This is a genomic window from Streptomyces sp. NPDC002324 (genome assembly GCF_053593335.1).
In genome coordinates, this window is record NZ_JBSFCF010000050.1 from 1 (window position 1) to 43,824 (window position 43,824).

Here is a 43,824-nt window from a genome sequence, read left to right on the forward strand (position 1 = left end):
TACATTCCGAACCCGGAAGCTAAGCCTTACAGCGCCGATGGTACTGCAGGGGGGACCCTGTGGGAGAGTAGGACGCCGCCGAACAAATATTGAGAGCTGGTCCCCGAATTTCGGTTCGGGGACCAGCTCTTTTTTGTTGTGCGTCACTTGGAGTTCACGTTGGCCGACCAGGATCCGCGCCATGGGTACCGTTGGAATGCTCAGGGCCGCGGGTGTCGGCGCCGGTGACGAAGTCGTAGTGCCGGCGTTCGGGAACCCGGAGGTCGCTCAGGCCGTGAGCCTGGCAGGGGCCGTGCCGGTGTTCGCCGACATAGACCCGGTGACGTACTGCCTGGACGCCTCGGCTGTCGAGGCCGCGGTGACGTCCCGGACGGTGGCAGCGGTCGTCGTCCACCGCTTCGGCAGGTGCGCCGATGTCGCGGCGCTGCGTCAAGTCGGGCAGCGGCACGGGCTGTTGGTGCTGGAGCAGGGGGAGTCGGAGACGCCGTACAGCGAGCTGGGGGAGCGTCGGCGGCGGGCCGCGTATCTCAGTGCGAAGCTGAAGGGCGTGCGGACTCCCGAAGGGGGCGACGGGCACACCTTTCAGCAGTACGTCGTGCGCGTGCCCGGGAACGGGCGGCCGGACCGGGACGCGTTCGCGCGGGCGGTGCGGGCCAAGGGAGTCGAGTGCAGAGTGCCGGTGAAGACACCGGTGCACCGGATGCCGGGGTTCCGGCGGGACGTGTGTCTGCCCGAGACCGAGCGGGCCGCGGACGAGACGCTGGCGCTGCCCATCGGCGGCGAGATGTCGCGGCGCGAACTGCAGCGGTTGGTGTCCGCGTGCAATGCGCTCGGCGGTCTGCTGCAGCCGGCCTTCTAGGTCTTCTGATGCGGGGACGGCTCGGGGGATGTGTCTGTCGTTCGGCAGGGCGCCGGGTGGTTCTGGGCAGCCGCCGATTCGGGGTATGATCTATCTCGTTGCCGCGAGGGGAACCTCGAACAGGTGACAGGCCCCTATAGCTCAGTCGGTAGAGCGTCTCCATGGTAAGGAGAAGGTCAACGGTTCGATTCCGTTTGGGGGCTCAAACGAAAGGCCCCGCCCTATCGGGCGGGGCCTTTGTCGTGTCCGGGGGTCAGTCAGTCTGGAGGCCCGGGACGCGCATGGCCAGGATGGCCATGTCGTCGGAGGGAGCGTCGGAGGCGAAGCGTTCGACCGCGCGCATGACGCGGGCCGCGACCGCGCCCGCCGTGAGGCCCGTGCAGGCGGTGAGAACCTCGGCGAGACCGTCGTCGCCCAACATGCGGGTGCCTTCGCGCCGTTCGGTGACGCCGTCCGTGACACACAGGAGGACGTCGCCGGGGTCGAGGGTGACCGTCTGCTCGTACAGCTCCAGGTCCTCCATGACGCCGAGGAGCGCCTGTGGCTCGGCGGCGGGCTCGACCGTGCCGTCCTGGCGCAGGCGCAGCGGGAGCGGGTGACCGGCGCAGACCACCTTCAGGAGGGCGCTGCCGTCCTCCTGGGGCCACAGCTCGCCGTACAGGAGCGTCAGGAAGCGGCTGCGGGCGCCCTCGTCGATGATCGCGGAGTTGAGGCGCTCCAGGACCGCGGGGCCCGCGTAGCCCTCGCGGGCCAGCAGGCGCAGGGCATGGCGGGCCAGGCCGGTGACGGCGGCGGCCTCCGGGCCGGTGCCGCAGACGTCGCCGATGGCGAAGCCGTAGGCGCCGTCGCGGATGGGGAAGAGGTCGTAGAAGTCGCCGCCGACCTCGTTGCCCTCGCCGGCCGCGCGGTAGATGACCTCGACCTCGACGCCGTCGATCTGGGGGAGTTCCGGCGGGAGGAGGCTGCGCTGGAGGGACTGGCTGATGGCCACGCGCTCCGAGTACAGGCGGGCGTTGTCCAGGGCCAGGGCCGCCCGGCGGGAGAGGTCCTCCGCCAGTTCCAGGATCTCCTGGCGGAAATGCTCGTCCGTGGGCTTGCCGAGCGTCAGCATGCCGATGACGCGGTTGCGGGCCACCAGCGGGAGGACGACGGTCTCGCCGCCCACCGCCGAGGCCGTCGCCAGCGTCGTGCCGATGCCCGAGCTGAGCGTGGCGGGCTGGCCGAGGCCCAGGCTGCGCATGGAGGTGCGCAGGGCCGCCTGGTGGGCAGCCTCGGCGGGTGCCGTCCAGACGCGGGCACCCGGGGTCGGGATGGGCTCCGGCGGGCGGATCTTGGAGAGGAGGGCCTTGAGGCCGTCGATGAGGTCCTCGTCCTCGTGCAGGACATAGCTGAGGTACGGGTCCGAGGCCTGGTCGGCGATCGTGTAGACCGCGCACCACGTGGCGAGGGTCGGGATCGTCATCTGGGCCATGAGGGCCAGGGTCTGGTCGCGGTCCAGGGTGCCCGCGAGGAGGTCGGAGGCCTCGACCAGGAAGCTCAGCGAGCCGCGGCGCAGGCGCTCCAGCTCGCCCAGCCGGGCCGACTCGACGGCCAGGGCGATGCGGTCGGCGGCGAACTGCAGGCGCAGGGCCTCCTCGTTGGAGTACCGGCCCTGGGACTCGGCGGCGACGCCCAGGGAGCCCGTGAGGCGGCCCTCGACCTTGAGGGGGACCGTGACGACCGAGCGCATGCCCGTGCCGTTGAGGAGCGGGACGGCGCCCGGGACGGCCGTGAGGTCGTCGTGGACGGCGGGCATCCGGGCGGAGCCGTAGCGGCCGGGGCCGGCGTCCACGGGGACGCGGGCGAAGCGCTGGCGGGCCGACGGGAGGCCGGTGGAGGCCCGGACCTCCAGTTCCGTCTCGTCGTCGGTCGCGAGGAGCAGGAAGGCGGAGTCGCCGTCGAGCATGTCGCGGGCGCGCTCGACCGTGCGCTGGAGGAGACCGTCGAGGTCGTCCGGGGCGGGGGAGCCGATGAAGACCTCGAAGGGGTCCGTGGCCTGGCCGTCGCCGGAACCGGATCCGTCGGCCGCGGCCATGCGCAGGGGGGTCTGCAGGACGGCACGCTCGTGGTCCCGGACGAGGAGGCAGACGGTGGAGGGGTCGCCCGCGGTGTCGCGGACCCGGAGGTGGGAGGCGTAGACCGGTGTCACCCGGCCGTTGGCGGCGCGGATGCCGTAACTGCCCTCCCAGCGGGAGAGTTGGAGGGCCTCCGCGACGCCGGTGCTGGTGCCGGGGGTGTGCGGCCAGGCGGCGAGGTCGGTGAGGGGCTTACCGATGACGCGGTCGGGGGCATATCCGAAGAGTTCCTCGGCGTCCTCGTTCCAGGCGCCGATCGCGCCCGCGCGGTCGATCTGGACGACCGCGACGCGGACCCGGCCGTCGGCGAGCGGGAGCAGGTCGGCGGGGAGGGCCGGGCCGGCGGAGCGGGTGCCCACGGGGCGGTCGGGGAGGTCGAGTTGGAACCAGACCTGCTTGTGGGTGGAGGTGTACTCGACGCCCCAGCGCGTGGCCATCGCCGCGCACAGCTGGAGGCCGCGCCCGCCCTCGCGGTCCGGGCTGCCCATGTTGATGTGGCTGCCCTGGAGGGGGATCTCACGCTCGGGATATCTGTCGGCGACCTCGATGCGTACGCCGTCGTCGGCCCGCAGGCACAGGACGTCGGCGGAGGTGCCGGCGTGGACGACCGCGTTGGTGACGAGTTCGCTGGTGAGGACCACCGCGTCGTCGCAGATGTCGGCGAAGCCCCAGCCCTGGAGGGTGTCGCGGACGAACGAGCGGGCGGTCGCGACGGATCGTGAGACGGCAGCGAAGCTGGCGGCTGCGCGCGCGGTGATCACAGCACTCCTTGTCCGGTTCTCGATGTGGGGGGATCCTGGGACGGCCTCCTGCCGTGGCAGTGGCTGGTTCTCCGTCGGCCTGGGTTCCTGGGGGGTCTCCCCGGGATGCAGTCCGGTGGTCATGGTGAGGCCGCCCCTCCGATGCCTGCCCGCTCGTGCTCGTGCGCCACCGCCCAGGCCGGACGGGACCGGCATGGCTGGACAGCCGCATGCAAGGTTACTTACCTTCGCCGTCCATGCGGATGCCGGTCGTCTGTGTTTCCGCCCGGAGGTGTGCGGACCGTGTGCGAAGCTGCCGAACTGTTATGGCCTGGTTCAGCCATGGTGAAACACTGGGCAGGCTTCCGGGAGAAGGCCGGACGGGTCCGGGTACCTTCCCGGTGCGGCGGAGAGCGGCACCGGGTCCGCCGGGCGGAAGTATCCGAGTACGAAGCGGTACGAGTGGTACGAACAGTGTGAGCAGTACGTAGCGTTCGAATGCGGTGACGTACGTCCAGCAGGAACGGTCGACCCTTGCGGGAGGGACACAGTGGAGTCTGGCGCAGCGACGCGAGGCACTAAGGCGCGCGCGAAAGGCGGACAGTCCCTGAGTGACAAGCGCACATCACGTAAACCGCGCAATGGGACCACCACTGTGGACACCGCTGCCCTGAACCGGCTGCTCACGGCGTTGGAAGCGATGCGGGACGGGAATTTCCGCAAGCGGCTGACGGTCTCGGGCGACGGTGTGATGGCCGAGATCGCCGCCGTGTACAACGAGGTGGCGGACCGGAATCTGCATCTGACCGGCGAGTTGTCGCGGGTGCGGCGTGTGGTGGGACGTGAGGGCAAGCTCACCGAGCGGCTGGAGACGGGCGCCACGGAGGGGTCCTGGGCGGCCGCGATCGACGCGTCGAACGCGCTGGTCGACGACCTGGTGCGGCCTGTCTCCGAGGTGAGCCGGGTGCTGTCGGCCGTCGCGGAAGGTGATCTGTCGCCGCGGATGGAGCTGCGGTCGCAGGGGCCGGACGGGACCGGGCATCCGCTGCGCGGGGAGTTCCTGAAGGTCGGGCGTACGGTCAACAACCTGGTCGATCAGTTGTCGACGTTCACCGACGAGGTCACGCGGGTGGCCAGCGAGGTGGGCACCGAGGGCAAGCTGGGCGGGCAGGCCAAGGTGCGTGGCATGTCCGGTTCGTGGAAGGACCTGACGGAGTCCGTCAACACCATGGCGCACCGGCTCACCGCACAGGTGAGGGACATCGCGCTGGTGACGACCGCGGTCGCGAAGGGTGATCTGTCCCGGAAGGTCACCGTTCATGTGGCCGGCGAGATGCTGGAGCTGAAGGAGACCGTCAACACGATGGTCGACCAGCTCTCGGCCTTCTCCTCGGAGGTGACCCGGGTCGCGCGCGAGGTGGGTACCGAGGGGCAGCTCGGCGGTCAGGCCGAGGTTCCGGGCGTGGCCGGGGTGTGGAAGGAACTCACCGATTCGGTGAACACCATGGCCGGGAACCTCACCCTCCAGATGCGTGGGATCGCTCAGGTCACCACCGCGGTCGCCAATGGTGATCTGTCGCAGAAGGTGACCGTGCCGGCGCGCGGTGAGGTCGCCAAGCTCGCCGAGACCATCAACCAGATGACCGAGACGCTGCGGATCTTCGCCGACGAGGTCACGCGGGTGGCGAACGAGGTGGGTGCCGAGGGCCGCCTGGGCGGTCAGGCGCAGGTGCCGGGGGCGGCGGGAACGTGGAAGGACCTCACCGATTCGGTGAACACGGTTTTCCGGAATCTCACGATTCAGGTGCGGGACATCGCGGCGGTGACCACCGCGGTCGCCAACGGCGACCTCTCGCAGAAGGTCACCGTGGATGTGGCCGGCGAGATGCTGGAACTGAAGAACACCGTCAACGGGATGGTCGACCAGCTCTCCTCCTTCGGTGACGAGGTCACGAGGGTGGCGAACGAGGTGGGTGCCGAGGGCCGGCTCGGCGGTCAGGCGCAGGTGCCGGGCGCGGCCGGGACGTGGAAGGACCTGACGGACTCCGTCAACACGGCGTTCCGGAATCTCACCGGACAGGTGAGGAACATCGCGGCGGTGACGACGGCCGTGGCCAACGGCGACCTCTCGCAGAAGGTCACCGTCGATGTCGCGGGCGAGATGCTCGAACTGAAGAACACCGTGAACACGATGGTGGACCAGCTGTCGTCGTTCGCCGACCAGGTGACGCGGATGGCCCGGGACGTGGGCACGGAGGGCCGCCTCGGCGGGCAGGCCCGCGTGGACGGCGTGTCGGGTACGTGGAAGGAACTCACCGACTCCGTCAACTCGATGGCCGGCAACCTCACCTCGCAGGTGCGCAACATCGCGCAGGTGACGACGGCCGTGGCGCGGGGCGACCTGTCCCAGAAGATCGACGTCGACGCACGCGGCGAGATCCTGGAGCTGAAGAACACCATCAACACGATGGTCGACCAGCTGTCCTCCTTCGCCGACCAGGTGACCCGGGTCGCCCGGGACGTGGGCACGGAGGGCCGCCTCGGCGGTCAGGCGCAGGTGCCCGGTGTCGCCGGTGTGTGGCGCGACCTCACCGAGTCCGTGAACGGCATGGCCGGCAACCTGACCGGCCAGGTCCGCAACATCGCGCAGGTCGCCACGGCGGTGGCCCGCGGCGACCTGTCCCAGAAGATCACCGTGGACGCGCGCGGCGAGATCCTGGAGCTGAAGAACACGCTGAACACGATGGTGGACCAGCTGTCGTCGTTCGCCGAGGAGGTCACCAGGGTCGCCCGCGAGGTGGGCACGGAGGGCCAGCTCGGCGGGCAGGCCGAGGTGCAGGGCGTCTCCGGCACCTGGAAGGACCTCACGCAGTCGGTGAACTTCATGGCGAACAACCTGACGATCCAGGTGCGTCAGATCGCCGAGGTCACCACCGCCGTCGCCAAGGGCGATCTGTCGAAGAAGATCACCGTCGACGCGAAGGGCGAGATCCTCGAACTCGTCACCACCGTCAACACGATGGTGGACCAGCTGTCGTCCTTCGCCGAACAGGTGACCCGGGTGGCCCGTGAGGTGGGTACCGAGGGCATCCTGGGCGGTCAGGCGCATGTGCCGGGCATCACCGGCATCTGGAAGGACCTCAGTGGCAACGTCAACCTGATGGCCAAGAACCTCACCATGCAGGTGCGGAACATCTCCCAGGTCGCGGCCGCCGTCGCCAACGGTGACCTGACCCGTACGGTGACGATCGAGGCGCGTGGTGAGGTCGCGGAGCTCGCGGACACCTTCAACAGCATGGTGAAGACGCTGAGTTCGTTCGCCGACCAGGTCACCAAGGTGGCCCGTGAGGTGGGTACGGACGGCATCCTGGGCGGCCAGGCGCACGTACCGGGTGTGGCGGGCACGTGGAAGGACCTCACCGAGTCCGTGAACTCGATGGCGTCCAACCTGACCGGCCAGGTCCGCAACATCGCCATGGTGACGACCGCCATCGCCAAGGGCGACCTGACCAAGAAGATCGACATCGACGCGCGCGGCGAGATCCTGGAACTCAAGACCACCATCAACACGATGGTCGACCAGCTGTCGTCCTTCGCGGAGGAGGTCACCCGGGTGGCCCGCGAGGTGGGCACCGAGGGCCAGCTGGGCGGCCTCGCGCGCGTGCGGGACGTCGACGGCACCTGGCGGGACCTCACCGAGTCGGTGAACGAGATGGCCGGGAACCTGACCCGGCAGGTGCGCGCCATCGCGCGCGTGGCCACCGCGGTGACCCGGGGCGACCTGAACCTCAAGATCGACGTCGACGCGTCCGGCGAGATCAAGGAGCTGCAGGACTACATCAACAAGATGATCGCCAACCTGCGCGACACCACGATCGCCAACCAGGAGCAGGACTGGCTCAAGGGCAACCTCGCCCGGATCTCCGCCCTGATGCAGGGCCGCCGGGATCTCGACGACGTGGCCTCGCTGATCATGAGTGAGCTGACGCCGGTGGTGTCCGCGCAGCACGGCGCGTTCTTCCTCGCGCTGCCGTTCCTCGACGGCAAGGACCTGGCCCTGGACAGCGACGACCAGTACGAGCTGCGCATGCTGGGCTCGTACGGCTACTCCATGGGTTCCATGCCGGCGTCCTTCCGGCCGGGTGAGGCGCTGGTCGGGACGGCGGCGAAGGAGAAGCGCACGATCCTGGTGGAGAACGCGCCGAGCGGTTATCTGAAGATCTCCTCCGGGCTCGGCGAGGCGCCCCCGGCGCAGGTCATCGTGCTTCCGGTGCTCTTCGAGGGGACCGTGCTCGGTGTGATCGAGCTGGCGTCCTTCACGCCGTTCACGCAGATCCAGAAGGACTTCCTGAACCAGATCGCGGAGATGATCGCGACCAGCGTCAACACGATCTCCGTCAACACCAAGACCGAGGTGCTGCTGAAGCAGTCGCAGGAGCTGACCGAGCAACTGCGTGAGCGGTCCGACGAGTTGGAGAACCGGCAGGAGGCCCTCCAGGCGTCCAACGCCGAGCTGGAGGAGAAGGCCGAGCTGCTGGCCCGGCAGAACCGCGACATCGAGGTGAAGAACACCGAGATCGAGGAGGCGCGGCAGGTCCTGGAGGAGCGTGCCGAGCAGCTCGCGGTCTCGATGCGTTACAAGAGCGAGTTCCTGGCGAACATGTCGCACGAGCTGCGCACTCCGCTCAACTCGCTGCTGATCCTCGCCAAGCTGCTCGCCGACAACGCCGAGTCGAACCTGACGCCCAAGCAGGTCGAGTTCGCCGAGACCATTCACGGGGCGGGCTCGGACCTGCTCCAGCTGATCAACGACATCCTGGACCTGTCGAAGGTCGAGGCGGGCAAGATGGACGTCTCGCCGACCCGTATCGCCCTCGTCCAGCTCGTCGACTACGTGGAGGCGACCTTCCGTCCGCTGACCGCGGAGAAGGGCCTCGACTTCTCGGTGCGGGTCTCGCCGGAGCTGCCCGCCACGCTGCACACGGACGAGCAGCGCCTGTTGCAGGTGCTGCGGAACCTGCTGTCCAACGCGGTGAAGTTCACCGACTCGGGGGCCGTGGAGCTGGTCATCCGGCCGGCCGGGGCGGATGTGCCGGTGGCCATCAAGGAGCAGCTGCTGGAGGCGGGCTCGCTGCGGGACGCGGACGCCGACATGATCGCGTTCTCGGTGACGGACACCGGCATCGGAATCGCGGCCAGCAAGATGCGGGTCATCTTCGAGGCGTTCAAGCAGGCGGACGGCACCACGAGCCGCAAGTACGGCGGTACGGGCCTGGGGCTGTCCATCTCGCGCGAGATCGCCCGGCTGCTGGGCGGCGAGATCCATGCGCAGAGCGAGCCCGGACGCGGTTCCACCTTCACCCTGTATTTGCCGCTGCACCCGAGCGAACTGCCCCCGCAGGGCTACGCGAACAGTGCTCCCGCCTCGCTGGAGGCGGGGGAGCTGCTGGCCTCCGAGCACGAGCTGGCCGAGCGCACCGAGACACCGGCCGAGGTGAAGTCGTACCGCGAGACCCAGAACGGGGCCGCGGCACTCTTCCGCAGGCGCCGCAGGCCCGTGTCGGCCGGCTCCGCCTCGGACCTGCTCCGGCAGGACAACGGGCAGCCGCAGGAGCACTGGGCGCAACAGGCCGCGCAGGAGGCGGCGGCCCCGTCGCGCCGCACGATCCGCTTCGACGGGGAGAAGGTGCTCATCGTCGACGACGACATCCGCAACGTCTTCGCGCTCACCAGTGTCCTGGAGCAGCACGGCCTGTCGGTGCTGTACGCCGAGAACGGCCGTGAGGGCATCGAGGTCCTGGAACAGCACGACGACGTGACGGTCGTCCTGATGGACATCATGATGCCCGAGATGGACGGCTACGCGACGACCACCGCGATCCGCCGGATGCCCCAGTTCGCGGGGCTGCCGATCATCGCGCTGACGGCCAAGGCGATGAAGGGCGACCGGGAGAAGGCGATCGACTCGGGGGCCTCGGACTATGTGACGAAGCCCGTCGATCCGGATCATCTGCTGGAGGTCATGGAGCAGTGGATGCGGAGTGGGTGACGGGACGTACGGCCCGTCGTCACAACCCGTGGAGAGGCGCGCGGAGTTGCTGACGGAGTGTGGCCGAGGCCGTGTAGAAACGCGGGATTCGGGGAACCTTCTGGTCCCCTGCCGCGTTTCTGCTACGAGCACAGTGACATCACGGTGACAGGGTGTGGCGACGGGCGGGGTGCGGCTACGATGACCGGCACAAGGACGGGTGGCGCGAGGGAGTCGTCCCCTGGGGTGGCACCGACCGGTGTCACGCCGAGTCCTGCGGACAGGGGAGGCCCCAAGCCGGGGCGAGGAGGGCGGGCCATGGTGCAGAAGGCCAAGATCCTCCTGGTCGATGACCGGCCGGAGAATCTGTTGGCGCTGGAGGCCATCCTCTCCGCGCTCGATCAGACACTGGTGCGGGCATCGTCCGGGGAGGAAGCGCTCAAGGCGCTGTTGACGGACGACTTCGCGGTCATCCTGCTGGACGTCCAGATGCCGGGAATGGACGGTTTCGAGACGGCCGCGCACATCAAGCGGCGTGAACGGACCCGGGACATCCCGATCATCTTCCTCACCGCCATCAACCACGGACCGCACCACACGTTCCGTGGGTACGCGGCGGGTGCGGTCGACTACATCTCGAAGCCGTTCGACCCTTGGGTGCTGCGTGCCAAGGTCTCGGTGTTCGTCGAGCTGTACATGAAGAACTGCCAGCTCAGGGAGCAGGCGGCGCTGCTGCGGCTGCAGTTGGAGGGCGGCGGCAAGGGCGCTGCGGGCGGTTCGAAGGAGCCTGCCGGCGGCATTCTCGCCGAGCTCTCCGCGCGACTCGCGGCCGTCGAGGAGCAGGCGGAGGCGTTGTCCAAGCAGCTCGACGACGACTCGGCGGACGCCGCGGCGGTCGCCACCGCCGCCCATCTCGAACGCAAACTGACGGGTCTGCGCAGGGCGCTGGACGCGTTGGAGCCGGGCACGGGAGGGCCCTCGCCGATGCCGTCGCAGAACTGAGCACGTCCCGGAGCATGTCCCTGGGCGCGTTCCCGGGCGCGGGCGGGGTCCCTGAAGCGGCCCCGGGCCGCGCCCGTTCGCGTGCGGTCGCCGTGCGGGGTGAGGGTCTGTCAGGGCGCGTCACCTTCGGGCCCGGAGTTCGCGACACGAACGGGTGAAGCAGTAGGCACACGTGTCGGCTGTGGTCTCCACCGGTAACCTCACACTCATGGCCTCACGTCAGTCCGCAGCGAAGAAGCCGCCCGCGAAGAAGGCGGCCGCTCCGACGAAGGCTCCGGCGAAGAAGGCCCCCGCGAAGAAAGCCCCCGCCAGGAAGGCACCCGCCAAGCGGGCGGCGGCGAGGAAGACGGCCCCTCCGAAGCCGGCGCCCAGTCCCACCGGAGGCGTGTACAGACTCGTACGCGCCGTCTGGCTCGGTGCCGCGCACGCGGTCGGCGCCGTCTTCCGTGGCATAGGGCAGGGCGCGAAGGGTCTCGACCCGGCGCACCGCAAGGACGGTGTCGCGCTCCTGCTGCTCGCCCTCAGCCTGATCGTCGCCGCCGGCACCTGGTCCAACCTGCGCGGCCCGGTCGGCGATCTCGTCGAGATGCTCGTGACCGGCGCCTTCGGCCGACTCGACCTGCTCGTGCCGATACTGCTCGCGGTCATCGCCGTGCGGTTCATCCGGCACCCCGAGAAGCCCGACGCCAACGGCCGCATCGTCATCGGTCTGTCCGCGCTCGTCATCGGCATCCTCGGCCAGGTCCACCTCGCGTGCGGCTCGCCCGCGCGCAGCGCCGGGATGCAGGCGATAAGGGATGCCGGGGGACTCATCGGCTGGGGCACGGCCACCCCGCTGACGTACACCATGGGCGAGGCACTGGCCGTGGCGATGCTCGTGCTGCTCACCGTCTTCGGGCTGCTCGTCGTCACCGCGACGCCGGTCAACGCGATTCCGCAGCGCCTGCGGCTGCTCGGGCAGAAGCTGGGCATCATCGCGGACGACGCCGTCGAGTACGACGACGTCGCCGAGTACGGCGAGGACGACGCCCGCTACGACGAGCAGTGGCGTGACGCGCTGCCCGCGCGATCCCGCAGGCGCGGTTCCGCCCCCGAGCCGTACGACCCCGACGATGCCGAGCAGGAGGCCCTCACCCGGCGACGCCCGCGGCGCTCCGCCGTCCGGCAGCCCGACCCGAACCGGCCGATGGACGCCGTGGACGTCGCCGCGGCGGCCGCAGCCGCGCTCGACGGGGCGGTGCTGCACGGCATGCCGCCCTCGCCGGTCGTCGCCGACCTCACCCAGGGCGTGAGCGTGGGCGACCGGGAGGAGACCACTCCCGTCCCGGCCGCGCGCAGCAAGCCGACCAAGGAGGCCCCCCAGGCCGCCAGGCCGCCCAAGGGCGCCCGGCAGGACTCCCTGGTGCCGGACCTGACCAAGCAGGCCCCGGACGAGCCCCGCGAGCTGCCGCCGCGCGCCGAGCAGCTCCAGCTCGCCGGCGACATCACCTACTCCCTGCCCTCGCTGGATCTCCTGGAGCGGGGCGGGCCAGGCAAGACCCGCAGCGCGGCCAACGACGCCATAGTGGCCTCCCTGTCCAACGTGTTCTCCGAGTTCAAGGTCGACGCCTCCGTCACCGGCTTCACCCGCGGACCGACGGTCACCCGGTACGAGGTCGAGCTGGGCCCGGCGGTGAAGGTCGAGCGGATCACCGCGCTCACCAAGAACATCGCCTACGCCGTCGCCAGCCCGGACGTACGGATCATCAGCCCGATCCCCGGCAAGTCGGCCGTCGGCATCGAGATCCCCAACACCGACCGCGAGATGGTCAACCTGGGTGACGTCCTGCGCCTCGCGGACGCGGCCGAGGACGACCATCCGATGCTGGTCGCGCTCGGCAAGGACGTCGAGGGCGGCTATGTGATGGCCAATCTGGCGAAGATGCCGCATGTGCTCGTCGCGGGTGCGACCGGCTCCGGCAAATCGTCGTGCATCAACTGCCTGATCACCTCGGTCATGGTCCGCGCGACCCCCGAGGACGTCCGTATGGTTCTCGTCGACCCCAAGCGCGTCGAACTGACCGCCTACGAGGGCATCCCGCACCTCATCACGCCGATCATCACCAACCCCAAGCGGGCCGCCGAGGCACTGCAGTGGGTCGTGCGCGAGATGGACCTGCGCTACGACGACCTGGCCGCGTTCGGCTACCGGCACATCGACGACTTCAACGAGGCCATCCGCAACGGCAAGGTCAAACTGCCCGAGGGCAGCGAGCGCGAGCTGCAGCCGTACCCGTACCTGCTGGTGATCGTGGACGAGCTGGCCGACCTGATGATGGTGGCGCCGAGGGACGTCGAGGACGCGATCGTGCGGATCACGCAGCTCGCGCGCGCGGCCGGCATCCACCTGGTGCTCGCCACGCAGCGGCCGTCCGTGGACGTCGTCACCGGTCTGATCAAGGCGAACGTGCCCTCGCGGCTCGCCTTCGCCACCTCCTCGCTCGCCGACTCGCGCGTCATCCTCGACCAGCCCGGCGCGGAGAAGCTGATCGGCAAGGGCGACGGGTTGTTCCTGCCGATGGGGGCGAACAAGCCGACCCGTATGCAGGGCGCGTTCGTGACCGAGGACGAGGTCGCGGCGATCGTGCAGCACTGCAAGGATCAGATGGCGCCCGTCTTCCGGGACGACGTCACCGTGGGCACCAAGCAGAAGAAGGAGATCGACGAGGAGATCGGCGACGACCTGGACCTGCTGTGCCAGGCGGCCGAACTGGTCGTCTCCACGCAGTTCGGCTCCACCTCGATGCTCCAGCGCAAGCTGCGCGTCGGTTTCGCCAAGGCCGGGCGGCTCATGGACCTCATGGAGTCCCGGGGCATCGTGGGGCCGAGCGAGGGCTCCAAGGCACGTGACGTTCTCGTGAAACCCGACGAGCTGGACGGCGTGCTGGCCGTGATCCGGGGGGAGACTGAGGCGTAGGGATCGCGGACGGCGCGCGGCCGGGGCGCACGGCAGGGAGAACCGGTTGCCGGGCATGCGGAACACGGATGCGATTACGGCATCCGGGTAGGCGAACGTGACTGATCCGTAAGGAAAGGGTGAGCAACCGTTTCCCTTCGGCGTACGTCAAGTTGGACGAGGCGACAGCTCTGTGCCCCACCCTCACCACCAGCAGGATGACCGGCCATTCTGATGGCGTACAAAGTCCCACCGCCCGGTTGCCCCACCCTTTCGTACCCCCCCTAGACTGAACTTCCAGCACAGGTGGCTACACGCTCGAAAGGCGCCCCCGTGTCCATCGGCAACTCCCCTGACGGCAACTTCCCCGAAGACGAGCGTCCGTTCGAAGACGACCGTGACGAACGCTCGGCGGAACGCCCCTCGATCGGTCGTGCCCTCCAGCAGGCACGCATCGCGGCCGGGCTGACCGTCGACGACGTCAGCAGCGCCACCCGGGTCCGCATCGCCATCGTGCACGCGATCGAGCAGGACGACTTCGCCCCCTGCGGCGGCGACGTCTACGCGCGCGGTCACATCCGCACCCTCGCACGCGCGGTGCGCATCGACCCCGTCCCGCTGCTGGAGCAGTACGACGAGGCCCACGGCGGACGGCCCGCGCCGACGCCCGCGGCCCCGCTGTTCGAGGCGGAACGGATCCGGCCCGAGCGGCGCGGCCCCAACTGGACCGCCGCCATGGTCGCCGCGATCGTCGCGGTGATCGGCTTCGTCGGCTTCACCGCGTTCGACGGCGGGGACGACGACGGCTCCGGCACACAGGTCGCCGAGGGCTCCACGCCCACGACCAGCAAGCCCGCCTCGTCCAAGCCCGAGACCGACAAGCCCGACGCCGACCCCAAGCCCGACCCCACCGACAGCGCCATCGCGGCAGCGCCCCGCGACAAGGTGACCGTGCGGGTCAGTGCCTCCGACGGGCGCAGCTGGATCTCCGCCAAGGACCACAACGGCCGGCTCCTGTGGGACGGCCTCCTCAAGCAGGGCGAGTCCAAGACCTTCCAGGACGGCTCCAAGATCGACCTCGTCCTCGGTGACGCAGGGGCCGTCCAGCTCTACGTCAACGGCAAGAAGATCGAGGACGACTTCCAGCCGGGCCAGGTCGAACGACTGACCTACACGAAGGGCGACCCCGAGGTCGGCTGAGCCCCCGGTAGGGCCGGGCCACGGACGCACGGGCGATTCGAAGGAAACGTGAGGGACGGGGCCGGCCGGGATCGGCCAACCCCGTCGACGTGGGCTGTCACTGGGACGAAGTAGTCTTGAGCCCATGCCTGAACGCCGTACCGTCGCACTCGTCACTCTTGGCTGCGCCCGTAACGAGGTGGACTCGGAGGAGCTCGCAGGCCGCTTGGAGGCGGACGGCTGGGAGCTCGTCGAGGACGCCGAGGAAGCGGATGTCGCGGTCGTCAACACCTGTGGCTTCGTCGAGGCCGCCAAGAAGGACTCCGTCGACGCCCTCCTGGAGGCCAACGACCTCAAGGGACACGGCAGAACCCAGGCCGTCGTGGCCGTCGGCTGCATGGCCGAGCGGTACGGCAAGGAGCTGGCCGAGGCGCTGCCCGAGGCCGACGGCGTGCTCGGCTTCGACGACTACGCGGACATCTCCGACCGCCTCCAGACCATCCTGAACGGCGGCATCCACGCCTCGCACACCCCGCGCGACCGCCGCAAGCTGCTGCCGATCAGCCCGGCCCAGCGCCAGGAGTCGGCCGCCGAGGTCGCGCTGCCGGGGCATGCCCCCGCCGATCTTCCGGAGGGCCTCGCTCCGGCCTCCGGGCCGCGTTCGCCGCTGCGCCGCCGCCTGGACGGCTCGCCCGTCGCCTCCGTGAAGCTCGCCTCCGGCTGCGACCGCCGCTGCTCCTTCTGCGCCATCCCCTCCTTCCGCGGCTCCTTCATCTCCCGCCGCCCCTCGGACGTGCTGAACGAGACCCGCTGGCTGGCCGAGCAGGGCGTCAAGGAGGTCATGCTCGTCTCCGAGAACAACACCTCCTACGGCAAGGACCTGGGCGACATCCGGCTGCTGGAGTCCCTGCTGCCCGAGCTGGCCGAGGTCGACGGCATCGAGCGGGTGCGGGTGAGCTACCTCCAGCCCGCCGAGATGCGGCCCGGCCTCATCGACGTGCTCACCTCCACGCCCAAGGTCGTGCCCTACTTCGACCTCTCCTTCCAGCACTCCGCCCCGGCCGTGCTGCGCTCCATGCGCCGCTTCGGCGACACCGACCGCTTCCTGGAACTGCTCGACACCATCCGCGGCAAGGCACCCGAAGCCGGCGTGCGGTCCAACTTCATCGTCGGCTTCCCCGGCGAGAGCGAGGCCGACCTCGCGGAGCTGGAGCGCTTCCTGAACGGCGCGAGACTGGACGCGATCGGCGTCTTCGGGTACTCCGACGAGGAGGGCACCGAAGCGGCGACGTACGACGGCAAGCTGGCCGAGGACGTGGTCGCCGAGCGGCTCGCACGGGTCTCGCGGCTGGCCGAGGAACTGGTTTCGCAGCGTGCCGAGGAGCGCGTCGGGCAGACCGTGCGTGTGCTCGTCGAGTCGGTCGACGGCGAGGAGGGCGCGTACGGCCGGGCTGCCCACCAGGCACCCGAGACCGACGGTCAGGTGCTCTTCACGAGCGGCGAGGAGCTGAGCGTCGGCCTTATGGTCGAGGCGAAGGTGGTCGGCACGGAAGGCGTCGACCTGGTGGCCGAGGTGCTTCCGGGCTCGCACGACTCCCTCACGTGTACTGAGGAGGCGGCCAGATGACGGGAGTCCCGGCATCCGCGGCGGGCGGCACCTCCGGCGCCAAGGGCGCGACGAGCGCCCCGGGCGTTCCCGGCGCCCCGGGCGCCGCCGCCTCCAGTGATGCCGGGGAGGCGCGGGCCGTGCGTGGCGGGAAGCTGGGAGCTGCCGCCGTCAACCAGGCCAGCCTCTGGAACATCGCGAACATCCTGACCATGATCCGCCTGGTCCTCGTACCGGGCTTCGTCGTGCTGATGCTCATGGACGGCGGGTACGACCCGGTGTGGCGTGCCTGGGCATGGGCCGCCTTCGCCGTCGCCATGATCACCGACGTCTTCGACGGTCACCTGGCCCGGACCTACGACCTCGTCACCGACTTCGGGAAGATCGCCGACCCCATCGCCGACAAGGCGATCATGGGTGCCGCGCTGATCTGTCTGTCCTACCTCGGCGATCTGCCGTGGTGGGTGACGGGAGTCATCCTCGGCAGAGAGCTCGGGATCACGCTCCTGCGCTTCATCGTCATCCGGTACGGAGTCATCCCCGCGAGCCGCGGCGGCAAGCTGAAGACCCTGATCCAGGGCATCGCCGTCGGCATGTACGTCCTGGCGCTGGAGGGGTGGCTGGCCACTCTGCGGTGGTGGGTGATGGCCGCCGCGGTCATTCTGACCGTGGTCACCGGATTCGACTATGTGAGACAAGCCATTGTGCTGCGCCGGCGCGGAACCGCCGAGCGCGAAGCCGCAGCGGAGGGAGTGGAGCATTGACTTCCACGGCTGCCGAAGTGCTGCGACTACTGACGGTGAGGGGTGAGACGCTCGCCGTCGCCGAGTCGCTGACCGGCGGTCTGGTCGCGGCCGCTCTCACCGCGGCCCCCGGCTCCTCCCAGGCGTTCCGGGGCTCCGTCACCGCCTACGCCACCCAGCTGAAGCACCAGTTGCTCGATGTCGACGCCACCCTGCTGGAGCAGCGCGGGGCGGTGGATCCGCAGGTCGCGGCCCAGATGGCGGAGGGCGTCCGCAAGGCGCTCGGCGCCGACTGGGGAATTTCGACCACCGGAGTCGCGGGCCCCGACCCCCAGGACGGCCAACCCGTCGGCACGGTCTACGTGGCCGTCACCGGGCCGTCCGCAGCCGATTCCGGCGTATCAGGTGGCGGGAAAGTGTCGTCGTTGCGGTTGAACGGCGGCCGGGCGGAAATCCGTATGGAGAGTGTACGGAGCGTACTCGCACTGCTTCTCGAGGAGCTTGCGGGCGAACAGACCGGAAATGAGCGGGCACAGGATACGGAACAGAACGGGGGGACCTGATGTTTACAGCCCTGAGTGAACACAACAGCGCTCCCCGCACGGCCGCAGCGCAAGGCGGTACGGTGGGGCGTGAAGGATGCGGCTACGCGGTCCGAGGAGGGAGCCACCGATGATTCTGCTCCGTCGCCTGCTGGGTGACGTGCTGCGTCGGCAGCGCCAGCGCCAGGGCCGTACTCTGCGCGAAGTCTCCTCGTCCGCCCGAGTCTCACTCGGCTATCTCTCCGAGGTGGAGCGGGGGCAGAAGGAGGCTTCCTCCGAGCTGCTCTCCGCCATTTGCGACGCGTTGGACGTACGGATGTCCGAGCTCATGAGGGAAGTGAGCGACGAGCTCGCCCTTGCCGAGCTGGCCCAGTCCGCAGCGGCCACCGAGCCGGTGCCAGCACCAGTGCGTCGACCGATGCTCAACTCCGTCTCGGTGGCCGGTGTACCGCCGGAACGGGTCACGATCAAGGCACCCGCCGAAGCGGTGGACGTCGTCGCGGCCTGACCTGCCGCGACGGTGTGCATGAGGTTCGGTGCGTGCCGGTGAAGAAGTAGCAGCGAGACGGGAGCCCCGGGTGGGGTCTCCAGGGAGACCTGGGGGCGCCGGCCGGGGCTTTCGCATTGCGCCCGTCGCGGGGGCCGGGGTCCTGTGCCGCCCCGTTTGCCGGGGTGGTGGTGTGCGGTCATGGTGGAGGGGCGAACGGGGACCTGCGCGCGATTTCGATCGTCTGTGCGGGCGCACGGGGGCGTACGGTCGTCTCTAGAATCCGGAGCTGCGCTGATGTACGTGGTGAAGAGCCCGCTGTCCGATGCCGATCTCAGGACCGTCTCCGAGGCGCTGCAGGGCGCCCTCGTCGATCTCGTCGACCTCTCCCTGGTGGCCAAGCAGATCCACTGGAACGTGGTCGGGCCGCGGTTCCGCTCGGTCCATCTCCAGCTCGACGAGGTCGTGGACACCGCCCGGCTGCACTCCGACACGGTCGCCGAACGCGCTTCCACCCTCGGTGTCTCACCGGACGGGCGGGCCCGGACGGTGGCCGGGAGCAGCGGGATCGGCCCGGCCCCGGACGGCTGGGTCAAGGACGCGGACGCGGTGGGGACCCTGGTCGACGCGCTCGGCTCGGTGATCACCCGGATGCGGACACGGGTGGAGAGCACCGCGGAGGCGGATCCGGTGAGCCAGGACATCTTCATCCAGATCACGGCGGATCTGGAGAAGCACCACTGGATGTTCCAGGCGGAGAACGGATAGCGCGACGTCGTCCGGCGTCGCGAGCCGGTGCCGGGCTTCCGTGCGCTCCCGCCTCGGTGGGTCGTGCGCCCCCCGGCCGGCGCGTGCGGTGGGGGCGTGAGGACGGCGGTGAGTGGCTGCGGGGCGCATCGTGTGCCCCGCGGGCTCGGTCCTCGTGAGAGAGGCGTGCGTCCCTGTGCCGGTGGTGCGCCCTCTCCGCCCGTGACGAGGGCCGTCTAGCGTCGTTCTGGGGGCCCGGAGGCCTTGGAGGTGGCGGCCAATGCGGATAGTTCGCTGGGGGGCGGCTCTGGGGCTCGGTGCGCTGTGGTGGTGGGGTGTGCTGCGGCTCGCGCTGGTGCCGGACGCCGGCGCGGTGGAGGGGGCCGTCGCGGCCGGGGGGTGGGGGCTGAGCCTCCTTCCTGTGCACTGCGTACCGAAGGGACGGGCGCCGGGACGGCCGGGGGGCGCGTCAGGGGGCGCGGGGGGTGGTCCGGTTCTGGAGGGCGCGGTGGGGGCCGCGGTCACCAGGGCATGGCCACCCCGCCGTTCGGGCGGAGGATCTGACCCGTCGTGAACGCCGAGGCGTCGGAGGCGAGGTGCAGGACGGCGTGCGCGATGTCGTCGGGCTCGCCGACCCGGCTCAGTGGTGACAGCCGGGCCATGAAGGACTCCGTCCGCGCCTGTGCCTCGCCGTCGTGGCGATCGGTCATGGGCGTACGGATCCAGCCCGGGGCGACCGCATTGACGCGGATGCCGTGGGCGCCGACCTCGGTCGCCAGGGTCTTCGTCAGCTGGACCACCGCCGCCTTGGTCACGCCGTAGCAGAGCAGCCCCGGACCGCCGGTGTCGACGGCGCCGGAGGCCATGGTGACGATGCTGCCCCGCGTCCCGTCGTCGATCATCCGGCGGGCCGCTGCCTGGCAGGCATGGAGAACCCCCTTGAAGTTGACGCTCCACACCCGTTCCAGGTCCTCGTCCCGGGTCTCCAGAACCGGGCTGCTGTGCATGATTCCGGCGATCGCCGCCATCACATGGAGCCGCTCGCAGGCGGCGACGGCCCGTGCGAGCTGGGCGCGGTCGGTGACGTCGAGGTGGTGGGTGTGGGCGGTGGCGTTCCTGGCCTTGATGAGGGTCGCCGTCTCGTGCAGGCCCTGTGCGTCGCGGTCCGCGCAGTGCACCGTCGCGCCCGCCTCGGCGAGCAGCACGGCGGACGCGCGGCCGATGCCACTGCCGGCGCCGGTGACGAACGCGGTGCGGCCGGTGAGGTCGTACGCCGGGATGGGCATGACTCGACGGTACGAGCGCATCTGACGGTCCGTCAATTAGGTGTGCGGCGCTGAACTCGGTTGCTCGGGCGGGGAGTTCGTGTGGTGCTCGGGGCCGGCGCCGGGCCCGGCTGGCAGGTGGGGCACCAGTAGGTGGGGCGTTCGCGGGAGCCGTCGCCCTGGTCGGCCACGCGAACGGAGGTGTGGCAGCGCAGACAGGGGCGGGGGGCCCGGCCGTACACGAACAGGTCGTGGTGGCGGTGACCTGTCGTGTTGCGGATCGGGCGGTCGCGGTTGGCTTCGAGGAGCTTCTTGGCGAGGGCGGGCAGACGGGCGGCGAGATCCTCAGGGAGGGCGCCGGCGGGGAGCCAGGGGGTGACTCGGAGCAGGAAGCACAGCTCGCTCTTGTAGACATTGCCGATGCCCGCCAGATTGCGCTGGTCCAGGAGGGCCTCGCCGAGGGCGCGGTCCGGGTCGCTCAGGAGGTTGGCGAGGGCCCGGTCGGGGTCCCAGTCCGGGCCGAGCAGGTCGGGGCCGAGGTGGCCGACGGCGCGGTGTTCGTCGGTGGTGCGGATCAGCTCAAGTACGGGGAGGCGGTAGCCGACGGCCGTGCGCTCGCTGTTGCCGAGGATGGCGCGGATCTGGTGCGCCGGGCCGCCGCGCCAGCGCTCGCCGTTGGCGTACACCTTCCAGGACCCGTCCATCCGCAGGTGCGAATGCAGCGTCAGGCCGCCTTCGACGCGGGTGAGGAGATGCTTGCCGCGAGGGGTGACGTCCAGGACGGTACGGCCGGTGAGGTCGGCCGTGGCGTACTTCGGCACGCGGAGGTCGGAGCGGGACAGCACCTTGCCGGCGAGGGCGGTGTGGAGTCGCCTCGCCGCTTGCCAGACGGTGTCACCTTCGGGCATGGGTCAAGGGTGGCATGGGTTCGGTGGTGGGGAGTGGGTAGCCGGTGCCGGTGCCGGTGCCGGTGCCGGTGCCGGTGGCTCGGGGTGGGTGGGGTCGGTTCGGGGGCAGGGGTCTCGCGCTCGGTGATCATGCGCGGATGCGGAGGCCGCGCGGGGTCGCGATGAAGCCCGCCGCTTCCAGGAGGGGGCCGTGGGGGGAGGTGAGGGCGGAGGTGCCGTTCACACGCTCCACCGTGACCGTGCCGAGGGAGCCCGCGCGTGCTGCCGCTGCGAGGGCTTCGGCGGCCGGACGGAGGCGGGGGTCGTCCATGGGCCTGGCGTCCGGGTCGGCGGGCCAGGCCAGGAGCGTCTTGCCGCCGCGCTCCATGTAGACGGTCAGCTCGCCGTCGACCAGGACGACCAGGGAGCCCGCCTTGCGGCCCGGTTTGTGTCCGGCCTCAGTGGGCGGATCGGGCCAGGGGAGGGCGGCGCCGTAGGCGTTGGCGGGGTCGGCCGCGGCCAGAACGACGGCTCTGGGGGAGGGGGTGGTGCGGGTGCGGTGCGGGTCGCGGCCGGATCGGGCACGGGGGCTGAAAGGGCCGTCGGGCCCGCTGCGGCCGTAAGGGGTGCCGCCGTCGGTGTGAGCGAACTCCTGGTCGTGGATACCGGGCTCGCCGTGTGGGTCGGCGTCCAGGCCGGCGGGGGCGCCGAAGGAGGCGGGGGCGAACGGGTCGTCGGGGCCCGGGCTGTGGTGGCCCGAGCCGTCGAGGAAGTCGTCCCAGGGGGTGGGGGCCTGGGGTGTGCCGGGAATTTCGGGGGAACCGTTCGGGGCGGGGCTTCGCCAGGGCTCGTTCCGGTCGCGGGCGTTGGACACCGCGCGAAGGCGGTCCACGGCGCCGTCCATCGCGAACTGGGCGGCGCCCAGACCCTCGACGACATAGCCGCGGCGGGCCTGGCCGCTCTCCTCGAAGACGGACAGCACGCGGTAGACCGCGGAGAAGCCCCCCTCGACGCCCTCGGCGGCCACGGCACCCCGGGTCACGACACCGTGGCGGTCGAGCAGTGTGCGGGCCAGGGCGTGGGCGCGGACGGTGGGGTCGGGCTCGTGGGCGGGGAGGAGGGACCAGCGACCGGCGACCGTGGGCGGTCCCGTACGGGACTGGGGGCGGGCGGCGGCGGTCAGGGACCCGTACCGGCCGCGCGGGACGGTGCGCTTGGCACGGTGGGCGGTGGAGCCCGCGGTGCGGCCCGAGCCCAGGAGGGAGCGCATCGGGGTGAGCGTGTCGTTCGTGAGCCTGCCGGACCAGGCCAGGTCCCATACGACGTCGGCCAGTTGGGGGTCGGTGACGTCGGGGTGGGTGGTCGCGCGGATCTGGTCGGCGATCTGGCGGAAGAAGAGGCCGTAGCCGCCGGAGAGGGTGGTCAGGACCGATTCGTGGAGCGCGGTCAGCTCCAGAGGATGCGCCGGAGGCAGGAGGAGCGGGGCCGCGTCCGCCAGGTACAGCGAGACCCAGCCGTCCTTGCCCGGGAGGGCCCCGGCGCCCGCCCACACGACCTCGCCGGCCGCGGTGAGCTCGTCGAGCATCGCGGGGGTGTAGCCGGCGACCCGGGAGGGCAGAACCAGCTTCTCCAGTGCGGAGGCGGGGACGGAGGCCCCCTGCACCTGCTCGATCGCGCGCACCAGTCCGTCGATGCCCCGCAGCCCGTGACCGCCGCCCACGTGCTGCCACTGCGGCAGGAACTGGGCGAGCGCGGCGGGCGGCACCGGCTCCAGCTCGTGCCGCAGGGCCGCCAGCGAGCGGCGGCGCAGGCGGCGCAGCACGGCCGCGTCGCACCACTCCTGGCCGATGCCCGCCGGGTGGAACTCGCCCTGGACGACACGGCCGTTCGCCGCGAGCCGGTGGAGTGCCCCGTCCGTGACGGCCACCCCCAGGCCGAAGCGCGCCGCTGCCGTGGCCGAGGTGAAGGGGCCGTGAGTGCGCGCGAACCGGGCGAGGAGGTCGCCGAGGGGATCCTTGACGGGCTCGGTGAAGGCTTCCGGGACGCCGACCGGCAGGGCAGTGCCGAGCGCGTCGCGCAGGCGGCCCGCGTCCTCGATCGCCGCCCAGTGGTCGGTGCCGGCGATCCGGACGCGGATGGCGCGGCGGGCCCCGGCCAGCTCCCGCGCCCACTGCGGCTCGGCGCCCCGCTCGGCCAACTCGGTGTCCCTGAGCGGGCCGAGAAGCCGGAGCAGGTCCGCGACACCTTCGGCATCCTTGACCCGCCGGTCCTCGGTGCGCCACTGCAGCTCCCGCTCCAGCTCGGTCAGAACCTCGGCGTCGAGCAGTTCGCGCAGCTCCGCCTGGCCCAGCAGCTCGGCCAGCAGCCGGGAGTCCAGCGACAAGGCGGCGGCGCGGCGCTCGGCGAGCGGGGAGTCGCCCTCGTACAGGAACTGGGCGACGTATCCGAAGAGGAGGGAGCGGGCGAAGGGGGAGGGCTCCGGGGTGGTGACCTCGACGAGGCGGACCTTGCGGGACTCGATGTCGCCCATCAGCTCGGAGAGGCCCGGGACGTCGAAGACGTCCTGGAGGCATTCGCGGACCGCCTCCAGGACGATGGGGAAGGACCCGAACTCACTCGCCACCTGCAGCAGTTGGGCCGCGCGTTGACGCTGTTGCCACAGAGGTGTGCGCCTGCCCGGACTGCGGCGGGGCAGCAGGAGCGCGCGGGCGGCGCACTCGCGGAAGCGGGACGCGAACAGCGCCGAACCGCCCACCTGGTCGGTGACGATCTGGTCGACCTCGCCCTTGTCGAAGGCGACGTCCGCCGCGCCGATCGGGGCCTGCTCGGCGTCGTATGCGGTGCCCGCTCTCGCGGGCTCCATGTCGAGCAGGTCCAGGCCCATCAGGTCGGCGTCGGGCAGGCGGAGCACGATGCCGTCGTCGGCGTGCATGACCTGCGCGTCCATGCCGTACCGCTCGGAGAGCTTCGCGCCCAGGGCGAGGGCCCAGGGGGCGTGGACCTGGGCGCCGAAGGGGGAGTGGACGACGACCCGCCAGTCGCCCAGCTCGTCACGGAAGCGTTCGACGACGATCGTGCGGTCGTCGGGGACGTGGCCGCAGGCCTCGCGTTGTTCGGCCAGGTACGCGAGGACGTTGTCGGCGGCCCAGGCGTCGAGTCCGGCGGCCAGCAGGCGCAGCCGGGCGTCCTCGTCCGACAGCGAGCCCACCTCGCGCAGGAACGCGCCGACCGCGCGGCCCAGTTCGAGCGGGCGGCCGAGCTGGTCGCCCTTCCAGAAGGGCAGGCGGCCCGGGACGCCCGGCGCGGGGGAGACCAGCACACGGTCGCGGGTGATGTCCTCGATGCGCCAGGAGCTGGTACCGAGGGTGAAGACGTCCCCGACGCGGGACTCGTACACCATCTCCTCGTCGAGTTCGCCGACCCGGCCGCCGCCCTTCTTGGGGTCGGAGCCCGCGAGGAAGACTCCGAAGAGGCCGCGGTCCGGGATCGTGCCCCCGGAGGTGACCGCTAGGCGCTGGGCGCCCGGCCGACCCGTGATCGTGCCCGCGACCCGGTCCCACACCACGCGCGGGCGCAACTCCGCGAAGGCGTCGGACGGATAGCGGCCCGCGAGCATGTCGAGGACGGCCGTGAACGCGGACTCGGGGAGGGCGGCGAAGGGCGCCGCGCGGCGGACGGTCGCCAGGAGATCGTCGAACTGCCAGGTGTCCATCGAGGTCATGGCGACGACCTGCTGCGCCAGGACGTCCAGGGGGTTGCCGGGGATCCTCATGGACTCGATGGAGCCGCTGCGCATCCGCTCGGTGACCACGGCCGACTGGACCAGGTCACCGCGGTACTTGGGAAAGACGACCCCCGTGGAGACCGCGCCCACCTGGTGTCCCGCGCGGCCCACACGCTGCAGGCCGGAGGCGACCGAGGGCGGCGACTCCACCTGGACGACGAGGTCCACCGCGCCCATGTCGATGCCCAGTTCGAGGCTGGAGGTGGCGACCACGGCCGGCAGCCGCCCCGCCTTCAGATCCTCCTCGACCAGGGCGCGCTGCTCCTTGGAGACCGAGCCGTGGTGGGCGCGGGCCAGGACCGGGGGCGCTCCCTGGGCCGCTCCCGAGCCGCCCATCAGCTCGGCCGGGCCGTGGTGCTCGTCCAGAGGCTCACCGGTGGCCCGCTCGTACGCGATCTCGTTCAGCCGGTTGCACAGGCGCTCCGCGAGGCGGCGGGAGTTGGCGAACACGATCGTCGAGCGGTGGGCCTGCACGAGGTCGGCGATCCGCTCCTCGACGTGCGGCCAGATCGAGGGGCGCTCCGCGCCCTCGTTGCCGTCCGCGACCGGGGAGCCGCCCAGCTCGCCCAAGTCCTCCACCGGCACGACCACCGACAGGTCGAACTCCTTGCCGGACGGAGGCTGGACGATCTCCACCCTGCGGCGCGGGGACAGATAGCGTGCGACCTCGTCGACGGGACGCACCGTGGCGGACAGGCCGATACGGCGGGCCGGCCTGGGCAGCAGCTCGTCGAGCCGCTCCAGGGACAGCGCGAGATGGGCGCCGCGTTTGGTGCCCGCGACCGCGTGCACCTCGTCCAGGATCACCGTCTCCACGCCCGTGAGCGCGTCGCGGGTGGCCGACGTCAGCATCAGGAACAGGGACTCGGGGGTGGTGATCAGGATGTCCGGCGGACGAGTGGACAGGGCCCGGCGCTCGGCGGGTGGGGTGTCCCCGGAGCGGATGCCCACCTTCACCTCGGGCTCGGGCAGCCCCAGGCGCACCGATTCCTGGCGGATACCGGTGAGCGGACTGCGCAGATTCCGCTCCACGTCCACCGCGAGCGCCTTCAGCGGGGACACGTACAGGACCCGGCAGCGCTTGCGGGGGTCGGCCGGGGGCGGGCTCGATGTCAGCTGGTCCAGCGCGGCGAGGAACGCGGCCAGTGTCTTGCCGGAGCCGGTCGGGGCCACCACCAGCACGTCCGAGCCCTCGCCGATCGCCCGCCAGGCCCCGGCCTGGGCCGCGGTGGGCGCGGAGAAGGCCCCCGTGAACCAGCCGCGGGTCGCGGGGGAGAAGCCGTCGAGGGCTCGATCTGCGGAGCTGACCATGCCCCCATCCTGCACCCGACCACTGACAATGGCCCGGACCTGCGGAAACGGAAGGGGCGGGGGCGGGGCGGCTCCGGCGGGGGCGGTGATGTCGAGGGGGTGGGCCGGTCCCGGTCACCGGGCAGCTCCGCGTACCGCCGATGCCCGTCCGCACCATGTCCGCACGCCCGCCACTGCCCCGGACTTCGTCGCCCGGACGGTCCACCCCGCAGAATGGGGGGCATGGCGGGTTCGGCGGAGCGGGCGAGGCACTGGCGGTACGCGGAACTGCCCGGTGTGGATCTGCTGCGGGCGAGCTACGTCGAGAAGAAGTTCGTACGGCACACCCACGAGCACTTCGTGATCGCGGCCATCGCCGACGGAGTGGAGATCTTCCGCCACGGAGGCGCCGATCAGTACGCCGGCCCGGGAGCGCTGGCCCTGGTCAACCCCGACACCCCGCACACCGGCCGCGCGGGTGTGCCCGAGGGCTGGCGATACGGGGCGGTCTACCCGTCTCCGGACGTGGTGGCCGAGATCGCCGCCGAGACCACCACGATCCGCGGCACCCCCGGCTTCGTCATTCCCGTGCTCGAGGACCCCTACGCCGCGGGCCTCGTCCACCAGGTCCTGCGGGCGGTCGACGAGGGAAACGCACTGGCGGCGGACACCCTGCTGCGGGTGGTCGTGACCCGGCTGCTGCGCCAGAACGGCGGGTCCCTGCCCCAGCGTGCCGTCCGCACGGCCGGCGCCCCCGTCGCGGCACGCGCGCGTGCCGTGCTCGAGGAGCGGATGGCCGACCCGCCGACCCTGGAGCGGCTCTCGGCCGACCTCGGCACCAGCCCTTTCGCTCTGTTGCGGGCCTTCCGCGCCGCTTATGGCATGCCTCCGCACACCTGGCTGACCGATGCCCGCGTCCGCCGGGCCCGCGACCTGCTCGACACCGGCACGACTCCCGCCGCGGCCGCCGTCGCCGTCGGCTTCACGGACCAGCCCCATCTCAACCGCCACTTCAGCCGCATCGTGGGCGTGCCGCCGGGCGCGTACCAGCGGGAACGCACCGGCGGGGCCGACGACGGATCGCGAACCCGGGGACGACGTACGTGAGCGGGAGGGGCGGGTGCGTGCGCGCATAAGCGCTGCGCCCACGAACGCTGCGGCCACGAGCGCTGCGGCCACGAGCGCCGCGCCCACGAGCGCCGCGCCCACGAGCTCGTGCACGAACGCTGCGTCCGCGAGTGTGAGGGCGGCGCGGGCGCGCGCAAGAACGTACAAGACCCACAGGCGTGGCCGCTCGTACCGTCCAGGGCGTGGTGACTGAACAGACTGGTCTCGTGGAGACGCAAGACAGCGGCGGCGTGAAACCCGACGGAGCCGTCGTCCGGGACGCTCTCGGCGTAGGGGTGGCGGTCGGACTGTCCGGGTTCGCCTTCGGGGTGACTTCGGCCGGCAGTGGACTCGGGCTGCTGCAGACCTGCGCCCTGAGCCTCCTGGTGTTCACCGGGGCCTCCCAGTTCGCCCTGGTGGGCGCGCTCGCGGCCGGCGGCAACCCCTTCACGGCAGCGGCCGGGGCGTTCTTCCTGGGCGTGCGCAACGCGTTCTACGGGCTGCGCCTCTCGCATCTGCTGGCCCTCCCGCGCGCGGTGCGGCCTTTCGCCGCCCAGTGGGTCATCGACGAGACCACGGCCGTCGCCCTCGCCCAGCCCACGCGTCGCGCCGCCCGTATCGGCTTCACCGTCACCGGGCTCAGCCTCTATGTGCTGTGGAACCTCACCACGCTGCTCGGCGCGCTCGGCGCCGAGGCCATCGGCGACACCGACGCGTGGGGGCTCGACGCGGCCGGGCCCGCCGTATTCCTGGCCCTCCTCGCGCCGATGCTGCGGACCACCGCAGAGCGGGCCGTCGCGGGCAGCGCCGTCGTCCTGGGGCTCGGTCTGCTGCCCGTCCTGCCCGCCGGGGTCCCGGTCCTCGTCGCGGCGGTGGCCGCTCCGGTCGTCCTCTGGGCGGAGGGGCGCCGCAGGGCCGACAGCCGGCCGGACGACAGCCGAAAAGGCGACCAGGAACACGGCGACCAGGAAGACGGCGACCAGGAAGGTGGCGACCGATGAACGTCTGGATCGCGATCATCGGCACCGCCGTCGGCTGTTACGCCGTCAAACTGATCGGCCTGCTGGTCCCCGAGGGCATCCTGGAACGCCCGCTCGTCCAGCGCCTCGCCGCCCTGCTGCCCGTTGCCCTCCTCGCCGCTCTCACGGCTCAGCAGACCTTCGCCGACGGGCACGACCTGGTGCTGGACGCGAGGGCCGCCGGGCTCACCGCAGCCGCCATGGCACTGCTCCTGCGAGCCCCGTTCCTGCTCGTCGTGGCCGCGGCGGTCGTCGTGACGGCCGGGGTGCGGGCGGTATCGGGCTGACGCCGGCTTGTCGTGGGGCACGCGCGCGTGTCGTCGATCTCGCCCTCGACGTACGCGCGCGTGCCGGCCGACCGGCCGTACGCGCGCGTGGTGTCCGTCGCGTCGAAGGTCTCAGCCGATCGACCGTCCGTACGCCCGCAACGTGCGCAGCGCCTCGATCGTCACGATGGGGCGGCTCTCCATGGCAGTGCTCGGGGCCCATTGGCGCCAGCGGATCGGCCAGCCGCCGTCCTCCGTCTGTTCGCTCGACAGGAAGTCGAGAGACCGGGACATCTCCTCGTCGGTGAACCACGCGCGTGCGAGCGATTCCGGGGTGTGCGCGAAGTCGTGCGGGTAGTGGTGCTCGCCCGGCGCGTAACCGGCGGACACCGGGTAGTCGTCCGGTCGTCCCGGATCCAGTGTGGCGAGCCGGTGTTCGCGCACCAGGCGGCCGAGCCGGTCGGCGGCGGCCCGGGCGCGCGGGCGGTCGGGCACGGACTCCAGGAACGCCACGGCGGCGTGGACCTCGTAGGGGTGCGACTTCTCCAGGGACTCGACCGCCTGCCAGCAGAAGTCGGTGGCCCGGAACAGCCACGCGTGCCACACCTGGTTGCGGTGCAGCAGGCCCACCACCGGCCCGGTGGCCAACAGATCACTGGGCGGGTCGTCGACGATCGGCACGAACGGGGCCACCGGGTAGCCACGCTGGCTGGGGTGCACGGCGGGAAGTGCACCGTCCTGGGTCGACACCGACGTCAGGTAGCGGCACACGCGCTCCACCCGCTGTCCGCCGCAGCGCCCGATCGAGTCCAGCACACGCAGCGCGTGCCCGGTGTGCAGCGGCTGGCTCACGGGCCCGCGCAGATCGGGTTCGAGCGCGTGGCCGTACCCGTCGTCGGCATTGCGGTAGGCGGACAGCGCGGTCTCCACCGCGTCGGCTCCCCCGTCCAGGAAGTGGTACGCGAAGCGGCGCTGCTCCAGCACGCGCGCGGTCAGCCAGACGAACTGTTCGGCGCGAGCCAGCGGGGTGGGCGCCGGGGACGACGAGGGGAGTGGGGATGCTCCGGTTTCGGCCATGGCTCCGACCGTAGGGCGGAAAGCGGTATCGGAAAGCCGTCCCGGCCAGCCCCACCCCCTGGGGCGGGATACTGGACTCATGCGGTTGACGGTCTTCTGGCAGCGGATGGCGGATCACTTCGGTGAGGGGTACGCCGACACCTTCGCGCGCGATCATGTGATGTCCGGCCTCGGCGGGCGCACGGTGAGCGAGGCGCTGGACGCCGGCTGGGAGGCCAAGGACGTGTGGCACGTGGTGTGCGCGACCATGGGCGTTCCGGCGGAAAACCGCTGAGAAGCAGCGGACTTCACCGGACGGATGCCGCTCGTTGGACCGGAAGACCCGGGGGCGGCGACTGACTGTCGGTGCCGTGGGCGAGACTTGGCCCGTGGCACCCACAGACGAGACCTCGCGTTTCGAGCACCAGGCAACCCCGTCCGGCACGACACCGCCCTCCGGCCCCCCGGCCGGCCCGGGACCCGGTGCCGCGCCGAGCGAGCGCATGCCGCGCTGGCTGCCGCGCGCGATGGTGCTGGCGCTCTCCCTCGTCGCGGTCTTCCAGTTCGGCAGCTGGGCGTTCCACCAGCTCATCGGGCTGCTGGTCAACATCCTCATCGCGTTCTTCCTGGCGCTGGCGATCGAGCCCGCGGTGAGCTGGATGGCCTCGAAGGGGCTGCGCAGGGGCTTCGCCACGTTCCTGGTCTTCCTGATCACGCTGATCGGGGCCGCCGGGTTCGTCACCCTGCTCGGTTCGATGCTGGCCGGCCAGATCATCAAGATGGTCGAGGACTTCCCGGCGTACCTCGACTCGGTCATCAGCTGGATCAACACGAGCTTCCACACCGAACTCAAGCGTGTCGACATCCAGGAGGGGCTGCTCCGCTCCGACTGGCTGCAGAAGTACGTGCAGAACAGCGCCACAGGCGTCCTCGACGTCTCCGCGCAGGTGCTGGGTGGCCTCTTCCAGTTGCTGACGATCGCGCTGTTCTCGTTCTACTTCGCCGCCGACGGCCCCCGGCTGCGCCGCGCGCTGTGTTCCGTCCTGCCGCCCGCCAAGCAGGCCGAGGTGCTGCGCGCGTGGGAGATCGCGGTCGACAAGACCGGCGGCTATCTGTACTCCCGCGGCCTGATGGCACTGATCTCCGGCGTGGCGCACTACGTCCTGCTGGAGTACCTCGACGTGCCCTACGCGCCCGCGCTCGCGGTCTGGGTCGGACTGGTCTCGCAGTTCATCCCCACGATCGGCACCTACCTGGCGGGCGCCCTGCCCATGCTGATCGCCTTCACGGTCAACCCGTGGTACGCGCTGTGGGTCCTCGTCTTCGTGGTCATCTACCAGCAGTTCGAGAACTACGTGCTGCAGCCCAAGCTGACCGCCAAGACCGTGGACATCCATCCGGCCGTGGCGTTCGGCTCGGTCATCGCGGGCACCGCGCTCCTCGGCGCCGTGGGCGCGCTCATCGCCATCCCCGCCATCGCCACCCTGCAGGCCTTCCTCGGGGCCTACGTGAAGCGGTACGACGTCACGGACGACCCTCGGGTGCATGGCCACCGCAGGCGCGGAACGGGCAACCTCATCGCCCGGCTGCGGAGACACCCGCACCGGGCGGCGGAGGAAGAGGGGCCCGACGGCGACGTCCTTACACGTGTGCGCAGGCAGTTGGCGGAGAGGCTCGACCAGAGGCGCGGCACGAGACCGTCGCCGGAGGACTCCGCGCACGGGCGGCGGGACGACGGCACCGCGCACCGGGAGCCGGAGGCCGAGGGGGATTCCGGCCCGGAGGACGGCACCACCCCGTAGGGCTGCCGCAGCCGCCCCCGGGTACCCCATACCCCGCGTGCCGGAAGTGCTCCGGGTGCCGCGTGGTGCGCTTGACACTAAATTCGAACATCCATTCTTATGGAGGCTCCGGCGAAGCGTCTCGGCCGTAGTTCGGCAGGGTTTTCGTGGAGAAGTGCCCGAGTTATCCACAGGCCGGGCGGGCGTCGGGGCCCATTGTCAGTGGCAGGCGTTAGCGTCTTTCACGTGAAGCGATCGACTCAAGCAAATCGGGTGGAACCCATGGCAGGAACCGACCGCGAGAAGGCGCTCGACGCCGCGCTCGCACAAATTGAACGGCAGTTCGGCAAGGGCGCGGTGATGCGCCTGGGCGAGCGGCCGAACGAGCCCATCGAGGTCATCCCCACCGGGTCGACCGCACTCGACGTCGCCCTCGGTGTCGGCGGCCTGCCGCGAGGCCGAGTGATCGAGGTGTACGGCCCGGAGTCCTCCGGCAAGACGACCCTGACCCTGCACGCGGTGGCGAACGCGCAGAGGGCCGGCGGCCAGGTGGCCTTCGTGGACGCCGAGCACGCCCTCGACCCCGAGTACGCGAAGAAGCTCGGCGTCGACATCGACAACCTCATCCTGTCGCAGCCGGACAACGGCGAGCAGGCCCTGGAGATCGTGGACATGCTGGTCCGCTCCGGAGCCCTCGACCTCATCGTCATCGACTCCGTCGCCGCGCTCGTCCCGCGCGCGGAGATCGAGGGCGAGATGGGCGACAGTCACGTGGGTCTGCAGGCCCGTCTGATGAGCCAGGCCCTGCGGAAGATCACCAGCGCGCTCAACCAGTCCAAGACCACCGCCATCTTCATCAACCAGCTCCGCGAGAAGATCGGCGTGATGTTCGGCTCCCCGGAGACCACGACCGGTGGCCGCGCTCTGAAGTTCTACGCCTCGGTGCGACTCGACATCCGCCGTATCGAGACCCTGAAGGACGGCACCGACGCCGTCGGCAACCGCACTCGCGTCAAGGTCGTCAAGAACAAGGTGGCGCCGCCCTTCAAGCAGGCCGAGTTCGACATCCTGTACGGACAGGGCATCAGCCGCGAGGGCGGCCTGATCGACATGGGTGTGGAGAACGGCTTCGTCCGCAAGGCGGGCGCCTGGTACACGTACGAGGGCGACCAGCTCGGCCAGGGCAAGGAGAACGCCCGCAACTTCCTGAAGGACAACCCCGACCTCGCCAACGAGATCGAGAAGAAGATCAAGGAGAAGCTGGGCGTCGGCGTCCGGCCCGAGGAGCCCACCGGAGAGCCGGGTACGGACGCGGCGGTCACCGCCACGCCCGCGGACGACACCGCGAAGGCGGTGCCGGCGTCGGCTGCCAAGACCGCCAAGACCAAGGCTGCGGCGGCGAAGAGCTAGTCCGTGACACGCAGAACGGACTGGGGCGAGTACGCATACCCCAGCGGCCCCGAGAGCCGGGGGCGCGGGGGTACCGGCGAGGGCATCGGGGAAGCCACCGCGGACGGGTACGGACTCGGGCCGCACGACGACACACCGTCGTACGGCACGGGCTCACCCCCCGGCGGTGCGTCCGACGACGGCGAGCCCCACGGCCAGTCGTACGACGGCGACGGCCGGGGCGGCGGTGGCGCCGGTCGGCGGGCGGACGAGGCGCGTTTCGGTGCGGGCTCGGCCGCCGGCACCCGTCGCCGCGGCGACGGCGCCTCGCGCGGTGCGGGCGGTGACGCGCGAGGGGGACGCGGCGGCCGGAGCGGTCGACGGCGTGGCTTCGGGGAACCGGGCGACGGCCCGGACGAACCGGGCGACGGCCCGGACGGCGGGGGGCCACAGGACGGGGGTTCGTCTTTCTCGTCGAGGGCCGAGAAGGGGGAGTCCTCAGGGGACCCGGCTGAGCGGGCACGCGGGATCTGCCTGCGCCTGCTCACCGGGACCCCGCGTACCCGCAAGCAACTCGCGGACGCCCTGCACAAACGCGAGATCCCCGAGGACGTGGCGGAGGAGGTGCTCTCGCGGTTCGAGGAGGTCGGGCTGATCAACGACGGCGCGTTCGCGGACGCCTGGGTGGAGTCCCGGCACCACGGCCGGGGGCTGGCCAGACGAGCTCTCGCCCGGGAGCTGCGCACCAAGGGCGTCGACTCGACACTGATCGACGAGGCCGTGTCCCAGCTCGACTCCGAGCAGGAGGAGAACACCGCGCGCGAGCTCGTCGCCCGCAAGCTGCGCTCCACCCGTGGCCTCGACCGCGACAAACGCCTCCGCCGTCTCGCGGGCATGCTCGCCCGCAAGGGTTACTCCGAGGGCATGGCCCTCCGCGTGGTCCGCCAGGCGCTGGAGGAAGAGGGGGAGGAAGCGGAGGGGCTGGAGGGCGAGGAGTACTGAGCCGAGAGGCACAGAGCTGAGCCGGGGGCTGGGCTCACTGCCAGTCGGCGGGGCGCTCCACATGCTCCAGGCGCAGCACCTGCCCCGTGCGGCTGTAGCGGCGGATACGCGGGAGGGGCGGGTAGTAGGCGTGGACCGAGATCGCGTGCTCCTCGGTGGACTCGTTGAGCACCTCGTGGACGTGGTGGCGTCCGAAGGAGCGGCCCTTGCCGGCGGACAACCGCCGTTCGCGGTCGACGCCTTCGGTGAGTTCGAGGGTCTTCCAGCCGTCGGTGGGCAGCCGGGCGGCGAGCGAGTACTCCTTGAGTTCACCCGCGGCGGTGACGAAGGCGCCCACCGAGTCGGCGTGGTCGTGCCAGCCGGTCCCGGTGCCGGGCGGCCAACCGATGAGCCAGGCCTCGCTGCCACCGGGGCCTTCGAGCCGCACCCACGTGCGGCCCTCCGGATCGAGCGGGAGCGAGGCGATCAGCTCGCCGTCGGCGGCCGTCCGACGCGCGAAGTCGAGCAGTTCCGCCTGAGTGGGACCGGAGAGGGTGGGGATGGGGGCGGGGGGAACAACGGGGGACACAGACACGGGTACCGTCCTGAAGTGCGTTCGCTCGGAAAGCGCGCGGAGCACACGAGTGGCGCGCGGGAGGCGAAGGGATGCCGAGGGATGCGAGTTCAGCAGGACGGACGACACACGCAGCCCGCATAGCGGACGAGGTCCATATGGACCCTCCGCCACAGGCGCGTCGAGGTGTCGGTCACGACCCGGAGTAGACCATGACAGCGCGGAGCGGTCAACTGAACGTCACTATGTGGACACACAGTGACGGTCGCCACCTCCGACCGGCCCGGGGCCCCGGGCGTCTCAGTGCGAACCCGATGCCGCCCCGGTCGTCTCGGACCGCTGCTCCGCCACGCCCAGCGTCGCCGCTGCCGCCGTGTACAGGTCGGCCGGGCGGACACCGCTCAGGGCGGTGACCAGGTATCCGTCAGGACGGACGAGGAGGACGGTGTGGGCGCCCGCGCCCGGGTAGGCCTCGGCGACCAGCAGCTCGGCGGGATGCGGCAGGGCGGAGACGGCGGCGGCCAGGCGGGGCATGATCCCGGCGCTCATCCAGTGCTTGCGTTCCCACACCCCGGTACCCGGCGCGACGAGCACCACCAGGAGCGCCCCGCGCCCGAGCCGGTCCCGCAGCGGCACGAAGGAGCCGTCCTCGGCGGTCACCTCCACGTCCACGACCTGGGTGCCCGGCAGCGTCTCGATCGGCGTCTCCGCGTCGGAAGGCGGAGGCATGAGCGGGGAGTCGGAGTACGCCCCCGGCGCACCCAGCGCCCCGCGCCCCAGGTGGCCGTCCGAGAGCAGTGCGTCGTGGCCCCGGGAGGAGCCGGGGACGTACGAGCGCAGCCCCTTGCCGCCACGCAGCAGGGGCAGCACCTGGTCGGCGGCGCGCAGCCGGGTGGCGACGACCGCGCGCCGCTCCGCCTGGTAGCTGTCGAGCAGGGCTTCGTGCGGGCCGTGGTGCCAGGCCAGAGCGAGTTTCCAGGCGAGGTTGTCGGCGTCCCGCAGGCCCTCGTCGAGGCCCTGGGTGCCGAGCGCACCGAGCAGATGCGCGGCGTCCCCGGCCAGGAAAACCCGTCCGACCCGCCACCGCCGGGCGAGCCGGTGGTGCACGGTGTGGACACCGGTGTCGAGCAGGTCGTACGGCGGTGTGGAGCCGCCCGTCCAGCCGGCCAGGGTCTCGCGGACGCGGGCCACGAGGAGTTCGGGTGTCACGAGGTCCTTACCCGGTGGCAGGAGCCAGTCCAGGCGCCAGACCCCGCCGGCGAGCGGCCGTGCGGTGATCTCCCCGCCCGACGGGCTCGATGTGCGCCACGGCGGCATGCGATGCAGCAACGCTTCGCCGGGCCAGGGGAGTTCCGCACGGAGTGCCGCGACCGCGTGCCGTTCCACCGCCGTACGGCCGGGGAAGCGGATGTCCTGGAGCTTGCGGACCGTCGAGCGCGGGCCGTCGCAGCCCACCAGGTAACTGCCCCGCCACCAGGTGCTCTTGGGGCCGCGGCTGTGTGCCGTGACGCCGGACTTCTCCTGTTCGATCGCGTCGAGCCGGCTCTCCACCGCGACCTTGACGAGCCGCTCGCCGACGATGGCCTCGCGCAGGGCGGCGGTCAGGACGTGCTGGGCGATGTGGAGCGGCGGGAGGTCGGCGGAGCCCTCGACGACCTCCTCCGGACCGCCGCGAACCCCCTTCGAGTCCTCCCGGGGCGGAGCGTCCTTGTCGTCGAAGCCGGCCTCGTCGAACCGGACCCGACGCATCACCTGCTTGCGCCGCATCGACCGCCATCCGGCCCAGCGGTAGCCGGACCGGGAGAGCGGGACGCCGGACAATCGTTCCAGCAGCGCGGCCGTGTCCTCGTTCAGCACCACCGTCCGCGCGAGCCGCTGCTCGTCCTTCCCCGGCCCCTCGTCGAGGACCACGGACGGCACCTCCTGCCGCGCCAGCGCCAGGGCGAGCGTGAGCCCCACGGGCCCCGCTCCGACGATGATCACCGGATCCACGGCGCGGCGCCCCCTGCCCGACGTGACGTCCCGGCGGACGTGGGTGAACAGGAAGTTGGAGCAGGGTGCACGATCACAGAACGTATGCAACCCATTGCCGGTGCTTGCGTCAAGTGACGGAGGGCAGTGGCGATCATGCCACTGCCCTCCGGGGAACGAATCGGGGGACATCCTGGGCGGATGTCACCTGATCATCTGTCAGGTTCCCCCGCCCGCGCCGGTCGCCGCGGTGCCCTGAACCGTCTCGGGAGCGAGAACAGCGCCCGTCGACTTCTTGGCCCGCCGCAGCCGCTGCTCCAGCCAGCTCGCGAAGCTGGTGATGATGAAGTTCAGGACGATGTAGACGATCGCGACGACGACGAAGCTGGGCACGACGTTGGCGTACACCGCCGCCAGTGTCGCGCGTCCGCTGAGCAGTTCGGTGAACCCGATCATCACGCCGCCGAGCGCGGTGTCCTTCACGATGACCACGAGCTGGCTGACGATGGCCGGCAGCATCACCGTGACGGCCTGCGGCAGCAGGATGGAGGACATCGTCTGGCCCTTGCGCAGACCGATCGCCTGGGCGGCCTCCGTCTGGCCCTTGGGCAGGGCGAGGATGCCGGCGCGCACGATCTCGGCGAGGACCGAGGCGTTGTACAGCACCAGACCGGTGACGACCGCCCAGAGCTGCCGTTGCTCGGTGGTGACTTCCAACGAGCGGGCGATGACCTCGTTGGCGAACAGCATCAGCAGCAGGACCGGGATGGCCCGGAAGAACTCGACCACCGCACCGGCCGGGATGCGGACCCACAGGTGGTCGGAGAGGCGCGCGATGCCGAAGAGCGCGCCGAGGGGCAGGGCGATCACGATGGAGAGCGCCATGGCCTTGAGCGTGTTGGCGAGACCGGGCAGCAGATACGTCGTCCAGGCCTCGGAGGTGAAGAACGGCTTCCAGAGCTTCCACTCCAGCTGGTTCCTGCTGTCCAGCGCTCCCCAGAGCCACCACGCGAGGAGGGCCAGCAGGACGACGAAGACCACCGTGAGGATCACGTTGCGCCGTTTGGCCCGGGGGCCGGGGGCGTCGTAGAGAACGGAACTCATCGCTTCACCGCCAGTCGCTTGCTCAGCCAGCCGAGGATCAGGCCGGTGGGAAGGGTCAGAACAACGAATCCGAAGGCGAAGATCGCGCCGATGAGCAGGGTCTGTGCCTCCTTCTCGATCATGCCCTTCATGAGGTAGGCGGCCTCCCACACACCGATCGCCGCGGCCACGGTCGTGTTCTTGGTGAGCGCGATCAGCACGTTGGCCAGCGGTCCGATGACGGCCCGGAACGCCTGCGGCAGCACGATGAGGCCGAGGACCTGGGTGAAGCTCAGTCCGATGGCGCGAGCCGCCTCCGCCTGGCCGACGGGCACGGTGTTGATGCCCGAGCGCAGCGCCTCGCAGACGAATGCCGCGGTGTAGGCCACGAATCCGAGAATGGCGAGCCGAAAGGCCGTGGCCTTGACGTCGTTGCCCGCTCCCATCGTCACCCGGAAGATGTCGGCGAGGCCGAGCGAGGTGAAGACGATGATGACGGTCAGCGGGATGTTCCGCACGACGTTCACGTACACGGTGCCGAAGCCGCGCATCAGGGGTACGGGGCTCACGCGCATGGCCGCGAGCAGCGTCCCCCAGATCAGGGAGCCGATGGCTGAGAAGACGGTGAGCTTGACCGTCATCCAGAACGCACCCAAGAAGGTTGGGTCGTTGTAGTTTGAAAGGAAGTCGAACACTGTCTCCCGCGCTTCCGGGTGTGTGGCGTACGAGGCAGGCGACGCACCGCGCCGCCGCCTCTACCGCACGGTGCGGCGGGCGGCGGCGCGACTACGAGAACCGCGCTGGGTGCGGATGTCCGCTTACTTGATGTCGCCGATCTTCGGGGCGGGCTCGTTCTTGTAGTCGGCCGGGCCGAAGTTCTCCTTGACCGCGGTCTCCCAGGCGCCGTCGCTGACCATCTTCTCCAGGGCGGCGTTGATCTTGTCGACGGTCGCCTTGTCGCCCTTCTTGACACCGATGCCGTAGTTCTCGTTGCTGAGCTTCAGGCCCGCGAGCTTGAACTGGCCCTTGTAGTTGTCCTGGGCCGCGAAGCCCGCGAGGATCGAGTCGTCGGTGGTGACCGCGTCCACGGCGCCGCTCTGCAGACCGGCGATGCACTCCGAGTAGCCGCCGTACTCCTTCAGCTGAGCCTTCGGAGCGATGTCCTTCTTGACGTTCTCGGCCGAGGTGGAGCCGGTCACCGAGCAGAGGGTCTTGCCGTTGAGGTCCGTGCCCTTGCTGATGTCCGAGTCGGCCTTCACCAGCAGGTCCTGGTGGGCCAGCAGGTAGGGGCCGGCGAAGTCGACCAGCTTCGCGCGCTCGTCGTTGATCGAGTAGGTGGCCGCGATGAACTTGACGTCGCCGCGGGCCAGGGCGTTCTCACGGTCGGCGCTCTTGGTCTCGACGAACTCGATCTGCTTGGGCTCGTAGCCGAGCTCCTTGGCCACGTACGTCGCCACGTCCACGTCGAAGCCGGAGAAGGAACCGTCGGGGTTCTTCAGGCCGAGACCTGGCTGGTCGTACTTGATACCGATCTTGATCTTGTCGCCGCCACCGGAACCGGAGCCCGAGCCGCTCTCGTTGCTGCTGTCGTCGCCACCGCAGGCGGTGGCGGTCAGGGCGAGGACGAGGGCGGTGGCCGCCGCGGCGGAGACCTTGCGGAGCTTCATGGTGAACATCCTTTGACTGGTGAACAGATGCGGACCGTCATGGTGCGGGTGCCGGGGGCCGAGATCGGCGTCGGCAGGGCCGTCAGTGGTGCAGGATCTTCGACAGGAAGTCCTTGGCCCGGTCGCTGCGGGGGTTGCTGAAGAACTGGTCCGGCACCGCCTCTTCGACGATGCGGCCGTCGGCCATGAAGACCACCCGATTGGCGGCCGAGCGGGCGAAGCCCATCTCGTGGGTGACCACGACCATGGTCATGCCGTCCCGGGCGAGCTGCTGCATGACTTCCAGGACCTCGTTGATCATCTCGGGGTCGAGCGCCGAGGTCGGTTCGTCGAAGAGCATGACCTTGGGGTCCATGGCCAGCGCCCGCGCGATGGCGACACGCTGCTGCTGACCGCCCGAGAGCTGTGCGGGGTACTTGTCCGCCTGGGTGCCCACGCCGACCCGGTCCAGCAGGGTGCGGGCCTTCTCCTCGGCCTGCTTCTTGTCGGCCTTGCGGACCTTGACCTGCCCCAGCATCACGTTCTCGAGCACGGTCTTGTGCGCGAAGAGATTGAACGACTGGAACACCATGCCGACGTCCGCGCGCAGTCGGGCGAGCGCCTTGCCCTCGGCGGGCAGCGGCTTGCCGTCGATCCGGATGTCGCCGGAGTCGATCGACTCCAGCCGGTTGATGGTGCGGCACAAGGTGGACTTACCGGACCCGGAGGGTCCGATCACCACGACGACCTCGCCCCTGGTGATCGTCAGATCGATGTCCTGGAGTACGTGCAACGCGCCGAAGTGCTTGTTGACGCTCTTCAGGACGACCAGGTCGTCGGCCGCGGGCACCGCGTCCTTGACCACCGAAACTTCGGTCATCGCTTTAAGGCTCCGTCCTCCTCGGTTTCGGAGGACAGTAGTGACCCGCGACGACCAGCGTCATTACATCTGAGCGAGAATTGAGCATAACGATCTGGTAGCCGGACGATCACTGCACGTGACGGGCCTGCGCGGGACGTTCCGGCTGTGTGACGGAACCCGTGCGGAACTCGTACGGCCTTGACGGCGTCCTCACTCATCAGTGTGACGGCGAAGAGGGCGATGCGCGCGTGCCCGGGATGCGGGTCCGCGTAATGTGTGCCAGCCGGGGCGTACAAATGAACGAAACGCGAGAGTCGGACGCGAGGTCGCGGCGCGGTGGCCCTCCAGGATGTGAGACCGGACGCGAGGCCGGGCGTGAGACCGCACGCGAGGCCGGACGGGTGAGACCGCACGCGAGGCCGGACGTGAGACCCCACGCGAGGCCGGACGTGAGACCGCACGCAAGACCGCAGCAAGACACCGAACCGAACCGGAAGGGGCCGGAATGAGGCTGCTCCTCGTCGAGGACGACAACCACGTCGCCGCCGCCCTGTCCGCGGTCCTGGCGCGACACGGCTTCGACGTCACCCACGCCCGCAGTGGCGAGGAGGCCCTCCAGGCGCTCGTCCCTGAGGGAAACGGCTTCGGGGTCGTCCTCCTCGACCTCGGCCTGCCCGACCAGGACGGCTACGAGGTCTGCGGCAAGATCCGCAAGCGCACCAGCACTCCGGTGATCATGGTGACGGCCCGCTCCGACGTCCGGTCCCGGATCCACGGCCTCAACCTGGGCGCGGACGACTACGTGGTCAAGCCGTACGACACCGGTGAGCTGCTCGCCCGTATCCACGCCGTCGCCCGCCGCCGGGCCCCCGACGAGGCCGCGGCGCCCGGCGACAGCGGACTGCGCCTCGGGTCCGTGCTCATCGAGCTGCCCACCCGCCAGGTCAGCGTCGACGGCACGGTCGTCCAGCTGACCCGCAAGGAGTTCGATCTGCTCGCGCTGCTGGCGCAACGGCCCGGGGTGGTGTTCCGCCGCGAACAGATCATCAGCGAGGTGTGGCGGACCAGCTGGGAGGGGACCGGCCGCACCCTGGAAGTGCACGTGGCCTCCCTGCGGTCCAAGCTGCGGATGCCTGCCCTGATCGAGACGGTGCGCGGGGTCGGCTACCGGCTGGTCGCCCCGACGCCGTAGCGTGCCCGCGTGCGCACTCGTCTTCTTCCGCTGCTCATCGTCCTGATGGCCGCCGTGCTGCTGGCTCTCGGCGTCCCGCTGGCGGTGAGCCTGGCGGCGGCGCGGCAACAGGAGGTGGTCGTCGACCGCATCGACGACACGGCGCGTTTCGCGGCGCTGGCCCAGTTCGTCACCGAGTCGCCCACCGGTTCCCGGACCAGCGGCGCGACCGACGGCCGTCGTGAGACGTTGCAGCACGAACTCGATCAGTATCACCGGGTGTACGGAATCAAGGCCGGTGTCTTCTACCGGGCCGGGGGCGGGCGGGCGATGGCCAACGCCCCCTACAACTGGGAAGTGCCCTCCGAGGGCGAGGGGCTCGCCGCGTTCGAAGAGGCGCTGCTGGGCCGTCGCCCGCACAATCCGGACCAGGTGTGGCCCTGGCAGCGCGGCCGGCTCGTCGTCGCCTCCCCGGTCATCCACGACGGCGACGTGATCGCCGTCGTCGTGACCGACTCGCCCACCGGGCAGATGCGCTCCAAGATCCTGCGCGGCTGGCTGGTCATCGGCGCCGGCGAGTTCGCCGCGATGCTCCTCGCCGTCGGCGCAGCGCTGCGGCTGACCGGCTGGGTCCTCAAACCGGTGCGCGTCCTCGACGCCACGACCCACTCCATCGCCTCCGGGCGGCTGAAGTCGCGGGTCGCCGTGGCCAGTGGGCCGCCCGAACTCCGGCGGCTGGCACGGTCGTTCAACGAGATGGCCGACAACGTCGAGGACGTGCTGGAGCAGCAGCGCGCCTTCGTCGCCGACGCCTCGCACCAACTGCGCAATCCCCTCGCCGCGTTGCTGTTGCGCATCGACCTCCTCGCCCTCGAACTGCCCGAGGGCAACGCGGAGATCGCCTCCGTGCGCACCGAGGGCAAGCGCCTCGCCCAGGTCCTCGACGACCTGCTCGACCTGGCCCTCGCCGAGCATGTCGAGGCTGATCTGCGGCTCACCGACATCGGCGAGCTGGCCGCCGAGCGGGTGGCCTCCTGGTCGCCGGTCGCCGACGACAAGGGGGTGGCGCTGATCGGCGACTGCCCCGCCACCACCGCCTGGGCCGACCCGGTCGCCCTGTCCAGCGCCCTGGACGCGGTGATCGACAACGCCCTGAAGTTCACCCCCGCCGGGGAGAGCGTCGAGGTCCGGGTCGCCTCGAACGGGCAGGTCTCCACGGTCGTCGTCACCGACGCCGGGCCCGGCCTCAGCGACGAGGAGCTGGAACGGGTCGGCGACCGCTTCTGGCGCAGCACCGCGCACCAGAACATCAAGGGTTCGGGCCTCGGGCTGTCCATCTCGCGGGCGCTGATCGTCGCGGGTGGCGGCGCCATCGCGTACGCCCACCGCGAGCCCCACGGGCTGAAGGTGACGGTGACGGTGCCCCGGACGCGCCCGACGGATTGAGCGGGCCCCTGAGTGCCTCCCGGCCCTACGGCTTGACCGACCGGTAGTACTCCTTGGCGCCCTTCTGCAGGTACAGGGGGTCCGTGTAGATGGCGGTGCGCAGGTCCACCAGCTGTGCCGCGTGCACGTCCTTGCCGATCCGGTCCCGGTTCTTGATGACCATGCGGGTCAGCCACTCGGTCAGCCGGGGATCCATGTCCTCGCGGGTGATGAGCAGGTTCGCGACCGTGATGGTGGGCACGGTGGAGTTCCGCAGGATGGAGGGGTAGGCGTCGGCGGGCATCACGGCGGCCCGGTAGTGGAGGAAGGAGTCGTCCTCGCCGTGCAGCTTCGCCACCAGGTCGCTGCCGATCGGGACGAACCGGTACTCGTACCCCGTGGCCGCCAGGTCGGACAGACCCTTCGTGGGGAGTCCGCCCGACCAGAAGAAGGCGTCGATACTGCCGCGGCGGAGCGCGTCGGGGCTGGTGCGGATGGTGTCCGGCTGTGACCGGATGTCCTTGTCGATGTCCAGCCCCTCGGCGGCCAGCACGCGTTCCGCTATCAGCCGTACGCCGGAGCCCCTCGGCCCGACGGCCACTCGTTTGCCCTTCAGGTCCGCGATGGACTGGATCGGGGAGGTGACCGGGACGACCACCTGCACATAGTCGTCGTACAGCCGTGCCAGGCCCCGCAGCTTCCCGCCGCCGGGCCTGTGCTCGTCCAGGTACGTCTGCACGGCGTCGGCCGCGGCGATGGCGAAGTCGGACTCACCGGTGGCGACCCGTTCGACGTTCTCCTGGGAGCCGTCGCTGGATTTCAGGTCGATCGTCAGGCGGGGCATGTCCTGGGCGATCGCGGTCTTCATCTCCTGGCCGTACTGCTGGTAGACGCCGCTGTCGGCACCCGTGCTGAGCGTGATCGTCCCGCTCGGCGGATCCTCGCGCGGCCACAGCCACCACGCGAGCAGCCCGAGGACCACCAGCGAAGCCACCGAGCCCAGCAGCGCCTGCCGCGTGCCGATGCGTGGGAGTACCTGGACCATGCGCGAAATCCTGCCAGGTCACCGGGCGGGCGGCCAGGATCGGACTCATCCGGTGCGAGGCTGTGACCTCGGGGCCTCGGGACCTCGGGACTCGGGACCTCGGGACCTCGGGACTCGGGACCTCGGGACCTCGGGACTCGGGACCTCGGGACCTCGGGACCTCGGGACCTCGGGACCTCGGGACCTCGGGACCTCGGGACCTCGGGACCTCGGGACCTCGGGACCTCGGGACCTCGGGAC

At 70.7% G+C, this 43,824-nt stretch carries 34 protein-coding genes, 1 tRNA gene and 1 rRNA gene; 22 read left to right on the forward strand and 14 right to left on the reverse strand.

What is annotated here, in order from left to right:
- From rrf to ACWCRJ_RS39350, 3 genes are all read left to right on the forward strand, one after another.
- A 5S ribosomal RNA gene (gene rrf / locus ACWCRJ_RS39340) occupies positions 1–84 on the forward strand; the annotation flags it as partial.
- 112 nt (positions 85–196) lie between these two features.
- Positions 197–859 (forward strand): DegT/DnrJ/EryC1/StrS family aminotransferase, encoded by a 663-nt coding sequence (locus ACWCRJ_RS39345; protein ID WP_046918132.1) that lies wholly within the window; start codon positions 197–199, stop codon positions 857–859.
- Positions 860–989: 130 nt separating this feature from the next.
- Positions 990–1,062 (forward strand) — tRNA-Thr (locus ACWCRJ_RS39350).
- Positions 1,063–1,112: 50 nt separating this feature from the next.
- Here ACWCRJ_RS39350 and ACWCRJ_RS39355 read toward each other — a convergent pair.
- The gene (locus ACWCRJ_RS39355; protein WP_450943794.1) at positions 1,113–3,857 is read right to left on the reverse strand and encodes a SpoIIE family protein phosphatase; all 2,745 of its coding nucleotides are present in this window, start codon (positions 3,855–3,857) and stop codon (positions 1,113–1,115) included.
- Between the two features lie 406 nt (positions 3,858–4,263).
- On the opposite strand from ACWCRJ_RS39355, the gene ACWCRJ_RS39360 reads away from it, so the two are divergent.
- The gene (locus ACWCRJ_RS39360; RefSeq protein WP_450943795.1) at positions 4,264–9,762 is read left to right on the forward strand and encodes a HAMP domain-containing protein; all 5,499 of its coding nucleotides are present in this window, start codon (positions 4,264–4,266) and stop codon (positions 9,760–9,762) included.
- A 297-nt stretch (positions 9,763–10,059) separates the two neighbouring features.
- Positions 10,060–10,743 carry a response regulator gene (locus ACWCRJ_RS39365; RefSeq protein ID WP_005481428.1) on the forward strand — a complete coding sequence of 228 codons (684 nt, stop codon included), beginning with the start codon at positions 10,060–10,062 and terminating at the stop codon, positions 10,741–10,743.
- A 219-nt stretch (positions 10,744–10,962) separates the two neighbouring features.
- Here the strand turns inward: ACWCRJ_RS39365 and ACWCRJ_RS39370 are convergent, their stop codons facing one another.
- Positions 10,963–11,121: a hypothetical protein gene (locus ACWCRJ_RS39370; RefSeq protein ID WP_450943796.1), complete on the reverse strand. Its 159-nt coding sequence runs from the start codon at positions 11,119–11,121 to the stop codon at positions 10,963–10,965.
- 7 nt (positions 11,122–11,128) lie between these two features.
- Between ACWCRJ_RS39370 and ACWCRJ_RS39375 the strand changes: the two genes are divergently transcribed.
- The 8 genes from ACWCRJ_RS39375 to ACWCRJ_RS39410 all read left to right on the forward strand — a co-directional run bounded on the left by ACWCRJ_RS39375 (position 11,129) and on the right by ACWCRJ_RS39410 (position 19,556).
- On the forward strand, positions 11,129–13,699 hold the full coding sequence (locus ACWCRJ_RS39375) for a DNA translocase FtsK (protein WP_450943797.1): 2,571 nt from the start codon (positions 11,129–11,131) through the stop codon (positions 13,697–13,699).
- 312 nt (positions 13,700–14,011) lie between these two features.
- On the forward strand, positions 14,012–14,878 hold the full coding sequence (locus tag ACWCRJ_RS39380; protein ID WP_450943798.1) for a helix-turn-helix domain-containing protein: 867 nt from the start codon (positions 14,012–14,014) through the stop codon (positions 14,876–14,878).
- A gap of 124 nt (positions 14,879–15,002) precedes the next feature.
- Complete coding sequence (gene rimO / locus ACWCRJ_RS39385; RefSeq protein WP_450943799.1) at positions 15,003–16,484, forward strand: 30S ribosomal protein S12 methylthiotransferase RimO; 1,482 nt, start codon at positions 15,003–15,005, stop codon at positions 16,482–16,484.
- The gene (gene pgsA / locus ACWCRJ_RS39390) at positions 16,481–17,227 is read left to right on the forward strand and encodes a CDP-diacylglycerol--glycerol-3-phosphate 3-phosphatidyltransferase (RefSeq protein ID WP_450943800.1); all 747 of its coding nucleotides are present in this window, start codon (positions 16,481–16,483) and stop codon (positions 17,225–17,227) included. The genes rimO and pgsA overlap by 4 nt, the downstream gene beginning before the upstream one ends.
- A complete protein-coding gene (locus ACWCRJ_RS39395; protein WP_450943801.1) occupies positions 17,224–17,769 on the forward strand; it encodes a CinA family protein in 546 nt (181 codons plus the stop codon). The genes pgsA and ACWCRJ_RS39395 overlap by 4 nt, the downstream gene beginning before the upstream one ends.
- A gap of 109 nt (positions 17,770–17,878) precedes the next feature.
- Positions 17,879–18,256, forward strand: a complete 378-nt coding sequence (locus tag ACWCRJ_RS39400; RefSeq protein ID WP_005481441.1) for a helix-turn-helix domain-containing protein — start codon at positions 17,879–17,881, stop codon at positions 18,254–18,256.
- Positions 18,257–18,532: 276 nt separating this feature from the next.
- On the forward strand, positions 18,533–19,003 hold the full coding sequence (locus tag ACWCRJ_RS39405; protein ID WP_450943802.1) for a Dps family protein: 471 nt from the start codon (positions 18,533–18,535) through the stop codon (positions 19,001–19,003).
- A 259-nt stretch (positions 19,004–19,262) separates the two neighbouring features.
- Positions 19,263–19,556, forward strand: coding sequence for a hypothetical protein (locus tag ACWCRJ_RS39410; protein WP_078531513.1), 294 nt, complete (start codon positions 19,263–19,265; stop codon positions 19,554–19,556).
- Here ACWCRJ_RS39410 and ACWCRJ_RS39415 read toward each other — a convergent pair.
- The 3 genes from ACWCRJ_RS39415 to ACWCRJ_RS39425 form a co-directional block, all read right to left on the reverse strand.
- Positions 19,504–20,268 (reverse strand): SDR family NAD(P)-dependent oxidoreductase, encoded by a 765-nt coding sequence (locus ACWCRJ_RS39415; protein ID WP_450943803.1) that lies wholly within the window; start codon positions 20,266–20,268, stop codon positions 19,504–19,506. The two genes, ACWCRJ_RS39410 and ACWCRJ_RS39415, sit on opposite strands and share 53 nt — an antisense overlap.
- Positions 20,269–20,300: 32 nt before the next feature.
- Positions 20,301–21,155 (reverse strand): Fpg/Nei family DNA glycosylase, encoded by an 855-nt coding sequence (locus ACWCRJ_RS39420; protein WP_450943804.1) that lies wholly within the window; start codon positions 21,153–21,155, stop codon positions 20,301–20,303.
- A 127-nt stretch (positions 21,156–21,282) separates the two neighbouring features.
- Positions 21,283–26,229 (reverse strand): ATP-dependent helicase, encoded by a 4,947-nt coding sequence (locus ACWCRJ_RS39425; RefSeq protein WP_450943805.1) that lies wholly within the window; start codon positions 26,227–26,229, stop codon positions 21,283–21,285.
- 222 nt (positions 26,230–26,451) lie between these two features.
- Between ACWCRJ_RS39425 and ACWCRJ_RS39430 the strand changes: the two genes are divergently transcribed.
- From ACWCRJ_RS39430 to ACWCRJ_RS39440, 3 genes are all read left to right on the forward strand, one after another.
- Positions 26,452–27,315: an AraC family transcriptional regulator gene (locus ACWCRJ_RS39430; protein WP_450943806.1), complete on the forward strand. Its 864-nt coding sequence runs from the start codon at positions 26,452–26,454 to the stop codon at positions 27,313–27,315.
- A gap of 206 nt (positions 27,316–27,521) precedes the next feature.
- A complete protein-coding gene (locus ACWCRJ_RS39435; protein WP_450943833.1) occupies positions 27,522–28,316 on the forward strand; it encodes an AzlC family ABC transporter permease in 795 nt (264 codons plus the stop codon).
- Complete coding sequence (locus tag ACWCRJ_RS39440) at positions 28,313–28,621, forward strand: AzlD domain-containing protein (protein WP_450943807.1); 309 nt, start codon at positions 28,313–28,315, stop codon at positions 28,619–28,621. The genes ACWCRJ_RS39435 and ACWCRJ_RS39440 overlap by 4 nt, the downstream gene beginning before the upstream one ends.
- 111 nt (positions 28,622–28,732) lie before the next feature.
- Here ACWCRJ_RS39440 and ACWCRJ_RS39445 read toward each other — a convergent pair whose 3' ends face one another.
- Complete coding sequence (locus ACWCRJ_RS39445; protein WP_450943808.1) at positions 28,733–29,677, reverse strand: hypothetical protein; 945 nt, start codon at positions 29,675–29,677, stop codon at positions 28,733–28,735.
- A 79-nt stretch (positions 29,678–29,756) separates the two neighbouring features.
- On the opposite strand from ACWCRJ_RS39445, the gene ACWCRJ_RS39450 reads away from it, so the two are divergent.
- The 4 genes from ACWCRJ_RS39450 to recX all read left to right on the forward strand — a co-directional run bounded on the left by ACWCRJ_RS39450 (position 29,757) and on the right by recX (position 33,828).
- Positions 29,757–29,951, forward strand: coding sequence for a DUF3046 domain-containing protein (locus tag ACWCRJ_RS39450; protein WP_046920251.1), 195 nt, complete (start codon positions 29,757–29,759; stop codon positions 29,949–29,951).
- A 94-nt stretch (positions 29,952–30,045) separates the two neighbouring features.
- Positions 30,046–31,458, forward strand: coding sequence for an AI-2E family transporter (locus tag ACWCRJ_RS39455; protein ID WP_450943809.1), 1,413 nt, complete (start codon positions 30,046–30,048; stop codon positions 31,456–31,458).
- A gap of 261 nt (positions 31,459–31,719) precedes the next feature.
- Positions 31,720–32,847 (forward strand): recombinase RecA, encoded by a 1,128-nt coding sequence (gene recA, locus ACWCRJ_RS39460; RefSeq protein ID WP_450943810.1) that lies wholly within the window; start codon positions 31,720–31,722, stop codon positions 32,845–32,847.
- Between the two features lie 3 nt (positions 32,848–32,850).
- Positions 32,851–33,828 (forward strand): recombination regulator RecX, encoded by a 978-nt coding sequence (gene recX, locus ACWCRJ_RS39465; protein WP_450943811.1) that lies wholly within the window; start codon positions 32,851–32,853, stop codon positions 33,826–33,828.
- A gap of 34 nt (positions 33,829–33,862) precedes the next feature.
- Here recX and ACWCRJ_RS39470 read toward each other — a convergent pair whose 3' ends face one another.
- The 7 genes from ACWCRJ_RS39470 to ACWCRJ_RS39500 all read right to left on the reverse strand — a co-directional run bounded on the left by ACWCRJ_RS39470 (position 33,863) and on the right by ACWCRJ_RS39500 (position 39,961).
- Positions 33,863–34,402, reverse strand: coding sequence for a cysteine dioxygenase (locus tag ACWCRJ_RS39470; protein WP_450943812.1), 540 nt, complete (start codon positions 34,400–34,402; stop codon positions 33,863–33,865).
- An 89-nt stretch (positions 34,403–34,491) separates the two neighbouring features.
- Positions 34,492–34,539 carry a hypothetical protein gene (locus tag ACWCRJ_RS39475; protein WP_309506048.1) on the reverse strand — a complete coding sequence of 16 codons (48 nt, stop codon included), beginning with the start codon at positions 34,537–34,539 and terminating at the stop codon, positions 34,492–34,494.
- Between the two features lie 142 nt (positions 34,540–34,681).
- On the reverse strand, positions 34,682–36,373 hold the full coding sequence (locus tag ACWCRJ_RS39480) for an FAD-dependent monooxygenase (RefSeq protein WP_450943813.1): 1,692 nt from the start codon (positions 36,371–36,373) through the stop codon (positions 34,682–34,684).
- Positions 36,374–36,571: 198 nt separating this feature from the next.
- Complete coding sequence (locus ACWCRJ_RS39485; RefSeq protein WP_450943814.1) at positions 36,572–37,456, reverse strand: amino acid ABC transporter permease; 885 nt, start codon at positions 37,454–37,456, stop codon at positions 36,572–36,574.
- Positions 37,453–38,130 carry an amino acid ABC transporter permease gene (locus ACWCRJ_RS39490; protein WP_383893595.1) on the reverse strand — a complete coding sequence of 226 codons (678 nt, stop codon included), beginning with the start codon at positions 38,128–38,130 and terminating at the stop codon, positions 37,453–37,455. Before ACWCRJ_RS39490 ends, ACWCRJ_RS39485 begins: the two co-directional genes overlap by 4 nt.
- Positions 38,131–38,253: 123 nt before the next feature.
- On the reverse strand, positions 38,254–39,102 hold the full coding sequence (locus ACWCRJ_RS39495; RefSeq protein WP_450943815.1) for a glutamate ABC transporter substrate-binding protein: 849 nt from the start codon (positions 39,100–39,102) through the stop codon (positions 38,254–38,256).
- 82 nt (positions 39,103–39,184) lie between these two features.
- Complete coding sequence (locus ACWCRJ_RS39500) at positions 39,185–39,961, reverse strand: amino acid ABC transporter ATP-binding protein (RefSeq protein WP_046916709.1); 777 nt, start codon at positions 39,959–39,961, stop codon at positions 39,185–39,187.
- 487 nt (positions 39,962–40,448) lie between these two features.
- On the opposite strand from ACWCRJ_RS39500, the gene ACWCRJ_RS39505 reads away from it, so the two are divergent.
- Positions 40,449–41,135, forward strand: coding sequence for a response regulator transcription factor (locus tag ACWCRJ_RS39505; protein WP_005481480.1), 687 nt, complete (start codon positions 40,449–40,451; stop codon positions 41,133–41,135).
- Between the two features lie 9 nt (positions 41,136–41,144).
- A complete protein-coding gene (locus tag ACWCRJ_RS39510) occupies positions 41,145–42,560 on the forward strand; it encodes a sensor histidine kinase (protein ID WP_450943816.1) in 1,416 nt (471 codons plus the stop codon).
- 25 nt (positions 42,561–42,585) lie between these two features.
- On the opposite strand, the gene ACWCRJ_RS39515 is transcribed toward ACWCRJ_RS39510, so the two are convergent.
- On the reverse strand, positions 42,586–43,584 hold the full coding sequence (locus ACWCRJ_RS39515; RefSeq protein ID WP_450943817.1) for a TAXI family TRAP transporter solute-binding subunit: 999 nt from the start codon (positions 43,582–43,584) through the stop codon (positions 42,586–42,588).
- Positions 43,585–43,824 lie beyond the last annotated feature (240 nt).

What these genes read in the sequence shown, in the direction of transcription:
- ACWCRJ_RS39345 (WP_046918132.1), top strand. Translation starts at nt 197, where the DNA reads ATGCTCAGGGCCGCGGGTGTCGGCGCCGGTGACGAAGTCGTAGTGCCG.
- ACWCRJ_RS39355 (WP_450943794.1), bottom strand. Translation starts at nt 3,857, where the DNA reads ATGACCACCGGACTGCATCCCGGGGAGACCCCCCAGGAACCCAGGCCG.
- ACWCRJ_RS39365 (WP_005481428.1), top strand. Translation starts at nt 10,060, where the DNA reads ATGGTGCAGAAGGCCAAGATCCTCCTGGTCGATGACCGGCCGGAGAAT.
- rimO (WP_450943799.1), top strand. Translation starts at nt 15,003, where the DNA reads ATGCCTGAACGCCGTACCGTCGCACTCGTCACTCTTGGCTGCGCCCGT.
- pgsA (WP_450943800.1), top strand. Translation starts at nt 16,481, where the DNA reads ATGACGGGAGTCCCGGCATCCGCGGCGGGCGGCACCTCCGGCGCCAAG.
- ACWCRJ_RS39400 (WP_005481441.1), top strand. Translation starts at nt 17,879, where the DNA reads ATGATTCTGCTCCGTCGCCTGCTGGGTGACGTGCTGCGTCGGCAGCGC.
- ACWCRJ_RS39405 (WP_450943802.1), top strand. Translation starts at nt 18,533, where the DNA reads ATGTACGTGGTGAAGAGCCCGCTGTCCGATGCCGATCTCAGGACCGTC.
- ACWCRJ_RS39410 (WP_078531513.1), top strand. Translation starts at nt 19,263, where the DNA reads ATGCGGATAGTTCGCTGGGGGGCGGCTCTGGGGCTCGGTGCGCTGTGG.
- ACWCRJ_RS39415 (WP_450943803.1), bottom strand. Translation starts at nt 20,268, where the DNA reads ATGCCCATCCCGGCGTACGACCTCACCGGCCGCACCGCGTTCGTCACC.
- ACWCRJ_RS39420 (WP_450943804.1), bottom strand. Translation starts at nt 21,155, where the DNA reads ATGCCCGAAGGTGACACCGTCTGGCAAGCGGCGAGGCGACTCCACACC.
- ACWCRJ_RS39425 (WP_450943805.1), bottom strand. Translation starts at nt 26,229, where the DNA reads ATGGTCAGCTCCGCAGATCGAGCCCTCGACGGCTTCTCCCCCGCGACC.
- ACWCRJ_RS39430 (WP_450943806.1), top strand. Translation starts at nt 26,452, where the DNA reads ATGGCGGGTTCGGCGGAGCGGGCGAGGCACTGGCGGTACGCGGAACTG.
- ACWCRJ_RS39440 (WP_450943807.1), top strand. Translation starts at nt 28,313, where the DNA reads ATGAACGTCTGGATCGCGATCATCGGCACCGCCGTCGGCTGTTACGCC.
- ACWCRJ_RS39445 (WP_450943808.1), bottom strand. Translation starts at nt 29,677, where the DNA reads ATGGCCGAAACCGGAGCATCCCCACTCCCCTCGTCGTCCCCGGCGCCC.
- ACWCRJ_RS39450 (WP_046920251.1), top strand. Translation starts at nt 29,757, where the DNA reads ATGCGGTTGACGGTCTTCTGGCAGCGGATGGCGGATCACTTCGGTGAG.
- recA (WP_450943810.1), top strand. Translation starts at nt 31,720, where the DNA reads ATGGCAGGAACCGACCGCGAGAAGGCGCTCGACGCCGCGCTCGCACAA.
- ACWCRJ_RS39485 (WP_450943814.1), bottom strand. Translation starts at nt 37,456, where the DNA reads ATGAGTTCCGTTCTCTACGACGCCCCCGGCCCCCGGGCCAAACGGCGC.
- ACWCRJ_RS39495 (WP_450943815.1), bottom strand. Translation starts at nt 39,102, where the DNA reads ATGAAGCTCCGCAAGGTCTCCGCCGCGGCGGCCACCGCCCTCGTCCTC.
- ACWCRJ_RS39500 (WP_046916709.1), bottom strand. Translation starts at nt 39,961, where the DNA reads ATGACCGAAGTTTCGGTGGTCAAGGACGCGGTGCCCGCGGCCGACGAC.
- ACWCRJ_RS39505 (WP_005481480.1), top strand. Translation starts at nt 40,449, where the DNA reads ATGAGGCTGCTCCTCGTCGAGGACGACAACCACGTCGCCGCCGCCCTG.
- ACWCRJ_RS39515 (WP_450943817.1), bottom strand. Translation starts at nt 43,584, where the DNA reads ATGGTCCAGGTACTCCCACGCATCGGCACGCGGCAGGCGCTGCTGGGC.